Genomic DNA, 54688 nt, shown 5'->3' with positions numbered 1-54688 from the left:
GACCTCATCTTCATGGATGCTCCTCCACCGGAGGATATTCTGTCCTTTTTGCGGGTACGACACCGCTTTGCCCGGGCGGCCTTGCCGGTGCCTCGGGTGCTGGCCGCCCAAATGGCCTCAGGCTTTGTGCTGCTGGAGGATTTAGGGCACGACGATCTGAAGCGGGTACTGGACGCGGGCTCGAATGTGGATCGGTGGATGCAGCAGGCAATGACCTTGGTCCTCAACCTGCAGCAAGCCGGGCAGCGGCAGGCGGCGTTGCCCCCTTTGCCATTTTTCTCACCGACCCGTCTGCGGGATGAGCTGATCCTGTTTACGGACTGGTATCTGGGCAGACATCTTGGCTTGGTTCTGAGCCCACAGCAGAGCGTTGCTCTGCAAACCTTTTTTGCCGTATTGCTGAACAATGCCGCAGCGCAGCCGCAGGTCTGGGTCCACCGGGATTTTCATGCGCGTAACCTCATTGTTCGGCGGGACACGGGTTTGTTGGCGATGATTGATTTTCAGGACGCCGTGCTCGGACCATGGACCTATGACCTGGCTTCTCTGCTGTGGGATCGCTACTGGGATTGGGGACGGGCACAACGGGATGCCTGGGCACTGGATTTTTTGGCGGCGCATCAGCGTGGTGTCGCCCTGTCGCCACCGACGGATTTTCTGCGCCGTGTCGGGCGCATGGGGTTACAGCGTAACCTGAAGATTCTCGGTATTTTTTGTCGCCTGGCTTACCGCGACGGGAAATCGGGTTATCTCGATTTTCTACCCCGGTTCTGGACTTATGTCGTAGATGCCCTGGATGCCGATCCACTGTTGCAGCCTTATCAGGAGCTTTTTGCCCTATGGCAACCGCCGTTACCCGGGCGATGATCCTGGCTGCGGGGCGGGGCGAGCGACTCCGACCGCTTACCGATCATGTCCCGAAGCCCCTATTGGAGGTTGCTGGAAAATCCCTTATCGCGCGCCACCTGGAGTCGCTGGCTGCGGCGGGTATTCGTGATGTGGTTATCAATATCGGGCATCTGGGTGACGCGATCATGCGGGCCCTGGGTCCGGATTGGCAGGGGCTACGCATCCATTACAGTGACGAGCGTGCAGGTCGTCTGGAGACGGGTGGCGCTCTTGTTCGCGCCCTGCCCTTATTGGGGAACAGTCCTTTTTTGCTGGTGAATGGTGATATTTGCACGGACTTTCCCTGGGCGCAGATCTGTCAGCCTTCCCCGGCGCGTGCGCATCTGGTGCTGGTGCCCAACCCGATGCAGCACCCGCAGGGAGATTTTGCCCTGTCTGCCGGCATGGTGGCGTTGGCGGGCGAAGAACGTCATACTTACGCAGGCATCGCGCGTCTTGATCCGGAGTTGTTTCGGGACTTTCCTGAGCAGTCGGCTCCTCTGGCTCCCTGGTTGCGGCAATGGATTGCGGCGGGTCTGGTGGAGGGCAATTTGTACCAAGGAAAGTGGATAGATGTAGGCACGCCAGAGCGGTTGTCGGCGGCCCGGCGTGATTGTGCGGCGACTTCTCATGGACTTTAACCCGGCAGCAGTGCATGCGGCAGTGGGTCTGGATGCCGACTTGCGCGACCGCTGGCGCCGAGAGTGGGGTCTGCTTATGGACCTGGCGGTCTGGGGGGATTTGCGCAGCGGTCAGATCGGTTTGGCAGGCAAGCTGCGGAAACGGGCGCTCGAATTCGGGGAGCGCCTGCGCTCCTATGGGAGTGACCGAAGCTGGATTCCACACCCTCGGGAACAAATCAAGAATGCCCTGAGTACCAGTCTGCAGACGCGTGAGTCTCTGGAAAAACTCAGTGAAATTGCAGAGCAGTTTAACGATGGGGCAGATCTTGCCGCCTTCCGAACTGTGTGGCGGGCCATAAGTGCTGCGTTAATGGCCGACATTGTGACCCGTGAAGGGCTGCTTGTGCAGTTGCTGAACCAGCAGTATCAGGAAGAAGTGTGATCCAACCCTATTCAGGTTAACCAGCACATTTATGAAGATTGTTTACGCTTTGGTTATTATTGGTGCGCTTGCGCTCTTTGCCTTGCTCTTATGGTGGGCACGCGGGCAGGTGGGCGATGCCGCAGCCCCCCATGACAGTGTGGGCTGGTACGCCCGGCATCCTGATGCGCTGGCTGCCGAAAACCTGAAATGCTGGAAATTGCTGCAGAACGCTTCATTTGCGGACGTGGATAAGGTTATGCTTGCGCACCCCCACTGCCGTGCGGTTTATGAAGCCATCCAGAGACAGGATCCCGCCCATGCGAATTGACGGCTGCCGATGACTACCTCGACTGTAACGCCAGAAAGTCTGCTGGCTACCGGCCGGGATGTGTTGCGCCTGGAGGCGGCGGCGGTGGCGGCGCTGGAAGCGCGTCTCGACGCGGACTTTGTGGGAGCTTGCGAGCTCCTGCTGAGTTGCCGCGGCCGTATTGTCGTCACTGGCATGGGTAAGTCCGGGATTATCGCCAAAAAAATCGCAGCGACTCTGGCCAGCACGGGCAGCCCTGCTCTTTTCCTGCACCCCGCCGAAGGCAGCCACGGTGACCTGGGTATGCTTACCCGCCAGGATTGCCTGCTTGCTCTTTCCAACTCCGGGGAGACCGCCGAACTTCTGGCCATCTTGCCCGTGGTCAAACGCCTGGCAGTGCCTTTGATCGCCATGACCGGCAACCCGCAGTCCACCCTGGCGCACAGCGCTGCTGTGCATCTCAACTGCGCTGTGGCACGGGAAGCCTGCCCCCTCAACCTGGCGCCCACGGCATCGACGACAGCAGCCCTGGCCATGGGAGACGCCCTGGCTATGGCGCTTTTGCAGGCGCGCGGTTTTTCGGCAGATGATTTTGCCCTGTCCCATCCGGGCGGCAGCCTCGGCAAACGCCTGCTGCTGCGGGTGCAGGATGTGATGCACCGGGGCACCAGCCTGCCTAAGGTGCGAGCGGATACGCCATTATGCGAAGCGGTATTGGAAATCAGCAGCAAGGGGTTGGGAATGACGGCGGTGGTGGATGCGGAAGATCGGGTACTGGGAATTTTTACCGATGGTGATTTGCGCCGTGCCTTCGCGCGGCGCCAGGATATCTGGGAACAGCCCATGGCTGAACTGGCTCATGCCAAACCGGCCACCATTATCGCTGAGGCCCTTGCTGCTGAAGCCCTTGCGCTGATGGAAAATAATCGCATCGGTGCGCTTCTGGTTACCGATGGTGAGGCGCGGCTGGTTGGCGCGTTGAATATGCATGATTTGCTGCGCGCAGGCATCGTATGAATGAATTGATATCGCCCGACGCGGATTTGATGAAGCGTGCCGCCCAGATTCGCCTGTTGATCCTGGACGTGGACGGCGTATTGACCGATGGCCGCTTGTTTTTTGACGATGACGGCAGGGAGAGTAAAGCCTTTCACGTGCGTGATGGTTACGGTATCAAGCTTGTGCAGGAACGGGGTATAGAGGTTGCCGTTATTACCGCGCGCTATTCCCCGGCGGTTGCCCATCGTGCTCATGACCTGGGCATCAAGCGGATTTTTCAGGGCTGCTCGGACAAGAATCTAGCCTACACGGAACTCAAAATCGCCCTTGGCCTGGATGACGCGGTGGTGGCTTATATGGGAGATGACCTTCTTGATCTGCCCATTCTTACCCGCGTTGGTCTGGCCACGGCCCCGGCTGATGCCCACCCGGAGGTCGGTTGTCGAGTGCACTGGCGGAGCGCGCAGCAGGGTGGCTATGGTGCGGTACGGGAGCTCTGCGAGTTGATTCTGCGAGCGCAGGGGCATTGGTCAGCAGTCATTGCCAGAGCTGCCGGAGTCCTGCCTTGATCATCAAACAATCCGAAATCAGGTTATGCCGCGAAAACTGATGCCGCGTTTCCGCGCCCCCGGCCTGGGTCTGTCCCTGCTCCTGCTGCTGCTTGCGGCACTCGTGTGGTGGTCGTGGCCACGGCATCCATTGTCTTTGCCGTACATCGACTGGCATGGTCAAATCCACAAGGGAGATCAGGCGGCCGAAGACGTGGTCATGCGTCAGTATACGGCGACCGGTAAACTGGATTTGCTGGCTACTGCCCGGACGGCTTATCACGAACCGCGTCTCGATCGGACCATGCTCAGTCAAGTCGCCGTCGAGCGTTTCAAGCCGGGACAGCAACTCCATCTGCGTGCTAATCAGGGCGTGGTAGAGCGTCATGGCCATCGGATTATCTTGTCAGGCAATGTTATCGGTACCTTGCAACCGAATACCCGCGTACTTACCACAGAGGTGCACTATGATCCGCAAACCGGCATTATTACGTCTCCAGAACCGGTACGGCTGGAGCGAGGGCAAGACTGGATGACCGGGGTAGGTCTCTGGGCCTCGGTAAAAACCCAAGAGATAAATGTTTTGCATGATGTGCGTGGCATGTATGTTCCTTAAGCGATTTTCTTTCCGGCGATTCTGGCCCTTTTTGCTCGTTGCGGTATCTATCACCGCCCTGGCGGCCCCGGTTGCGGAGCAGGGGCTGGCCAAGGGCCCCATTCAAATCAGCGCGGATACCCTGTACGGCAAGAATAAACCGCAGCAACAGGCCGTTTATACCGGGAACGTGGTCATGATTCAGGGTGATGTGGTTATCCATGCCGACAAGCTCACTATCGACGCGGTCGGCGGCAAGGTGCGGCAGGCCACGGCGGTGGGGAGCCCGGTTACCATCACCATGTCCAGCGCGCAGCGCCACGGGTATGGCGACACCCTGGTCTATAAACCGGCCAGCGGCGAAATTGTGCTCATTGGTAATGCCCATCTCTGGCAGGGAAAGAATGAGATCAATGGTCAGCAGGTCACCTATTTCCTGCGTAACCAGCAAACGGCTGTCACCGGAAATCCCGGTCAACGGGTGCGGTCGGTCTTCTATCCCGCCGCAGCGGGCCGCTCCACGAGCGGTGGGAAGCCATGAGCGAACTGTTGCAGGCGCAATCCCTTTTCAAGTCATATCGGCGGCGAGCCGTGGTGCGTGATGTTTCGGTGCAGGTGGCGGCCGGTGAGGTGGTGGGATTGCTCGGTCCTAACGGGGCGGGGAAAACCACCACCTTTTACATGATGGTCGGATTGGTGCGCCCTGAGCAGGGTCATATTTTTTTGCAGCAGCGGGACATCACTGCACTGCCCATGCATGAGCGGGCCCGCATGGGGCTGGGCTACCTCCCCCAGGAGCCTTCGGTTTTTCGCCAGATGAGTGCCGCCGACAATGTCCTTGCCGTGCTGGAAACCCTGCCGTTGAGTAAGATGGAGCGGCAGGAGCGCTTGGAGCAACTGCTGAGTGAATTGCACCTTCATCAATTGCGTGACACCAAAGGACATAGCCTTTCGGGTGGCGAACGGCGGCGGGTGGAAATTGCGCGGGCGCTGGCCATGAGTCCGCGTTTTATTTTGCTGGATGAACCCTTCGCCGGTATTGATCCTATTTCTGTTCTCGAAATCCAACGGCTTATCCAGGATTTGCGGGAGCGCGGCATCGGGATTCTGATTACCGACCATAACGTGCGCGAGACCTTAGGCATTTGCGAACGCGCCTATATACTGCATGATGGCAAAGTGCTGACAGCGGGTAGTCCGCAGGAAATCGTGGATGACCCTATGGTACGGCAGGTTTACCTGGGGGATCAGTTTCAAATCTGATTTTTGGAAATTATGAAACAAGGTTTAGAACTCAAGCTCGGCCAACATCTGGCCATGACCCCGCAGTTGCAACAGGCGATCCGCCTGCTGCAACTGTCTACGGTTGATCTGCAGCAGGAAGTCCAAAACATGCTGGAGAGCAACCCGCTGCTTGATGAGGATGCTGGGGATGAAGAAGGTGGCAGCGGGCCGCTCCCGGAGACGGTTGAGATATCTTCCGAAGACCGGCAGCTGGATCTGACCACGGAGGATACGCTGCCGGATGAATTGCCTTTAGACAGCCAGTGGGACGACGTTTTCGACATGGGAACATCAGGTTCTGGCGGTGGTTCTGACGAAGATATGCCGGATTTTGAATCGCGCAGCAGTCACAGTCAGAGTTTGCAGGATTATCTCCGCTGGCAGGCTGATATGACGCACTTCAGTGCCGACGAGCGCAATATGGCGGAGTTGATCATCGACGCGATTGATGAGCGCGGTTATCTGGCGGAAAGCCTGGAAGATCTCGCTGTCAATATGAATGTGGAGGACGATGCACTGTTGGCGGTATTGCTGCGCGTGCAGGACTTCGACCCGCCGGGCGTGGGAGCCCGTGATCTCAGTGAGTGCCTCCTGCTGCAACTGAAGCAGATGGTCGGGGAGGATGCGTCTATATTGTTGGCGCAACGCATTGTGAAGGATCACTTGCAGGCCCTCGGGCGCCACGATTATCCACGTTTGTGTGCCGCGTTGGGGGTGGATGAGGAGACGTTGCGTGGGGCGATGGCGCTGATTTCCACACTGAATCCTAAACCGGGTGAAGAGGTGGGTGTTGAGAGTACCGAGTACGTCATCCCCGATGTGATCGTGCGCTGGGTGGGCAAGCGTCTGCGCGTCGATCTGAATCCCGAGGCGATGCCTAAATTACGTATCAATGGTCGTTATGCGGGCATGACGGGTGGGAAAGATGCGGCGCATAAATACATTCAGGATCAGCTCAACGAGGCGCGCTGGTTCATCAAAAGCCTGCAAAGCCGCCAGGAAACCATATTGAAAGTGGCGCGGGCTATCGTCGAAAGGCAGAAGGACTTTTTTACCAATGGGCCGGAATCCATGCGGCCCATGGTCCTGCGGCATATTGCCGAGACAGTGGAAATGCACGAATCGACGGTATCGCGGGTCACCAATCAGAAATATATGATTACACCCCGTGGTCTTTATGAGTTTAAATACTTTTTCTCCAGTCATGTGAGTACCGACAGTGGCGGTTCCGCGTCGGCCACCGCCATTCGGGCGTTACTGATCAAGATGACGCAGGCCGAAAGCGCACGGCATCCGCTGAGTGATGCGGAAATCGCCAAGGTGCTGGCCGATCAGGGTATTCAGATTGCGCGGAGGACTGTGGCCAAGTACCGCGAGGCGGCTAATATTCCTACCGCGAGCCAGCGTCGGCGTTTGTGAGGGTGATATCGCCGCCAGGGTTTTTTGCCGACGCCGTTGGCGCTACACTGAAAGGGGACCCCGTAGCGGGGCAGGATTCAAAACGGTCACCTCACTTGGTAGGAGAGCGCCATGCAAATTACCATTACCGGGCAACATCTGGATTTGACGGATGCCATTAAAAACTATGTCGACGGAAAGATTGGACGCCTCGATCGGTACTTCGACCACGTTATTAATGCTCAGGTGGTGCTGAAGCACCTTCCCCACGAAAAGCTGAGTAACGTTGCAGATATTACTGTCAATGTCCCTGGGCACGTCTTTTATGCCGAGGTGCATGATGCCGATATGTACGCAGCTGTAGACCTGGTGGCCGACAAACTGGAGGCGCAGGTGCACAGTTACAAGGAAAAACTGCAGGATCGTCGTAATGACCACCCCGCTGGTTTGGCGGCCATTGTGGATGTCGACTGAATAACCATGGTAACTCTGCCTCTTTCCCCGGCCAATATTCGTATAAATCCGCCTGTGGCTGATGCTGATGATGTGCTGCGGACCTTGGCGGAAATCCTGGCAGGATCTACGGGCTTGTCTGCCAAGGGGATTGCTGTTGCCTTGCAACAGCGCGAAATGCAAGGATCTACGGGCATCGGACATGGGGTGGCGTTGCCCCATGCCCGGGTGGAGGGTGTGAATCAGATAGCCATTGCCGCATTGCGCACCGCGCAGGGTATTCCATTTGCGGCGCCGGACGGGCTGGATGTATCCATCTTTCTGGCGGTAGTGGTGCCTAAAGCGGCCGCGACCGCGCATCTGGAGACGCTCTCCGCATTGGCCGCGAAACTCGCCGTGGACGAAGTGCGCGAGGCCTTGATGAAAACTCCTGATCCCCAGGAGTTTTTTCGTTTGTTGGCGGGGCCGACGTAAGTTGTACCACAAAGCAGGCTGGGTACAGCCGTGAGTGTCGGGCAAGGCGGAGTTATGGAACGACAAATTAGCCTGCGTCGACTCTGGGCGGAGCTGCACAGCGAATTGCGCTGGCAATGTCTGCATCAACCTGGAGAAGACCATTACCTCCGCGGTGATCCTTGGGCGGAGGATGATGTGGGTGGGGCGGCACTGGTCGGATTTTTTAATTTTATCCGGCCGCATGTGGTACAGATTGCCGGGACTTGTGAGCTCGCTTACCTGGGTGCCCATCCAGAGGCGATGGAACAGTTTTTGCCCCATAAGCTGCGTCTGCTCGTTATTTGTGAAGATCAGGCACTGGATGATCACCTCTATGAAGCGTTGAAAGCTAGGCAGATTGCCGTGATGACGACGCCGATTGGCGCGCAGGTGGTTCTGGCGCGGATGCAGCGCCACCTGGACCAGGAGCTGGCGCCCCGCCAGCAGGTGCATGGTGTACTGGTCGATGTGCTCGGGGTGGGATTGCTTTTGCAGGGCGAGGTAGGGATTGGCAAGAGCGAGTTGGCCTTGGAACTGGTCAGTCGTGGTCATCGACTGGTGGCTGACGATAGCGTGCTCTGTATCCGTGAAGCCCCGAATATCCTGACGGGGCATTGTCCGGCCCCGCTGCGTAATTTTCTGGAAGTGCGGGGTCTGGGGATTGTTAATATCCGGGAGTTCTTCGGCGCCGCTGCCATTGTACATTCCAAACGTATCCGACTGGTCGTCGAAATCCAGGATATGCGCGATATGGAAATCGCGGATATCGATCGTTTACAGGGCAAGGTGGATCATCTGGACATTCTCGGAATCTCATTGCCCCGGTTGTGCTTGCCCGCGTCTGCGGCGCGCAACTTGGCGGTACTGGTCGAGGCGGCGGCACGCAGTCAGTATGTAAAGGAGTCCGGTGGCGATATGCTCGCGGATTTTGAGGCGCAGGTACGGTTGAGTGTCGGGGAAGAATGATGGCGGAGCAGGACTTTATTATCGTCAGTGGTCTATCCGGCTCAGGAAAATCTACGGTCCTGCAGGCCCTGGAAGACCAGGGTTATTACTGCGTCGATAACCTGCCTGCCACCTTGTTGGTGGAGTTCGGGGCGCAGTTGGCGCGGCGGGATGCCGGCTTCATGCTCGCCGCCGTGAGTATCGACGTGCGCAACCGCGAGTTTCTCGCCGCTCTGCCACAGGCGCTGACCGATTTGCGCGAGCGTTACTCTTTGCGTCCGCGCATCCTTTTTCTGGAAGCGGATGAGGGTACCTTGCTGCGTCGTTTCAGCGAAACTCGCCGCCGTCATCCCCTCACCGATGATCTCGCAGAAGCATTGGGCGAGCCGCTGCTCACGGTGTTGCGGCGTGAACGCGAGATGGTCCAACCGCTTGCCGATGTGGCTGACAAGCGCCTCGACACTTCGCAAATCAATACTCACCAGTTGCGTCTACGGGTGCAGGCATGGAGTCTGGCGTCGCATCATTACAGTGGCCTGGTCTTGCTGTTGCAGTCTTTTGCTTTTAAAAAAGGACTCCCTTTGGACTCCGACTTCGTTTTTGATCTGCGTGCCCTGCCCAATCCCCATTATCATCCCGAACTCCGGGCCCTGACGGGTCGTGACATACCGGTGCGCGATTTCCTGGAGAAGGCCCCAGAGGTGGTCCGCGCCTTCCATTCTTTGCGCAGTTTCCTGCAGGCATGGCTGGCGCCTTTTGCACAAGAGCATCGTAACTATGTGACGGTTTCTCTGGGCTGTACCGGCGGGCAACATCGCAGCGTATATATGGTGGAGGCATTGGCGCAAATACTTGCCGGAGAAGGGCAGCGGATTCTGATCCAGCATCGGGAGCTGGGCATTACCGAGACGCTGCGATGATTACCATCGTGCTCCTGACACACGCGGGACTGGGTGAGGCCTTCGCGGCAGCACTCCAGCATATTTTCGGGACCATGCCGCCGGCGCTGGAGATTCTGGAAATCCTGCCTGATCAACCGCCCGAGGAGGGGCGGCGGCGTTTGTGGGGTTTGTTAGAGAAAATAAATGATGGTGATGCTATGTTGATTCTGAATGATCTCTACGGCGCCACCCCCGCCAATCTCATTCCGGCCACTCTTCCGGAAGGTCGTGTAGCGGCGGTGAGTGGTCTTAATCTGGCGATGCTCCTGCGTGCCTTATCGCGGCGCAGTGACGGTCTGGCGGCGGCGCGCCAAGGTGCTCTGGAAGGCGGCGTCCAGGGGGTCGCCGATATTCTCGAACAGCGCCCGCACGCTGTCCTGCTGAGGATGCCTGAGTGACTTTTGGTCATGAGAAAGGAGGCAAGTGGCGGTGACCCTGCGCGTAGATTATCCCATTATCAATCAGCTCGGCTTGCATGCGCGGCCTTCGGCTAAATTTGTCAGCCTTTCGGTGCGCTATCCCTGTACGGTCTGGTTGGTGCGTAACGGTCAGCGGGTCAATGGTAAGAGCATCATGGGGCTAATGACCCTCGCTGCGGCGCAGGGGACCGTTCTGACCCTGGAAACGGATGGTGAAGAGGAGCAGGCTTGTGCCGATGCCTTGCTCGCCCTCGCGGCGGATCGTTTTGGTGAAGAATCATGAGCTTTGAACTGGCGGGGATTGGCGCCTCTGGTGGCATCGCCATCGGTACGGCGTTGGTACTGGAGTCGACCACTCTCGATATCCCAGAACATATACTGTTGCCTGAAAATGTAGAACCGGAAGTGTTGCGCCTGCGTGCAGCCTTGAGCAGCGCCCGGGATGAGTTGTTCTCGGTGCGCGACGCAATCCCGAGTGATGCCCCGCAAGATACCCGTCTTTTTATTGATGCGCACTTGTTGATGCTCGATGATCCGGCGCTGCGCGAGCGGCCCCTGCGGTCTATTCGTGATGAACATCGCAATGCCGCCTGGGCTATTCATTTGGAGCGGGAGCGGCTGCTGGAGATTTTTGACCGCATGGAAGACGCGTATTTGCGCGCCAAGCGGGAAGATATTATTCAGGTGATAGACCGGGTTTTGCGTCACCTGATTGGTGTAAAGACCCCTGTCCTGCAGAGCGCCGAGGGTCAGATCATCATCGCCGAGGACCTGACGCCAGCCGATACGGTGTTGATGAAAAAAGACAAGGTGCTCGCCTGGGTAACTGACTTTGGTGCCGCGAACTCCCACTCCGCTATTCTTGCCAGAAGTCTTGGTCTGCCTGCCGTGGTGGGCACGCACTCGGCGACGCGCCTGCTGCGCAGCGGCGATGTGGTGATTGTCGATGGGGATCAGGGAATTCTGCTGGTTGCGCCGGATGCCCTGATATTGCAGCAATATAGGGCTTTGCAGGAGCAGCGGCAGAGGCGTAGGCGACTTCTGGAAGAGCAGCGTGACCTGCCCGCGATAACCGCAGACGGGGTGCTTATTCATCTGCGCGCCAATATTGAATTGCCAGACGATACCGATATGGTGCGGCGCATGAACGCGGATGGGGTGGGCCTTTATCGTAGTGAGTTTCTCTTCATGAATCGTCCGGACATCCCGGATGAGGAAGAGCAGTTCCACGCGTTTGCCCGAGTGGTCGAGCAAATGGATGGCGCACCGGTGACGATCCGCTCTCTCGACATCGGCGCCGACAAAGGCCTGCACGACGACGATGCCGGGCTCCATGCGGCGCTTAATCCGGCCCTTGGCTTGCGTGGGCTGCGTCTTTGTCTGCGGCGTCCGGAGTGGTTCCGGCCACATCTGCGCGCCATTCTTCGGGCCTCGGCACTGGGGCCGGTACGACTGATGCTACCCATGCTCAGCAGTATGGGGCAATTGTTGCAAACCCGGGCGCTGGTCAGCGAGTTGCAGGCAGAATTGCGCGCCGAAGGGCATAACTGTGACCCGGATATGCCTCTGGGAATTATGGTGGAAGTGCCTGCCGTGGCGATGGCCGCACATTACTTTGCCGGGCAGGCCGATTTTTTCTCCATCGGCACTAACGATCTGATTCAGTACGCACTGGCGGTGGATCGCGGTGATGATGACGTCAATGATCTTTTTGATCCCTTGCATGCCGGAGTATTGGCGATGATCCAACACACCATCGCCGCCGGCCGTGCACGGGACATTCCCGTGGCCATGTGCGGCGAGATGGCCGCGAATCCGGCCTTCACGGCCTTGCTGCTGGGATTGGGGTTGCGTGAATTCAGTATGTATTCCGGTGCCATTCCCGAGGTCAAGGAAGCGATCCGACAGACCACCATCGTGGATGCCGAGGCGTTGGCTGCGCGCGCGCTTTCCGGCGAAATGCCGGTGTTGCCGGGGGGTGGGCATAGCTAGGCTGATTCTGCGCAGGATCACGACGTCTGTTATTGTCGTGTTGATCTTTGTCGTTTTGGGTGCCGTGCTGTTCTGGTTCGGAGGTGGTCCCCGCTACGTTGTAGAGGGGATTTTTGCTGCCCGCTTGCAGCAACCGGTGCATCTCGCCGCCGCCCCGGAATGGCGTTGGGGAAAACAGCAACTACGGATCACGTTGGTGGGTCTGCGCGTCGGTTCGGCGGCCCATCCGCAGTTCAGCGCAAGTCGGCTCATGGTGGCGCTAGGCTGGCGCTCCCTCCTGCACGGCCAGATGCAGCCCCGGCAAATTGTGCTGGATGCACCCGTGCTTAACGGGCCATGGAAAGGCGGTGCTAGCGTCGGCGGAGCTGTTCTTTCCCTGCCGGTCAAGATGATCGTTCGCGATGGTACGTTACGCTGGCCGAATGTGGTGGGGCATGCCTTGTCCCTGACGGCGGTGAATGGGCAGGTGTTGGCGACGGGGCCCAGCCGGTTGGTGGGTGACTGGCACTGGCGGGGGAAAGTCGGGCGCTGGCATTTTGCAGCCGAGATGGCGCCGGCGGTGGTCGCGCGGAATATTTCTTTGCAAGTAGGTACGGCCATTGATCCGACGCTCCTGCAGGTGGCTATTCCAACACTCCAAAGCACAGTAAAGGACATGGTCGTGCCGACGCTGCGCATCCGGTGGCAAGCGCGCGGGAACGGTCAGGCACATTTGCGCCTGCAGGCGTTACGTCTGAACATGGCGCAAAGCCAGCTTGCAGTGCAGGACGGCGCGCTGATCGTGGGGGATGAATTGGCACTCCAGGTCCGAGCAGTGGACCTTAACTGGAAGGTGTTGCGGGGTCACTTGGCCTATCAGGTTGCCATTCGGCGTTTGCCCCAGCTGGCCACCCGCTGGGGGCTGCCCTTGCCGAAGTTGACCGACCCTAATGCTTTGCAACGATTGACGTCGACGGGTACAGTCCAGTTGGACAATCCCCATTTTCAGTGGATCGTCACCCAGGGCGAGTTGGATCACAGTGCCTGGATGGGCAAAATATCGGGGACCTGGAGACCGCTGGCTATTGATGTCAATCTGAGCGTGGCGCGGCTCAATCTCGGGCGATATCTGCCGGCTCCCCAAGCGGGCAATGCGGCGCGGCTTCCCGCCCTGCCGCAGCAGTGGCCAGTCACTGGTGAAATCCACGTCGCCAAGCTCCTTTGGGGCAAAATGCGTGCCCGCGATCTGATTATTCGCAGCACAAGTTCCAAAGCGCAGCCATGATCCCCATCGCGGAAGCCCTGCTGGATTGGTACGCCTGCCATGGGCGTCACGACCTGCCGTGGCGCCAGAGCCGCGATCCCTATCATCTCTGGCTTGCAGAAATCATGTTGCAGCAAACGCAGGTGGAGAGCGCCAGACCCTATTACGCCCGCTTTTTGCAGGCTTTGCCGAGCTGGCAGGCATTGGCGGCGGCACCCCAAGATCAAGTGCTCGCCCTGTGGAGCGGGCTCGGTTATTACGCTCGTGCCCGCAACGCCCAGCGCGCGGCGCAGGAGGTGGTTACACGCTTCGGTGGTCACTTTCCCAACACCCTCGAAGCTGCCGTTACTCTGCCGGGGGTGGGCCGCAGTACGGCGGCGGCGGTGCTCGCCAGTGCTTTCGGACACAGGCAGGCCATCCTCGATGCCAATGCCCGGCGCGTGCTCATCCGTAGCCATGCCATAGATGCTGATCCGAAGGCCGCTGCGACGCAGCAGTGGCTCTGGACACTGGCCAGCGCCCTTACTCCTGAGGATGCCCATGGTTACAATCAGGCCATTCAGGACCTCGGTGCCATGGTCTGCACCCCACGCCAGCCGCGCTGCGTGGCCTGTCCCTTAGTCGATCGTTGTCTGGCCCATGCCCAGGGACGCAGTCATGCCCTGCCGGCGATCGTTAACAAGGCCCCAAAACCGCAGCGCTGTGCCTTTTTTCTCCTGGTCGTGGATACGGAAGGGCAGATATTGCTGGAAAAGCGGCCGGATTCCGGTATCTGGGGGGGGCTCTGGTGTTTGCCTCAGGCGGCACCCGATGGCGGTGCATTCCCCATTCTTTGTAGTGGTGCCCTGCATCCGTTGGAAGACACCCCTGCCGTGCGGCAATCGTTGCAAGCGGCCTGGTCGCGTCGGCTGGGGTTGAATCTCCAACTGAGGGCATTAGCGGAAGAACAGCAACATGTTTTTACCCACTTTCAGTTGCGCTTTCGCTGTGTCCATGCGCGCGTTTGGGGCAGCGCTGTTGCGGATTCAGCCGCCACCCTGCGTTGGTATCGCCCCGCAGACGCCCTGACACAAGGATTGCCCACGCCCATTCGTCGGATTTTACGGGAGAGGAGCGGGGGTTGCTAACCCCCGTTTTGGGTTATCTGTGCCGCCCACTTAAGCGGCCATGCCCTGTGGCTTATTCCTGGGCGGCGAGTTCAGGTAATATAGAGCCACACAGAGTATTACCCATCCCAGAATCATCGAGGAGCTTCCGTTATGTCACGAATGGTACAGTGCGTAAAACTCGGCCATGAGGCCGAAGGTCTTGATCGTCCGCCTTATCCTGGCGCCCTTGGCGCGCGAATTTATCAAGAGGTCTCTAAGGAAGCCTGGCAGGGCTGGCTCAAACACCAGACCATGCTCATCAACGAGTATCGTCTTTCTCCCATTGATCCCAAATCGCGGACATTCCTGGAAAAACAGATGGAAGCCTATTTCTTTGGCGATGGTGCCCAGGCACCTGAAGGCTACGTACCGCCTGCGCCCTAAACCCCTTATCCTTATATGGATGCTACATAACAGCTATTAAAAGCATGGCTACGCCGTCGAAAAACAGCCCTGCCGAACGCGAAAATTGGAACCGCGTTGCGGTTGCACTTGGCGCGATAGCTCTTGCACTTTCCAGCTCACGAACCTACGCTGAGACTCCCTTTCTGCGTCGGAGCCTGCCGGTCTATGGCATTACGCCCGAGTTCCATTTCCAAGCTGGCTGTCATTGGCTTTGGCCTGGTCATTGTGCCATTGGTGCTGGTCATTGTCAGTGTGACCATTTCTATTGCCCATTTTGCCGAGCAGGGGCAGGTGAGTATTCTGCGCGCGGTGGCTATGAGCGATGCTGCCAACCGGATGAATAACGCGGTGCGCTCCATGGAGCGCTACGGGCTGCAATATACGGTGTTACAGGATCAGGCTTTACTGGTGCTCTATGATCAGAGTTTTACGGAGTACAAGAAATCCAGTGCCCGATTTGCTGCCGCCGGGCCGTCTCCCGTTGATCGACGACGTCTTCAACGCTTGGCCGATCATCTGGCCCATGCTCGCCAAATGCTGCCGCTGGTGTCGTTAGGGGGAAATCGCAGTGCACTGGAGAGCGACTTCAGCCGTGCCAGTGCTGAGGCGCAACACCTGCAAAGCGACGTCAATGAAGGCATCAGCACCGAGGTGGCCAAGTTGGGCACGCGGGCACTGGCGATCAAGCGTCTGACCATTGTAGAAGTGCTGCTGGTGTTGCCACTCTCCATTGCCTTTGCGATCCTGTTTATCGTGCTGATCACCCGCCCAATCCGGCGTCTTGACCAGGCGGTTTCCGGTCTCGGTGATGGTGATCTGGAAACGCCCATCGCCGTGCAGGGGCCGCGAGACATCGCCAGTCTGGGCGATCGTCTGGAGTGGTTGCGTAATCGACTCAATGCATTGGAGGCGGCGAAATTACATTTCCTGCGGCAGCTTTCCCATGAGTTGAAGACGCCGCTGACGGCCATCCGTGAGGGCGCAGAGCTGCTCCAGGAGGACCTGGGCCATGAACTGGGTGCCGACGAGCAGCAGGAGATTGTGCATATTGTTCGCGACAACAGCCTGCGTCTGCAGCGACTGATTGAGGATCTCCTGCGTTTCAGCCTGGCCGAGGGACCGGTGGGCGCGGGTATGGTGCAGGATATCTCCCTGACAGCGGTGGTGGAAGACCTGCTGTTGAGTTATAAGCCCAGTCTGCGCAGCAAATCGCTGCATCTGGTCACGGAGTTGGCCGACGTGCGGGTGCGTGGTCATGAAGACCGTCTGCGGACTATTTGCGATAATTTGTTGTCAAATGGCGTGAAGTTCTCGCCGCAAAACGCTACCATACGGATATATTTGCAGGTACAGGACGGCCAGGCGGTCCTTGATGTTCAGGATGAGGGGCCGGGTGTGGCGCCCGCAGAGCGTGAAAAGATTTTCGATATTCTCTACCGGGGCGAGGCCTCGGATGCCGGGAAGGTCGAGGGCAGCGGGTTGGGACTGGCCATCGCCAGGGAATATGTACTGAGTTATGGGGGAAGTCTTGAATTGCTGGACAAAGAAACGCCAGGGGCGTGCTTCCGGTTGCGCCTACCGCTCATCGATCATATCGCTTCCCACGGTGCTTATCGTGCTGACCTTGGCGGGTTGCGCAGCCACACCGTTGATATCATCCCCCCCCAACACAGTGATCCTCAAGCCAGGTGAACAGGTGATAAAGACCAGCGCCCTGGCGGCCTTGCAAGCCCAGATTGCGGCACTGGAAAAAGCTACTCCAGTGACTGCGAGTACGGCGAGTTGTGTTTCTGAAAAAGCGGAAGCCGCCAGCTTGAGTAAGCAACTTGCCGATGCCCGGGCCGGTGATCCCGGCTACCAAAAACTGGAGGCGCGGGCGAATGATTTGCAAAACCGGCTTGCCGAGTCCCGACAGCGCGAGATGGTTTTGCGTAAAAAACTTGATGAACTGGTACAAATCGAAAAAAACGCGCGCTTGCCTCAGGGGCACTAAACCGAATGGAAAAAGGCAGAATTTTACTGGTGGATGATGACGCTGATCTCTTGCGTTTGTTGTCTTTGCGTATGAAAACGGCCGGCTATGCCGTCAGTACCGCCGCCAGTGGCAACGAGGCGCTCTCGGTGCTGGCGATGGAGCATCCGTCTTTGGTCATCACTGATCTCAAGATGGACGAGATGGACGGGATGGCGCTGCTCGACGCTATCCGCCGTGACTATCCGACTTTGCCCGTCATCATCCTCACTGCCCATGGTTCCATCCCTGATGCTTTGCTGGCGGCAGATCAGGGCGTCTTTGCCTTCCTCACCAAACCCTTTGACGGCAAGGATCTGATGGCGCAGGTCGAACGCGCCTTCAGCCTGACCGCGGCGGTTCCACCCTCTTCGGATAAGAAGGGCAGGGATTCCAGTTGGGACCGTATCCTGACCCGCAGTCCAAAAATGCAGACGGTGCTGGATCAGGCGCGTCTGGTGGCGGCGTCTGATGCCAGTGTTTTTGTGCATGGTGCCAGCGGTACGGGTAAAGAATTGCTGGCGCAGGCCATTCATCAGGCCAGTCCGCGCCGCAATCAGGCCTTTATCGCACTCAACTGTGCCGCCTTTCCCGAGCAACTCCTGGAGTCAGAACTCTTCGGGCATAAAAAGGGCGCCTTTACCGGCGCGGCCAATAATCATCAGGGGTTGTTTCAGGCAGCGGATGGCGGCACCCTCTTTCTCGATGAAATCGGCGACATGCCCCTCTCCCTGCAGGTCAAACTGTTGCGGGCCTTGCAGGAACGGGTGATCCGCCCCGTCGGCGCCACCGAGAGCATTGCCGTGGATGTGCGGATCATCTCTGCGAGTCACCGGGATCTGGAGCAGGAAATGGCTGCCCGGCGATTCCGGGATGATCTCTATTATCGCCTTTGTGTGGTAACTCTGGATTTGCCTGCCCTGGCCGAGCGCCCCGAGGATATCCCGCTGCTGGCCGAGTTTTTTTTACGCGATACGGCGGCCAAAAACCGCAAGGATGTCCGTGGTATCGCGCCGGAGGCCATGGAACTGCTGGTGGGAGCGCCTTGGCCGGGTAACGTCCGACAACTGGCCAACGTCATTGAGCAGGCGGTGGTGCTGTCTACCACTCCGCGAATCGGTGCGCCCCTCATCCGCCACGCTCTGCGCGACAGGGAGGGTGAAGTCATGCCCCTGGCCGATGCCAAGGGCCGCTTCGAAATGCATTATCTGATCCAGATTATGCGCATGACCCGGGGCAACGTGAGTCAGGCTGCACAATTGGCGCAGCGCAACCGGACGGAGTTTTATCGCCTGCTGCGTCGTTACCACCTGGATCCCGCCGCCTTCAAAGAAACGGGCAGCGAAGAAGACGAAGCGGAGATATAGGGGATCGCCCTGAAGAATCGGCGATTCACTCTGAGCCATGATCAATGGGTTGCTGGACGGACAATCCAGGTTTAGCAGCAACCATCAGGAAAATTACTGGTGCGGGGAATGGTCGGAGCTATTGGAGGTTTCCCATGAAGATAGAATCCATCACCCTGGTGCGGCATGGCATGACGGCATGGTCGGATAGCGGCAAACATACCTCGGTGACCGATGTGGCATTGACGGCGGAGGGTCGGGTAGACGCGCAAGCGCTCTGGGGATCCTTTGTGGAGCAGGGACATTTTGATGGCGTTTACTCCAGCCCCATGCTGCGGGCGCAGCACACAGCCATTCTCGCGGGATTTGCCGATCCTGAACTACACCAGGGACTTTGTGAATGGCGCTATGGCCGCTATGAGGGCATGACGACAGCCGAAATTCGCCGAGAAAATCCGCAATGGAGTGTTTTCCGTTGCGGTGGACCGGGTGGTGAAAGTCCGGAAGCCGTCAGCGCCCGTTGCGACGGGCTGCTTGAGGAATGGGATGAGAAGGGCCACCGTCATGTACTGTGCTTTGCCCATGGCCACATTCTGCGGGCGCTGGCCGCCCGTTGGCTGGGGCTGGAGTTGCGTTTTGGTGAGCATCTGCATCTGGACCCGGGCAGCATTTCGTGCCTGGGTTGGGAGCATGAAGTCCCCGCCCTGCATCTGTGGAATTATTGTCCGCAACGCCCGGTCATCGGACCGCGCGCTGCGGGCGGATTCTAAATACCTGTCCGGAGATGATCGCTCAAGGCAGCAGAAAGGCCGGCGCGACCTGCGCCGCCTGTTGCATCCCGGCGTGATAATAATGCGTGCCCGAAAAAGCATGGGCATCGTCAGCGCGAAACGCATCCATAGCCAGACCCTTGCGTCCCAGTGTCCCGCTCCACCAGCCGGAGGGATAGCAGAACTGCGGAAAGTACACGCTGTTCACCGCGTCAAAGCCCGCTTCCGTCATGCGTTGCTGGCACTGACGGATCAGGTTGGCATGTAACAAGGGAGATTCAGACTGGGCCACCAGCACGCCCTGATCGGCCAGCGCATGGTGGCAAGCCGCGTAAAAGTCCGTGGCGAAAAGCCCCGCCGCCGGTCCGACCGGGTCGGTGGAGTCGACGATGATCACATCATAGCGTCCCGCCTCCGCCTCTTTGACCCAGGCGATGCCATCGGTAAAGTGAAAATGGGCGCGGGGGTCATTATTTTTCTCACAGAGTTTCGGGAAGAAACGCTCGGCGACGCGAGTGACCCGCTCATCCAGCTCAACCTGCGTGGCTTCTTCTACTTCCCGGTGGCGCAGCACCTCGCGCAGGGTGCCGCAGTCACCACCGCCGATGATCAGTACCCGTTTGGGCATCGGGTGGGTGAAGAGGGCTGGATGGCTCATCATTTCGTGATAGAGAAAGTTGTCGCGGTCGGTGACCATCACCAATCCGTCCAGCGTCATGAGGGTGCCGAACTGCTCGGTTTCGAAGATCTCAATGACCTGATAAGGACTCTGCTCGCGATGCAGCACTTCGCGGATTTTCAGGCTCAATGCTGCGCCGTGCTCTTCATAGCGCTCGGTGTACCACAGTTCTGTGCTCATAACCGCCTCTCTCGACGCTGGGGATGGTGGGGTGCTCGCGGGGGATTTTGCGGAAGAAACGCGCAAAAGAAAAGGGCGGACCGGTTACCCAGGTCCGCCTGTTACCGCTGTGAGTCATTTCAAGCGCAGAGAACCGGCTTGACGCGCAACTCATGGGCAGGAACGCCCATCATATCCACTTGCCCGCGCTTCATCTCCATGGTGGAGACCTGCTCGGCGCCAAAGGCTTCCTTGAGATAATTCAAGGCATCCTCGGGCTGGATGATATCGCCGCAGGTGAAAATATCCACCGCTGCGTAGCCATATTCCGGCCAGGTGTGAATGGCCAGATGCGACTCGGCGACGATGACGGCGCCGCTCACCCCATAGGGCGAGAAGTGGTGAAAAGTTTGCGTCACGATGGTGCAATTGGCACGCCGGGCGGCCTCGAGCATGGCATCTGTAACATAATCAACATCAGACAAGGTACTGCCGTCACAGTGGTAAAAATCTGCGACGATTTGATGTCCCAATGAGCGCATAGGTGCCCCCCTTACCAAAGTTAATAAACGGTTAAGAAGTAGCTCCCGTGCACCCCCAGACAGTACTTGGTTTTATGCCCTACCTTGCTGGAACGATGCTTTGCTCCAAATCTCTTAAGGACTGACCCCCTTAGTAACTGCTTTCGGTGCCGTGGAAACAGACGACGAACTATACACTTATGCGCTGAGGATGCAAGGGTTTTTAGCGGGTGGCGAGGGGTGATTTGCATCCCTTCTGCGCGGCGTTCTAGCCCCATGCTGACCGTTCGGTTTATACTGTGCGCCATGATCGCAAAAGCAGAGAGCGCCCATGGCCGCTGAGGCCCTTGTCGAACTGGAAAACGTGCACTTTTCCCGGGGACCGCATCCGGTCTTGGCGGGGGTGGATATGCGTATTCCCCAAGGGGCCATCGTCTCCCTCATGGGAGCGAGCGGTGGCGGCAAGACGACCGTGCTGAATCTGATGGCCGGTACCCTGGCGCCACAATCCGGGCGCATTCGGGTGGCAGGGCAGGATCTGCAAGCGCTGGATTTTGAGGAGCTATACCGGTTGCGCCGCCGCATGGGCATGCTTTTTCAGCACAGCGCCCTGTTTACCGATTTTAGCGCCTTTGAGAATGTCGCTTTTCCTCTGCGCCGCCATTTCCGGCTGAACGAGGGTATCTTGCGTAAACTGGTGTTGATGAAGCTGGAGGCGGTGGGATTGCGGGGCGCGGCTGGATTGATGCCCGCCGAGCTCTCCGGCGGCATGGCTCGGCGGGTGGCGTTGGCCCGTGCGGTGGTGATGGATCCGATGCTGATTTTTTACGATGAGCCCTTCACCGGCTTGGACCCCATCAGTGTGGGAATTATCGCGACTCTGATCCGTCGCCTCAATGATGCCCTGGGCGCGACCAGTATTCTCGTCAGCCACGATGTGCAGGAGACTTTTTCTATCGCGGATTATGGTTATATCCTCGCGGGCGGCAAAATCATTGCGGAAGGTTCACCGGAAGTCTTGCGGGCCAGTGATTCAGAACTGGCCAGGCAGTTTCTCGGTGGGCAGCCGGATGGGCCGGTGCCCTTTCATTATCCGGCGAGAGATAACTACGCTACCGCTTTGATGCGTTCGGCGGCTGCGGGTGAGGTGATTTAGAGCATGGCCTTTCTGGATTTCGTGCCGAATCTGGGGCGACAGGTATTGCTGACGATCCCCAACTTGGGGGCCGCGGCGCGTTTTCTGCTGCGGAGTTTGGTGGCGGTGATCAACCGCCATTTCAGCATTCAACAACTGCTCAAGCAGGTGTATGGCTTTGGGGTGCGGTCGCTGCTCCTGATGATGGTCGCCGCTTTCTTCACGGGTATGGTGTTGGGTTTTCAGGGGTATTACGCGCTGGTGCGCTTTGGCGCCACTTCGGCACTGGGCACCCTGGTCGCCCTGTCGCTCCTGCGCGAGCTGGGGCCGGTGTTGACGGCGCTGCTCTTCGCCGGGCGGGCGGGGTCGGCGCTGACCGCCGAAATCAGCTCCATGAAGGCGACGGAGCAGCTAAACGCCATGGAAATGATGGCGGTCAACCCATTTGCCTGGGTCGTGGCGCCCCGCCTCTGGGCGGGGATTATCGTCGTGCCTATACTCTGCGCTATTTTTGATCTGGTCGGCATCTTGGGTGGATACCTCATTTCGGTGCCGGTGCTGGGCGTGGATGGTGGCACTTTCTGGGCGCAGATGCAGTCTAATGTCACGTTTTCCGGTGATATCCTGACTGGTCTGTTCAAAGCTCTTTGCTTTGGGCTGGTGGTGACCTGGATCGCTGCCTGGCAAGGTTACGCGGCACAGCCGACAGCGGAAGGCGTGGGTAACGCCACGACGCGCAGCGTGGTGACGGCATCGCTGGCGGTGCTGGGTCTCGATTTCATTCTCACGGCTTTCTTGTTCACCTAAGGGGTAGACGGCGCATGGAAAAACGAGCGATAGACTGGTGGGTGGGCATCTTTGTGCTCCTCGGCATCGCTGCTTTGGTGGTGCTGGCACTGCGCGTAGGGAACCTCTCCGGCTTCGCCTACAACGACGGTTACGTACTGCATGCGAATTTCACCAATGTGGGCAGCCTCAAGGTGCGCAGCCCGGTCAGACTGGGTGGGGTCACGATCGGTGAGGTGACCCACATCGGTATGGACCCCAAGACCTTCATGGCGAAGGTGACCATGCGTATCGAACCGAAGGTGAAATTGCCGACGGATACGGGTGCGTCCATTTACACCGAGGGGTTGCTGGGCGAGCAGTATGTGGCCGTTCAGCCGGGTGGAATGCCGCAGGAGCTGAAGCCGGGCAGTACCATTACCATGACGCAAAGCGCGGTCAATATTGATCAGCTAATCGGCCAGATGGTCTTTGATAAGGCCTCGGGTAGCAAATAGGGAGGATTCGGTATGCGTCAAATTTCTTTGATTTCTATGGCATTTTTTTTACTGGCCTGGACGCTGCCTGCTGCGGCAGAAGACACGCAGGGGGCGGTAGCGGTGGTTCAGCAGCTTACCAATAGTGTACTCAAGGTGCTGCGCTCCAATGACGGCAAGCCGATCACGCCAGCCGTGAAGAAAGAGGTGGCGGATATCGTCTTGCCGCACATGGATTTCACCACCATGTCGCAATACGTGATGGCGCGGTACTGGCGGCAGATGGATCCGGCCCAGCAGCAGGAATTTGTGGTGCTGTTCAAGGATCTGCTGGTGCGTACCTACAGTAATTCACTCAATCATTACCACGGGCAGACGGTAAAAATCACTGGCAGCCAGCAGATCTCCCAGAATCCGCCAGTGGCACAAGTGAACATGGTTATTCGTCAGAACGGTAGTGGTCCAGATGTTCCGGTGATTTATGCCCTGCTCTACATCAACAACTCCTGGCGGATTTACAACACCTATATTGACGGGGTCAGCATGGTGCTGAATTACCGGCAGAGCTTTGGCCAGATCGTCGCGAGCCGTGGAATCCCCGCTCTGCTCCAGGATATGAAGGCCAAGGATGGCATGGGCAAGACACCAGGCAAAACGGCGGCGGCCGCTTGAGCGCAGTGGCCTCCTGGGAGCGACGGATGATTGACGGTGCTCCTTGGCTGTTTCTGCAAGGGGACTGGCGGGTGGCACCACTGGATAAGGTACTGCGATCCTTTGCATGGGTGAAAGACGGACAGGGCTGCACAGAAATTTCCGTCGTGGAGCTAGAGGCTGCGGACAGCGCGACGCTTGCCGTGTTGATGGAGTGGGTACAGCAGGCCAGGCAGCGTGGAACCGCGCTACGCATTCATGGGGCGTCTTCCAAGCTGCAAGAACTGGCGAGTTTGTATCGTCTGCAGGATATTTTGCCGCTGTGCCATGACTGATCCCCTGGCTATTCACATCGCCGGGTTGCGCAAAGCCTATGGCAGCGGCCATTTGGCCTTGGCTGGCGTAGATCTGGATGTGCACGCCGGAGAGTTTTTTGGTCTGCTGGGCCCCAATGGTGCGGGGAAATCTTCGCTGATCAACATCCTGGCCGGGACTGTGCGCCGTTCGAGCGGGGTGGCAGAAATCTTCGGCTTTGATGTGGAGCGGGATTTTCGCCGGAGCCGTCAGTTGCTGGGGGTCGTGCCCCAGGAGTTGGCCTATGACCCCTTTTTTACCGTGCGCGAATTTCTGCGCATGCAATCCGGCTATTTTGGTTTGCGTCACAATGATGACTGGCTGGATGAGTTGATGGCGGAACTGGATCTGACGGACAAGGCCAACGCCAATTTGCGCGCTTTGTCCGGTGGCATGAAGCGGCGGGTGCTTATCGCCCAGGCTTTGGTGCACAGGCCCCCGGTGGTGGTGCTGGATGAGCCGACTGCCGGGGTTGATGTGGAACTGCGTCAGGGGCTCTGGCGTTTTATGCGACGGTATAATGAAGAGGGCCATACGGTCATTCTCACCACCCATTATCTGGAAGAGGCCGAGGAACTCTGCCAGCGGATCGCCATTCTCCAGCAGGGACGAATGGTTGCCTTGGACAGCAAGGATGCATTGCTGCGTACCTCCAGTTGGCGGGTGCTCACGGTGACCTTCGACCGCGATCCGGGCACGCTCCCTCCTGAATTGGCGGAGTTGCTGACCGGTGCCGCAGAAAATACCCGGGTACTCAGGATTGATGCCCGGAGAAGCCCGTTGGGGGGCGTCCTGGCACAATTGCAAAAATTGCCCGCCCAGATCCTGGATTTGCGCCTTCAGGAGCCACGTCTGGAAGATGCCTTCACGGATATCCTCGGACAAGGGCGCTAATTTTGGTGGACCATTTGCGTCTGGATCTTTTCCTCAAGATGTCACGCCTGATCAAGCGCCGCAGTCTGGCCAAAGAAATCTGTGATGGCGGATGTGTGCAGATCAACGGTCGGCTGGCTAAGGCGGGGGCGATGGTGCAGGTGGGTGATGTGCTCACTATCGATATTCGGGAGCGCCTGATGCGGGTACGGGTCTTGCGTATTCCGCAGCGGGTTGAAGGACCGGAAGGGGTAGTGGAAGTGCTGCTCGAGGAGGTTGGGGAATGATCGCAGAGCCACGTTTGTTGCTGACGGTGGGAGAACCCGCAGGCATCGGCCCGGATATTTGCCTGCAATTGGCCAGCCACGCCCTGCCCTCCGGGATCCTGCTCATTGGCGACCTGCACTGTCTGCGCAGCCGCGCCCTGACTCTGGGTTTATCGCTGCGACTGGAATCCTGGCAGGAGGGCAATCCCTGGCCAGCGCCGGGAAGCGGTGTGTTGCATGTGCTGGACGTGCCCCTGGCTCAGCCTTGTCGCCCCGGCCATCTGGATGTGGCTAATGCACCGGCGGTATTGGCTACCTTGGATAAAGCGATGCACCTGTTACGGGCAGGCGCTGCGGATGCGCTGGTAACGGCCCCGGTGCACAAGGGCATCATCAACGACGCGGGGATTCCCTTTACCGGGCATACAGAATATCTCGCGGAAACCTGTGGCAGTCCGGAGGTGGTCATGCTGCTGGCTGGTCGCGGCCTGCGGGTGGCGCTGGCGACGACTCATCTGCCTTTAGCCCAAGTGGCGGCAGCCATTACCCCGGAAGGGTTGGAGGGTACGTTGCGCATCCTGCACCGGGCCATGCGTGAAGACTTCGCCCTTTCGGCACCCCGTATTCTGGTCGCTGGTCTGAATCCCCATGCCGGGGAGGGCGGGCACTTGGGGCATGAGGAACAGGATATCATCGCGCCAGTGATAGCAGCATTGCAGGGAGAGGGGCTGCGGGTCAGCGGCCCGTGGCCGGCCGACACCCTGTTTACCCCGCGCCTGCTGGAAGATGCCGATGCGGTGCTGGCGATGTATCACGACCAGGGGCTGCCGGTGCTGAAGTACCATGCCTTTGGTGAGGCGGTAAATATTACCTTGGGTTTGCCTATGGTGCGCACCAGTGTGGACCACGGCACGGCGCTGGATGTGGCGGGCACGGGCCGGGCAGAAGGAGGCAGTTTGCTGCGGGCGCTGGATGTCGCTGCGGAAATCGTCCGCAACCGGCGCCTCGCGGGCCGTTGATGCCTGCCGCAGGCCGGTCTGCATACTCAAAAAATGCGGTTGCGTCCCTCTGGCACCTGGGCGACCAGGAACTCCATCTGATCGGCGAGAATGCGCCGATTACTGAGCAGCAGATACTCGGCCCAGGTCGGGGTGAAGGGCACCGCGAGCAGCGGCATGTGCGCCTCGTCGGGGGTGCGATTGTCCTTGCGACTGTTGCAACTGCGGCAGGCGGTCACCACGTTGGTCCAGATATCCTTGCCCTTGCGCGAGATGGGAATGATATGGTCACGGGTGAGTTCGCGGAGGGGAAAGTGTTTGCCACAGTACATGCAGAGATGACGGTCGCGATGAAACAAGGTCTGGTTGGACAGTGCCGGAGGGCGAATGCTGCCCTGATGACGGCCACGGACGGCGATGACCGGATGAATGTCGAGTTGCGAGAGAATGCCACTGCGGCGGCAGATGCCGCCGTGAGCGGTAAAGAAAGGATTCCCCAGTGTCCAAGCAACATTACCTCGGACATAATGGGCCGCGGCTTCTTCCCAGGTTTCCCAGGCCATGGGACGACCACCGACGTCAAGGCGCAGCACGAGGTGCATAGACTTTCCGTTTCGCATCGCCTGCTAGAGGCGTCGACCAAATATAGCATGAAGATGTGCTAATGTTGCAAGAGGGGCGCCTGCCGCGTGCAAAAAAGCGTTTCGGACAGAATTTTCTGGTTCAGCCGCAGATCATTGCGCGTATTGTGGCGGCTATTCGCCCCGTGCCCGGCGATCAATTGGTGGAGATCGGTCCGGGGCCGGGGGCGCTGACCAAGGCTTTGCTTCGCCTTTTGCCGCAGTTGACGGTGGTAGAACTGGATCGGGATATGATTGCCGGTTTGCACGCGCTGGCGTCGCCGGAGCAGCTACAGGTCATAGAGGCGGATGCGCTGGAGGTCGACTTCCCGGCACTGGCCGGTGCCGGGAATATCCTGCGGGTGGTGGGTAACTTGCCTTACAATGTAGCGACGCCGCTGATTTTTCATATACTGGAGCAGGTGGAACAGGTGCGGGATATGCACTTCATGCTGCAAAAAGAGGTGGTGGACCGTATGGTGGCGGTGCCAGGAACCAAAGCTTACGGACGGCTTTCGGTGATGGTACAGGCGCACTGCGCGGTGGAATCCCTGTTCACGGTGGCTCCTGGCAATTTCTTTCCGGTGCCCAAAGTGGATTCGGCCTTCATGCGCCTGGTACCCCATCGTCCAGGGTTGCTACCACGCCATTTGCAGGTGCCTTTTGCGCGGATTGTGGCCACCAGCTTTGCCCAGCGCCGCAAGACACTCGCCAATAATCTGCGCGGCATTTTGAGCGCGGACGACTTGCGGGGTTTGCAGATTGATCCCGGTTGCCGCGCCGAGACGCTGGATCAGGCCGCCTTTTTCCGCCTCGCCGAGGCCATTGCTGAACAGGGAAAGTGATCATGAATCATTTGGAAGTTGCCGAGAAACTGTTTGCCGAACTGGAATGGGAAGCGAAAACACTGCCCGATTATCCGGTCCTCACTTGCGCGTTGCAGGTGCCTAATGGCGTTCTGGACATTTTTTGCCATGTGCATGGCGAACGGGAGCGTATCCTGTTTTACCTGCGTCCCCAGAATCTGGAGATAACGATGGGAAAACGCCTGGCGGTGGCGGAGTTTCTGACCCGTGCCAACTATGGGCTGGCTCTGGGTAACTTTGAGCTCGATATGGAGGATGGAGAAATCAACTTCAAGACGATTCTCCAGGCGCCTGCCACCGTGTTGAGCACTGCCCTGTTGCGTCCTTATCTGCTGGTTGGCGTGGAGACCATCAACCACTACCTGCCAGGGCTGGACCGGGTGCTGAGTGGCCAGGAAACCCCGGCTGCCGCGATCAAGGCGTTGGAGATTGTGACAGCGGTGCATTGACCCCGGAGCCGATGATTCCGCTGCCCAGCAGCAGCGGAGTGATGCCCATGCCGCGGATTTTTGCAAGGGTGGGCTGGGCCGCTGCCAGAGAATCGAAGGTGTTGGTGCGGAGCCGGTAGAGGGTGTTGTTATCGCCCGCTTCCACCTTTTCCATCTGGGTGCTGACCCCCAGCAGGGCGAGACGATCGCGCAGGACGGCGGCGGCGGCGCGATTGGTGAAGGCGCCGACCTGAATGGTCACCGGCTGGTGGACGGCGCTGGTGCTGCTGGTCGCCGCACTGGGGATACCGGGACCGTTCCCGAGGATGTCGGCAGGAATATCCACATGCATGGCGGGCAATATCTGATAAAAATTGAAATCGACGCCGCTGCGGGTGGCGGCTGTGGAGGCCGCAGCGGCGCTGCTGGAGGTGACGACGGCGAGTGGGTCGCGCACCGCCGGAGTTTGTATAGTCGCCAGGGCAGCCGATGTGGACGCTGCCGGGCTAACAGGCTGATGCTGAGCGATTGCCGGCGCGCCATTGCTGAAGGCCGCCGCCGCCGGTAGTCTTGTCCCGCTATTGATTAAACCGAGCTTTCCGGTGGTGATGTGGATTTGTGCTATCCACCACCAGACCCCCGCACTGAGCATGATTACCAGAAGAAGCAGCAACACCCAAGGCCAGTTCAGTGCCGGAGGGGGGGGCGTTCGCTCGGTGTCATCTTCCAGCGCAACCGTCCGCCGTGGTGGGATGGGCGGGCGTGGCTCTGGCGCTCGCGGGCGGCTGGTTTGATTTTTGTAATCGCGCATAATCCTTTACATCTGCTCCGGTGCGCTGACGCCGAGCAGTCGTAATCCGTTGGCAATAGTCTGCGCGACGGTCAGACAGAGCGTCAGGCGGGCGTGGCGCAGCGGCGTTTCCTCCACCAGAATTCTGGTGGAATTGTAGTAGGTGTGGAAGGCCGCGGCCAACTCCCTGAGATAGAAGGCAATCTGATGTGGTTCGCGATCACGGGCCGCCGTGGCCACTACTTCCGGGAAGCGCCAGAGGGTGTCGGCAAGTGCGATTTCGCGGGGCTCCTGGAGGATTTCCAGGTCGACGCCGTCTGCTACAGGCAGGCTGAGGCTCTTTTCTACGGCTTGCCGCAGCAGAGAATACACCCGTGCGTGGGCATACTGGATATAAAATACCGGGTTTTCTTCGGAGTGCTTTTTGGCCAGTTCCAGATCAAAGTCCAGATGCTGGTCGGCGCGGCGCAGCACATAAAAGAAACGCGCGGCATCATTGCCTACTTCCTCGCGCAGTTCGCGCAGGGTGACAAACTCGCCGGCACGGGTAGACATGGAGACTTTTTCCGTACCGCGATAGAGGATGGCGAACTGGACGAGGACGACTTCCAGGCGTTCGTCTTCCAGACCGAGGGCGCGCAGGGCGGCCTTGACTCTGGGCACATAGCCGTGATGGTCCGCACCCCACATGTCGATGACGTGGGTGAAGCCGCGGGCAAATTTTTCAGCATGATAGGCCACATCGGAGGCAAAGTAGGTGTAGGCGCCATTGTCGCGACGCAAAACCCGGTCCTTGTCGTCATCAAAGGCAGTGGCGCGGAACCAGAGGGCGCCCTCCTGAGGGTAACAATGTCCAGCTTTTTCGAGGGCGACGACGGCGGCATCTACCGCACCCGTATCCATCAGACTGCGCTCGGAATACCAGCGCTCGTAATGCACACCGAAACCCTCCAGATCGTCGCGGATGTCGGCGAGAATCTCGTCCAGCCCGACGCTGTGCAGAGTGCGATAGTCGGCACCGAGGGACTGCTTCAGGTGGGCGATGAGGGCGTCGATGGCGATATCACCGTCGCTCATCTCGGGCAGGTTCGGCAATCCGCCCGCCGCGTGCTGTAAGCGGTCGCCGACCTGCTCCCGGAGATGCGCCGCTATTTCGCCCACATAGTCGCCGCGATAACCGTTCTCAGGGAAGGGCCAGGGCAGCGCCCCGGCGGCTTCGAGATAGCGCAGGTAGACGCTGGCCGCGAGAATATCCATTTGCCGCCCGGCGTCGTTGACATAGTATTCACAAAAGATGTCGAAGCCGTTAAAGCGGAGGATATTGGCGAGGCTGGCGCCATAGGCGGCGCCGCGCCCGTGCCCGACGTGCAGGGGGCCGGTGGGGTTGGCGGAGACGAACTCCAGTTGCAGGCGCTGGCCGACGCCATTTCGGTTGGCGCCGAAGCGCTCTTTTTCGGTACGTACCCGGTGGATGACGGCGTGAAAGGCGGCGGGCCGCAAAAAGAAATTGATGAAGCCGGGGCCGGCAATCTCGGTGCGGGCAATCCATTCCGAGGCAGGCAGGGCCGCGACGATATCGTTGGCGATGTCGCGGGGCTTGCGTCCGACCGCTTTGGCGAGGAGCAGGGCGACGTTGCTGGCGAGATGGCCGTGTTCCACCTGTTTGGGGCGATCCAGCTCCAGGGTGGCGGGAATCCCTGGAATGCTGCCCTGGGCGTGGAGTTGTTGAAGCGCCCCTTGCAGGGCCTGGCTGACAAATGCTTTCACAGGGCTACCTTATGCACGAAATTTTTGCTTTAGTGTAACGCAAGCCAGCGCTTTACGGCAGGGGTTGTTGTATCTTGGATACTGTACTGGAGCCGAGGATCGATGGGGATGCGCATAATGCATAATTATCTGGGAGGTTTCTGGCATTGGTTTACCGCCCCGTGGACGCTGCCCGGGGGGATGATTGTCGAGCCCATCGGTATGGTTGAGTTTCTGATTATCCTGGTTTTTTTATGGTGGGGGGCGGCCTGGGTGCGGCGGCTCACGCGCCGGGTACTGAGCCGGCAACTGGATCATGCCACGGCTTACGCCATCTCGCGGCTTACCTACTACATGGTTATTGCTCTGGGCATTTTCATTGCCCTGCAGACGGTTGGTGTCAATCTCAGCAGTCTGGCTCTCTTGGGCGGTGTGGTGGGTGTCGGCCTGGGTTTCGGGTTGCAGAATATTTTCAGCAATTTTGCGTCCGGACTCATTTTGCTCTTTGAACGCAGTATCAAGGTAGGCGACTACATCCAGATCAAAGAAAACGGCCTGCATGGCGAGGTCAAAAAGCTGGGCGTGCGCTACACCCAGATCGTGACCAACGACCATGTGGATATCCTGGTACCCAACTCCCAGTTTGTGAATGGCGAGGTGATCAACTGGAGTCTGGATGACCCGATTATGCGGATTCATATCCCGTTTCGCGTGCCCTACGGTACCGATCGGGAACGATTGCGGAATCTGGTCATAGAAACCGCCCTCTCCTTGCCCCTGACGGCAAGGGATGAACGTTATCTGCCGACCTTGTGGTTGAACGCGTTCGGAGATGCGGGTTATGACTGCGAAATGATCGTCTGGGTGGAACGGGCGGGGTTGATACGTCCCGGCGGAACCCGCGCCAAATATAATTGGGCACTGGCGGATGCCCTGGAGCAGGCGGGCATCGAAATACCACGCCCGCGTCAGGAGGTGGTGGTGACACCTTCCCTGGCGGCGGCACTGGCCACTACGGTGGAAAACTCGTCCTCTTCCTCCTCCACATAATTGCGCGGACCATCGGCGTTGCGCAGGGCGCTGGGCGGGATGATAAAGACGTAGGCGGTAATGGCCGCTATCAGGCAGATCCACATCGACAGACGCAGCAGGTTGTCGATGCTCAGGGTGCCCGCCTGCACTTCGATCAGGGTGTGCAGGTGTTGGGCCGAGAGTGTCGTTTCCGGATCGAAACGGCTGATCTGCTTGCGCAGATGGTCGCCGGCAAGGGCGCTGTAGCGGGCCCAGTAGACGCTCAGCAGGCTCACCCCGATGTTGGCGCTGAAGACGCGAATGAAGTTGCTGGTGGTGGCCGCTGAGGGAATTTCCGTAGCGCTGAGGCCGGAGAGGATAACCATGGTTAGCGGCACGAAGAGCATACCGACGCCCATGCCGATGAACAGCATCGGCCAAAACAGATCGCTCAGACTGCTGATGGGACTGAGGTAGGCGCTGCCGTAGGCGAAGGCAAAAATGGCAAAGCAGAGGGTCGTCAGCCGACGCAGTCCCAGTAGCCCGCGCAGGCGGTCCATCTGGGTCGACAAGGGAATAGCGCCAAGACCAATGGGAATGAGTACCGCGCTCCCCCAGAAGCCGTTGAAGCCGAGGGTTTCCTCCGCCCAGAGGGGTAGCATGGCGGCCCAGCCCATGAACATGGCCCAGCCCAGGCAGAGCAGCAGCAGCCCCAGCCAGTAATTGCGCCGGTGCAAAAAGTGCAGTTGGAGCAGGGGATGGCGAGTCTCGTTTTCGCGCCAGGCAAAAAGCAACAGGAAGACGACGGCGAACAGGGTCATTTTCAGAATGAAGGTAGAATGCCACCAGCCGTACTGCTCGCCCTGATCCAGCACCACCTGCATGCTCATCAGACCGCCGTAGAGCAGGCCGAAGCCCCAACCGTCGAAAGGCGGCGTCAGGGGATCACCGTGATCTTTGGGAATGCCCGCGCTGCCCAGAAAAAGGGCGACGCCCCAGATCGGCAGGGAGAGCAGAAAAATGCTGCGATAGCCGAGTTCCGTCGCTAGCAGGCCGCCAATGGCTGGCCCGAAGAAAAAGGGTACCAGCATGGCGTTACTCCAGAAGATGGTTACGGGGCCGTGAAATCGGCCGGGGCTGTGGCGTAAGAACAGACTCTGGCTGAGGGGGACGAGAAGCCCCGCCGCTATACCTTGTAGAGCGCGGGACAGCAGCATAATCCAGAGATTATCGGTCGCCACACTGATGACGGTGCCCACCATAGCCACGGTGACCGCCATCTGAAAGACGCGGCGCATCCCAAAGCGGGCTGTCGTCCAGGGCATCAGGGTAATCCCTAGTGACCAGTGAACAATAAAGTAGGTCAGGGTCCAGAGGGCATGATCGCTGCTGGTGGAGAGGCCGCCCGCGATGTAGGGGAAAATACCCTGCACCGAGGCGCCGTCGAAGGAGCCCATACCGAGGGCGAGACCTCCTCCCGCAAAGAGGGGCCAGGTTTTAGAAAGGGACTGTGCTGTTTCCACCAGGTGGGATCCTTGGACGTTGGCCCGGTTTAATGTTAACGCTGATATCCAGTCGCGGGCGATGCTTGCTTTTCTGGAGCGGGTTGCCACGACGGCATAACTTTGATGCGGCGCTGCCTTAGAAGCCGCCGTCGGCCGTTGCCATCATTAGGAATGCACCGGAGCCGCCCGCCGGATGCTCCAGCCAGATCAGGGGCAGATCGGGACGACGGCGGATGAGGGCCGCTTCGGCATCGCCGGTTTCCACCACCAGGACGCCGCCCGTCTGCAGGTGCTGTGGCGCCTGCTCCAGCAGAGGGAGCAGGCAATCCAGGCCATCGTCGCCGGCGGCCAAGGCGAGACGAGGCTCGTGCCGGTATTCGGGGGGCAACTCCGCCATGGCCGCCGCGTCCACATAGGGCGGATTGCTGAGGATCAGGTCGTAGCGCTGTCCATCCAATGCGGCGAAGAGGTCGGACTGATGCAGATGTACGCGGTCCTCCAAGCCATAACGCCGCACATTTGCGCGGGCTACGGCGAGGGCCTCGGCGGAAATGTCCACCGCATCCACTTCGGTGTCCGGAAAGCGCAGAGCCAGGATGATGGCCATACAGCCGGAACCTGTGCCGATCTCCAAAATGCGCTGTACCTGCGACGCCTCTACCCAGGGCGCGAAGCTCTCTTCAATAAAGGGCTCCAGCAGACTGCGCGGGATGAGGACACGCTCATCGACGCTAAAACGCAGTCCGGCAAACCAGGCTTCACCGGTGATGTAGGCGGTGGGGCGACGGAGAATCTCCCGCTGATAGAAGTAGTTGAGTATTGTGCTTTTCTCACCATCCAGCAGGCGGGCCGCGCCGAGTTCTGCAAGGTCTTCCGGTTCCAGATGCAGCGCCCACGCGATCAGGGTGTCGGCTTCGGCGCGAGGTTGCTGTTGGCCCTGGCTGAAGTCGAGCCCGGCAGCGGCAAAACGGCTGGCTCCCCAACGCCGGTAATCGGTTACCGTATGCAGGGCAGTGATAGCGAGGGCAGCATATTGTTCGAGGTTCATTCAGCCTAACTCCAGCCAGACCGGGCAATGATCGGAGCCGGTCACATCGGTGGCAATCCCCGCTCCGCGCAGGCGCGGCAGCAGACTTTCATGTATCCAAAAATAATCAAGGCGCCAACCGATATTGCGGACGCGGGCGTTGGTGCGCTGGCTCCACCAGGAATACGTTATGCTGTCCGGGTGTAGGTGACGGAAGCTATCCACCCAGCCGGCCGCTACCCACTGGTCCAGGCAAGCCCGTTCTTCGGGGAGAAAACCGGATATTTTCGCATTCTCTTTAGGGCGCGCGAGGTCGATGGCCTGATGGGCGGTATTAACGTCGCCACAAAATACCACAGCCCGACCGGTGGCGACCCGGGCGTTGATCAACTCCAGAAAGGCAGCGTAGAAATCCAGTTTGAAGGCGAGGCGTTCGGTATCCTTCTTACCGTTGGGGAAGTAGACGTTATACAGGTCGAAATCACCGCAGTCGGTGATAAGCACGCGACCTTCCCGGTCGAAGCGCGGGATGCCCAGGCCCGTTGCTACCGGTCGGCAAGGCGCTTTGCTGAAGGTGGTAACGCCGCTGTAACCGGGGCGATCGGCAACCACCCAGCGGCTATCGTAGCCCTCCAGTGCGGTTTCTGCCACTGGAAGACGATCCGGATCGGCCTTGCTTTCCTGTATGCAGAGCACATCCGGTTGCGTCGCCGCGACCCAGTGGCCTAAGCCTTTGCGACAGGCGGCGCGCCAGCCGTTCACGTTCCAGCTATAAAGGCGCATAATCACGACTTCTCAACGCATTACCCGCACGGCCAAAAAATCCCCTTCGGTCAGTACCCGTTCCAGAATGGCGCGCCCGGTATCACCAGCGGTGCCCGCCGTAGCGAGCAGGGCAAGCCCTTCCCGCGCCGCTGTTGGGCTGATAACGCCATAGCGCAGGGCTAGTTGATAGAGCACGGCAACACTGATTTCCTGACCTGGCTGCTTGACCAGTTCCCCTTGAAACTGCGCGAGCGGCCCGCCGTAGAGGAGCAGTTTGCGCACGTGGTCGATATTGGACAGTGTCGAGGCACTCATGAAGTATTCCTTCGTTAAAACATGCGGTTACGGACCAAACGGTGGCGTTTGGTAGGTGGTAACTAAGCCTTGTCCGGACCCGGCCAGCCCTGGCAACGCAGGGACCACAGCCCGCCACTTTGTGCCTCGGTGAGCAGTGGACCTAGTTCTGTCAGGGCGGCGCTAAGCGCCTCGCGCAGGCCCCAGGGCGCATTCACCACGATCAGCCCGCTGCCAAAAAGCTGTTCCCGGCCTTCCTCCGGCATCTGCAACAGTTCGCAGGTAAAAGCGGGCAGGTGCTTACGCAAAGTCTGCCACAATCTGGTGATCGTACCGCGGATTTTTACCGGGTACCAGACGAGATACACCCCTTGCGGCCAGCGCCGATAGGCGCGGATCAGGGTGTCCGCGAGGCGCTCCCATTCATCTCTGCGCTCAAAGGGCGGGTCGATCAGGACCAGACCACGTTTTTCAGGCGGGGGGATCAGGCCGAAGAGGGCGCGATAACCATCTTCGCTGAGGATGCTGGTATGCGCCCGTTGGCCCATCGCCTTGCGCAGGCGCGTCGCCACCTCGGGCTGCTGTTCGCAGAGCACCATCCGGTCGCCAGGCCGGAGGAGGGTGGCGGCAAGGGCGGGTGAGCCGGGGTAGCGGCGTAACATGCCGTCACCGTTCTCATTGCTGATGATTTTCAGCCATGCACCCGCGTGTGGCAGGCTGCGCCGGTCTGCCCACAGGCGCGAAACACCGTGCAAGTGTTCTCCTTGCGCGCCTAAGATATATTGCCCCGCTCCTGCGTGAGTGTCGATGTAAGCGAGTGGCGTGTCCTTACGGATCAGGGCTTGCAAAGTGAGGCTCAGGGCCAGATGCTTGACGCAGTCGGCGGCATTGCCGGCGTGATGATGGTGGTCGTAATTCATGGCTTGTTTATCTTTCTGGGGTTGGCTTGGGGCGATGCTTTCGTCATGATAACAGATAGCCGTCCAGACTCAGTAGAAAAGGAGAGATGAAAATGCGACTTTATGCTACGCGGACCAGCCCCTATGCTCGGAAAGTGCGTATCGCGCTGCTGGAAAAAAACATCTCCTGTGTTTTGGAGTGGGTGGATCTCCGCGCCGCCGACCATGGCGCACTGGAGCACAATCCCCTGGGTAAGATCCCCGTGCTGGTGCGTGATGACGGCCAGGCCGTATATGACTCAGCAGTGATTATTCAATATCTGGAAATTTTGCGCCCCGAACCAGCCATCATCCCGCACGATCCGGAAGCCCGTATTGCGACATTGCGAATTGAAGCGCTGGCCAGCGGCATTATGGATAGTACGGTTGCCTGGGTGTTGGAGCAACGCCACAGTAACGATTGTCAGGATCTCGATATGTTGCAGCGTGTCCGTGGCAAGGTCCTTGCTGCATTGGCGATGCTGCAGGAGGAGACGTGCGGGTGGAAAGATGTGGGAGCAGCGCCAGTGTTAAATCTGGCGCAGATTGCGACCATCGCCGCGGTCGGTTATGTTGATCTGCGCGCGCCGGATTTCTTGTTGCAATTCCCGGAATTGACGACCTGGATGCACGCCCTGCGTCAACGTCCCAGCATCAGCGCCACTCTGCCCCAGTAACTTTCGTGAAAGTTGCCACCTGGAACGTCAACTCCCTGAAGGTGCGTCTCCCGCAAGTGCTGGAATGGCTGGGCAGCGAGCAGCCCGATGTCCTTTGTCTGCAGGAGACCAAGCTGGTCGATGCGTGTTTCCCGGCGACCGAACTGGCGGACGCCGGTTATCTGTCGCTCTATCACGGTCAGCCGACTTATAACGGTGTTGCCATCCTGAGCCGGGCGACACCTGAGGACGCCCGTTGTGACTGGCCAGATGGGGGTGACGGGCAGGCACGACTGTGCGCCGCCAGCTTTGGTGACTTACGCGTCATCAATGTTTATGTGCCCAACGGCCAGTCCTTAGACAGCGACAAGTATCCCTACAAATTACAATGGTTGGAGCGTCTGCGCGCGCTGCTTGCCGAGGAGTTGCAGCGTTGGCCGCAATTGCTGCTGGTGGGGGATTTCAATGTTGCTCCGGACGCCCGTGATGTTTGCGACGCTGCGGTCTGGGGGGATGGCATACTTTGCTCACCTCCCGAACGGGCGGCGCTGGGTGCGCTGTTGGACCTTGGGCTGCACGACAGTTACCGCAGCCTATACCCGGACGCGCAGGAGTGGAGCTGGTGGGATTACCGCGCGGCAGCGTTCCGGCGCAATCAGGGGCTGCGCATCGACCTGATCCTGGCCTCGAGTCCGCTCCTTGCGCGCACTCGGAATGTCGTCATCGACCGCGCCGCGCGGGCGGCAGAGCGTCCGTCAGATCACGCGCCCGTCTGCATCACGCTGGAGAACGAAACATGATTGGTATTCTGGTCGTCAATCTGGGCACCCCTGACGCGCCTACCGCTCCGGCGGTGCGCCGCTATCTGCGCGAATTTCTCAGTGATGCCCGAGTAGTGGAACTTCCGCGGATACTCTGGTGGCCCATTCTGAATGGGCCCGTTCTGCTGTTTCGTCCCGCTCGCTCGGCGCGCAATTATGCCAGTATCTGGCTTCCCGATGGATCACCCCTGATGGTCTATAGCCAGCGCCAGTGTGATGCGTTGCAGGCCCACTGGGATCAACAGTGTCCCGGCCAGGTTCGGGTGGAGTTGGCTATGCGCTACGGTAGGCCGTCGATTGCGCAAGGCTTGGCGGTGCTGCGTGATGCCGGATGCCGCAAGCTTTTTGTGGTGCCGCTTTATCCCCAATATGCGGCAGCTACCACCGCCTCCATTTTTGATGCCGTGGGCAAAGAATTACGACAATGGCGGGAGATTCCGGAAATTCGCATGATTCGGGACTGGTATGAACACCCTGCCTATATTCACGCCCTGGCGGACAGTATCCGTGCCTGGTGGCGTGAGCACGGACAGGCGGAGCGATTGCTGATTTCCTTTCATGGCTTGCCGGAAAGCGCTGTTGCCAAGGGCGATCCCTACCGCAGCCAATGCGAGAAGACCACCGCATTGCTGGTAAAGGAACTCGCTTTGTCCGATGACCAATGGATACAAACTTTCCAAAGTCGCTTCGGCGCCGCCAAATGGCTGCAGCCCTATACGGATAAAACACTCGTCGAGTTGGCGCATTCCGGAGTATCCCGCATTGATATCGTCTGCCCCGGTTTTAGTACGGACTGCGTGGAAACGCTGCAGGAAATCGCCTTGGAAGGCAAAGAAACCTTCCTCCAGGCGGGTGGCCAGGAACTACGCTATATTCCTGCGCTCAACGACAACCCCCTCTGGGTGACGGCGTTCAGTCAGATTCTTGAACCCCATTGGCGTCATTGGGATGGCCGGGAAATTTTGCCGTTTCCGCGCAGTCAGGCTAAAATTGGTTAGAAACTACCATAGCAGTATCTTTTCAGGCCCTTAACCCATAGGACTCGCGCCATGATGATCAGCAAAGACAAAGTCGTCACTATCGACTATTCCCTGACCGATGAAGAGGGGGAACTGATTGATAGCTCCGTGGGTGAAGAGCCCCTCGTCTATCTCCATGGCCACCACGGCATCATCCCCGGCCTGGAGCAGGCTCTGGCGGGGCGTCGTGTCGGCGATAAGCTAGAGGTCTCCATCCCTCCCGAAGAAGGCTATGGCGATTGGGACGAAGATCTGGTGGAAGTGGTGGGTGTTGAGGATTTTGACGATCCGGAAGAGCTGGAGATCGGCACCCAGTTTGAGACCATGACTGAAGACGGCACACGCCTTGCCACGGTAATCGATATCGAAGGTAACGAAATTACCGTCGATCTCAATCACCCGCTGGCTGGGATGACTCTGAACTTCGATGTGACGGTGCTGGAAGTGCGGGATGCCACCACCGAAGAGCTGGCCCATGGTCATGTGCATGGGCACGGAGCACATGACGGAGACCACTGATGCGTTGATGCTGTACCGGTTGACGCGCTTGTTGGCTAGGTAGGTCGACTTGCGTGGTCTGGGTCTGATGTCTGGGACCAGCGCCGACGGCGTAGATGCCGCGGTGCTGGATTTTGACGTCGCGGGTTGTGCGGGTTACCAGGGTGTCTTTGGGTGCGCCTTTGATCCGGCGTTGCGCGCGGAGGTGCTGGCTGCCAATGGGCCACTGAGCGTTGAGGCGATGGCGCGGCTTGACCGGCGTCTGGGTGCCTGTTACGCCCAATTGGCGAGCGCTGCCATTGCCCATCTCGGCCCGGTAGACTTTATCGCCTTGCACGGGCAAACCATCCGTCATCAACCGCATGTGACGCCCGGCTTTACGCTGCAAATTGGTGCGGCGGCGGATATCGCCGTGGCCACTGGTCTGACCGTGGTCCACGACTTCCGGCGTGCCGATGTGGCGGCCGGGGGAGAAGGGGCGCCGCTGGTACCGCCTTTCCATCAATTCTGCTTTCAGGGAAAACAACCCCGTCTGGTGCTCAATCTCGGTGGTATGGCCAACGTGACCTGGTTGCCGGGCATGGACGATCCCCGTCCATTACTGGCTTTCGACTGCGGGCCAGGCAATGTGCTGATGGATGCCGCCGTGTATTTGTGCAGCGGTGGGCGATCGACCTGTGATGTGGATGGGCAAATGGCCGCCGACGGACTTTGCGATGCTGTATGGTTAGCGGACCGGCTAACCCACAGGTTTTTCCGGCAACCACCTCCCAAAAGCACCGGGCGGGAAGTTTTCGGATTGCCCATGGTGACGCAATGGTGGTCATCCTGGCGGGGCACTGCGGCGGATTTTCTGGCCACACTGACGGCGTTGACCGCGGTTTCTGTGGCACAGGCGATAAGGACCTGGACTCCGGGTGCTGCGGAAATGCTGGTGTTCGGTGGGGGTGCCGAAAACCCGACTCTGATGCGCGTCCTGCAGGGGACACTGGCAGAGACCCGAATTTTGCACGGTGGGCAGTACAGCGGCATTCCCAGTCAGGCGTTGGAGGCGTTGGCCTTTGCCTGGCTGGGCGGTCAGTGTTTGCTGGGGCAACACCTGCCCTGGGCGCACGTTACCGGGGCGCAGCGTCCCATGACTCTGGGTAATATTTTGCCCGGAGATAACTGGCCAGATCTGCTTGTCCATCTCTCGAAAAGGATGGAAATCACCGCAAAGGAAAGATCGTATGGTGCTCTTCCCACAGCCTGACACCAGCAATTGTTGGCATCCCGGTGGCGGAACGGCCGTTTATGGCATTCTCGGTCATCCGGTCACTCATAGCCTCTCGCCATGGATGCATCGCCTCTTTGCCGCGCAGCAGGATCGGGACCTGGTTTATGTGCCTTTCCCGGTGCATGAAGCGGCGATCGCCGCGGCGTTGGCCGGACTGCCGGCGCTTGGCGTGCGTGGCGTGAATGTTACAGTCCCCCATAAAGAGGCCGTCTTGCCGCGGATGCAGCAACTGAGCGCCGAGGCGCGTGCCATCGGTGCGGTGAACACCGTGTGTTTTACGCCCTCGGGTATGGAGGGACACAATACGGATGCACTCGGTTTTCAGCGGGCGCTGGAGCGTGCCGCGGGGATTGGCTGGCGACGATGTCCGGCGACCGTGATTGGCGCCGGAGGGGCGGCCCGGGCCATTGTCTACGCCCTCGGTCATGCCGGATGTCCGGCTATTTATTTGGCGAATCGCCACCTGCCGCGTGCCGAATCTCTGGCTGCACAGTTTTCCGATCTCCCGGTGCACCCCATTCCGTTGGATTCGGCGGCATTGTCTGCGGTATTGCCCCACAGTGCGTTACTGGTCAATACCAGCGCGCGCGGGCTGCACGGAGAGGGGCATCCGGAGTTGGATCTGGCGCGCATGCCCAGAAACGGCAGTGTATACGATATCGTCTATAACCCATTGGAAACGCCCTTACTACGCGCCGCCCGGCAGGCCGGGCTGGGCGCGATGGATGGGCTGGGCATGTTGATAGAACAAGGCGCGGAGAGCTTTCGAATATGGACGGGAACTTTGCCGCAGACCGCCGCCGTGGAGGAGACCTTACGCCGATGGCTACAAATCCAGCACACATCACGTTGACGCCCGTATTGCGGGCGTTGGTCAGCAACGGGTTAAGCGATGAGGCGCAGTTGCAAAGCCTTGCCGCCGATCCGGCGCGTGGCAAGATGCCGCTGCTGTTTTATGCGGTTGAGAGGGGTGCCGTTCCTGCCTCGGTGCTTATGGCCCACCTTTCCGCGCGCTATAACATGCCCATGCTTGATCTGGATGCGGTCATGATTAACGAGTTGCTTATTCGGAAGCTCGACAAGGGACTGATGACCCGCTATCTGGTGCTGCCCTTGTCGAAGCATGGGGACACCCTCTACCTCGCCATGGCGGACCCTACGGATTTTAAGGCGGTGGAGGATGTGAAGTTCAACACGGGTCTGCAGGTGTTGCCAATACTGGTCGAGGCCAATAAGCTGGTAAAGGCGGTGAATGCCGCAGCCAACAGTATGCAAGGCGGGATTGACGATGTTTTCATGGATAAACCGCGCGGCGAAGAAGAGCAGGAAGAATTCGATCTTGCCCAGGAGAGTGATGGCAGTGTCGAGGATGCACCCGTGGTGCGTTTTGCCCGGCAATTGCTCTTGGATGCCATTCAACGCGGGGTTTCCGACATTCATCTAGAACCGTACGAAAAGGACTTTCGGGTGCGTTACCGACTCGATGGCGTATTGCAGGATGTGTTGCATCCGCCGGTGGCGTTGCGTGACGGTGTCACTTCGCGCCTGAAGATTCTCTGTCGTCTGGATATTTCTGAGCGGCGTTTACCTCAGGATGGCCGTTTGCGGGTCAGGGTGCCGCCGGCGCGGGTTATTGATTTCCGGGTTTCTTTTTTGCCCACCAGTTTTGGCGAAACCATTGTGCTGCGCTTGCTGGATCCGGCCAGTTCCAAGGTGCCCATAGAACAACTGGGCTTTTTGCCGGACCAGCGCAAAGCTTTTGAAGAGGCCATCCACCGGCCCTACGGTATGATCCTGGTCACCGGCCCCACGGGTTCGGGTAAAACGACGACTCTTTACACCGCGCTGAATATTCTCAATACCGGCGACTGCAACATCAGTACCGCAGAGGATCCTGTGGAAATCCCGGTGTACGGGATTAATCAGGTGAATATCAACGAGCGTATCGGTCTCAACTTTGCCACCGCCTTGCGTTCCTTTCTGCGTCAGGACCCTGACATCATTATGGTCGGTGAGGTGCGTGATCTGGAAACCGCGGAAACGGCCATCAAAGCCGCCCAGACGGGTCATCTGGTGTTGGCCACCCTGCATACCAATGATGCGCCACAGAGCCTCACCCGTCTGGAAAATATGGGCATCCCTACCTATAACATAGCGGGCGGTGTGCACTTGGTGATGGCGCAGCGACTCGCACGCAAACTCTGTCCGCATTGTAAAAAGCCGCTGCGCATTCCCGAACAGGCCCTGATTGAGGCGGGATTTACGCACGAGGATCTGCAGGGTTGGCGTCCCCTGGGCGCGGTGGGCTGTGATCAGTGCAATAACACCGGATATAAAGGCCGGATGGGACTTTATCAGGTGATGCCGGTGAGCGATGCTATGCGTGAAATCATTATGCGCGGTGGTACCTCCATCGATCTGGCGCGGCAGGCGACACAAGAGGGAGTGCTGACCATGCGGCAAAACGGATTGAGGCGGGTCAGGGAGGGTGTCACCAGTCTTGAAGAGGTCCTGCGGGTGACCAATCTTTGATTTTGTCTCCCCGTATATACGCAGATATTTTGTGCAGAGCGTCGCTGATATGGTCGTGGGCGGTAGTGGTGCGATGAATTATGGTGTCGTAACGTTCAGCAGAACTCAGTGGCGGGGCGCATAATATGCCGGAGATGGTGGGTGACTGGCGGCGCCTTTGGGGGATTTCCGCCTACCGGCTGCTCATCGCAGCGGTTATTGCCGTTCTGTTACACTTGCCAGCCAGCGAGACCATTATCGATCTGGGAGGACACGCAAGACTGTTGCGTGTCCTCGCTCTGGTGGCCGCCACGGTCAGTCTCGGTTATCTGCTGGCACTGTTGTTACGGCGACCGGTGCAACCGCGTCGCCACGCCTGGATTCAGGTATCGACGGATACCTTGCTGGTGCTGCTGTTATTGCATTTCGGGGGGGGGGTCAGTGGTCCCTTCAGTATCCTTCCCTTCCTGCTGCTGGTGTCCACGGCGAGCCTTTTGCGCGGCAAAAGCGCTTTTGTTTTTGTGTGGATATTACTTGCACTGCTGGTTGGTGAGCCGCTCCTGGGTGGGATGGCTACGGTGCACCCGCCGCTTGGTCAGCTTTTTATATATGTACTGGCGCTGGTGGCCGTGGCGGTGCTGGCCGACAGCCTGGTCATCAGCCTGGAACGCGGCAATCGTCTGGCACTGCAAAGGGATGCAGAGGTCGTCAATCTCAACGCCTTGAACCGGGAAATTGTACAGCATATGGATGTGGGTGTTTTCGTGCTGGATCGGCAAAACCGCGTTATTCTCAGCAATCCCATTGCGCGGACGCTTTCGGGATACCGGCTATGGACTTCCGCACCTGTCGACCTCGATCTGGTGCAGCCGCGGCTGGCCACCGCGTTGCAACAACCGGCACAGGGTGACAGCGAGATGATGATCACCTTGGGCGGACGTGATCCAACCCTGCAGGATAGTGCACAGACCCTGCTGGTACGTAACATCGCTCTGCCCCGGAGTCCCTATCGTCTATTGCTGTTCCGTGACGCCTCAGCCTTGCGTGCTCGCGAACGGGAGGCCCAACTGGCGGCGCTGGGTCGTCTGGCGGCTAATATTGCCCATGAAATTCGTAACCCGCTCAGCGTGATTCGCCACGCCGGTAACTTGCTTGGTGAGCGCGTGGAAACCCCCGGTTCGCGGCATCTTTTTGAGATACTGGAACGAGAGACGGTGCGCATCAATGCCATCGTCGAATCGGTACTGGAGATGGCCCGCCCCAGCCCGGCGCATTCCGAGCCCATCCCGTTGGCAAATTGGTTGCCGGTGCTCATCGCCGAGTTGCAGGCCGATCCGCTACTTGCATCTATGACGATCGTTATCTGGGAAATTTCCGCGCAGCTCCGGGTTTATGCCGATCCTGCGCAGCTCCGCCAGGTATTCTGGAATCTGCTGCATAACAGCGCGCAGTATGGGGTGGCAGAAGATGCGACGGTGCGGGTGGAAATCGAGACGGTGCGTGCGGACAAGGAAACTGTCATGGTGACATTGCGGGATTTTGGATCGGGCTTACAGCCGGAGGTGATGGAGCGCATTTTTGAACCGTTTTTTACGACCAATTCACAGGGCACTGGGCTGGGCTTGTCTATGGTACGCGAACTATTGCGCATCAATGGCGGTCACATTGATTGTGAAAATCATCCACAGGGAGGTGTGCTATTCCGGATTTTTCTCCCCTGCTGGTGTCTGGAGGGGGAGGAATGATGGCCGATTTTTCCGTATTGCCACCTGCCCTGATCGTGGATGATGAGCCGAATATCGTTGAATTGCTGGGCATTACGTTGCAAGGTATGGGAATCGCTGTCACCGGTGCCTATTCCCTCGCAGAGGCCTTCGCCCGCCTCGCCGAAGGTGCCCCCTCTTTATGCTTGAGCGATCTGCGTTTACCGGATGGTTCGGGTATTGATCTGGTACGTCGTCTACACGCGTTGCATCCGCGAGTGCCGGTCGCCGTGATTACGGCCTACTCCTCCGCCGATGGCGCCGTCGAGGCGATGCAGGCAGGGGCCTTTGATTACATGGCTAAGCCCATCGAACTTACGCGTCTGCGGCGACTGATATCGCAAGCCGTTGATCTCGCTCGCCTGTCACCGATGGGTCCGGACGGTACGCAAAGGTTGGTGGGTGATTCTCTGGTCATGCGGCGCTTGCGCGACGATATCCGCCGTGTCGCGCGAAGTAACGCGCCGGTACATATTACCGGTGAGTCTGGTACGGGTAAGGAGTTGGCAGCGCGTGCGATACACGCCTCAGGGGTCCGTCACGACAAGCCTTTCGTGGCCGTCAACTGCGGCGCCATTCCCGAGGGACTGGTAGAAAGCGAGCTCTTTGGTGCCGAAAAGGGGGCTTACTCCGGTGCTGTACAGCGCCGCGAGGGGCTCTTTGTGGCGGCCAATGGCGGTACCATTTTCCTGGATGAGGTCGGTGAGCTACCGATGATGGTGCAGGTTAAGCTCCTGCGCGCCATTCAGGAGCGCAGCATTCGTCCATTGGGTGCATCGCGGGAAATTCCCCTGGATCTGCGTTTCATTTCCGCAACCCACCGTGATTTGCAAGAGATGGTTGTTGCCGGTAGCTTTCGTCGGGATCTCCTGTATCGATTGGATGTCGTGCGACTCCATATGCCTCCCTTGCGTGAGCATCCGGAGGACATTCCTCAGTTGGCAGAGGTGATTCTGCAGCGTATCGGGGACGCGCAGCCTGGTGTGCCGACGCGGCTGTCTGCGGGGACTCTTGCGCGACTGGGTGGTTACGCCTTCCCCGGCAATGTCCGCGAACTGGAAAATTTGCTGGAGCGTCGTATCGCGTTACAGCGGGACGATATTCTACCTGAAGAAGAACTTACGTCCTCTGACCGCGTGGCGCCAGAAAACAGCATGCTTGCCGCTGTATCGGCAAGCGCTGCCGCGGCTGGTTTAGACACGGCCGAGGCAGCATTACTGCGCCAGATGCTGGGGCAGGCCGGGGGAGACCGGCATCATGCCGCAGATCTGCTGGGTGTCAGTGTGCAATCTCTGGAACTGAGACTCAGCAGATTGTCTCTGGAAGAAATCGCATGACACGGGGTGCAATGAGTGTGGCTTATCTCTCAATCGCTCTGCTCGGTCTGCTCATCGGCAGTTTCCTGAATGTGGTGGTACATCGGGTGCCTCGCCACGAATCCATCATTCATCCCGCGTCGCACTGCCCGCACTGCGGCCATCTGCTGCGGCCCTGGGAAAATATCCCGGTCCTGAGCTGGATGTTGTTGCGTGGCCGTTGCCATGCTTGTGGCCGCTCCGTTGCCTGGCGGTATCCGGCGCTGGAACTCCTGACCGGCCTGCTCAGTCTGGTGGTCGCCGGGCAACTGGGCCTCACCTGGCAGCTGATCCCGGCCTTGGTGTTCACCTGGATACTGCTGGCGCTGGCCATGATTGATCTGGAGACGCAGCTGTTGCCTGATCGCATTACCAAGCCGGGATTGCTGATTGGGTTACTGCTGAATGGATCGGCACTTTTATGGCCGGGGATAGGGCTGGTAACGCCCCTGGATGCGTTGCTCGGTGTATTTATTGGCTATGGCAGCCTGTGGCTGCTGGCCACGATATATTATCGGGCGACCGGGCGGCACGGAATGGGCGGCGGCGACCTGAAATTGCTCGGTATGATCGGTGCTTGGCTGGGCTGGCAGGCGGTCTTTTTGACCTTGTTTATTGCGGCGCTGAGTGGTGGGTTGGTCGCTCTGGGCTTTCTGCTGCGCGGCAAGGGCCGGGACTATGCCATGCCCTTTGGTCCTTATCTGGCACTGGGGGGCTGGCTCTTGCTGTTGTGGCCACAAGCCATCCTCTCCGGCTATCTACACTTGCTGGGTTCCTGAATGGCACTGCGGATTGGCCTGACAGGAGGGGTGGCATGCGGTAAAAGTACGGTCGCCGAGATGTTCAAGGCGGCGGGCGCCCAGGTGCTGGATGCTGATGCCATCGCCCGCGAGCTGGTGGTACCGGGCAGTCCGGCCCTGCAAGCCATTATCGCCCATTTTGGCCCGACTTTTCTAGACGAGGATGGTGGCCTCGATCGCGCCGCATTGCGTGCACGGATTTTTAGTGATCCGGCGGCGAAAGTTTGGCTGGAAGCCCTTCTCCATCCACTTATCCGTGCATCCTTTATAGCTGCCAGCGATGCACTGAGTCGACGACATCCGCAAGCTCTGCTGGTTTGGGTAGTGCCGTTGCTGGTCGAAAATGGCTATCGCCCATTGCTGGATCAAATCCTGGTCGTCGATTGTCCACGATCCCAGCAAATGAGACGCCTGCGTGCTCGTCCCGGCTGGACAGAGGACCAAATTTCTGCGGTTTTGGCGGCGCAGTGTGATCGTGCTACGCGTAATGCCGCCGCCGACTGGATTATTTCCAATGAAGGGTCGCTGGCTGAGTTGCAAACTCAGGTTGCCCTCTATCTTCGTCATTTGCGGGGAACCTAACGATTTGCTTAAGGAAAGCACCTGTGGCAACCTGTGGGGCACTGCCCGGAAGTGGGGCGCTGTTTCGTGGCACCGTGGTTTCGTGCAGCGGCGTTGACTCTTGAATGAGGTATGGCATGGCCGTTTATGAACACCCACTCCATGAACGCGCACGCCTTTTGTTGCGTTTGGAGAGCGTCTTTGCGCAGGTGCGGCAGGAAGTGGCGGACACAAGCGGCCTGCGCGATGCCCTGCGTCCTTTCAATGAGCTGCTTGATTTTTGCAGCCGCCCGGAGTTGCGCCTTGATGTCATTCTGGAACTGGAGCGGCTTGGGCAGAGCCTCGCTGTCTGGGCGCACAGCCCTGAGATCGACGAGGCCCCTTTGCGCGCCTGGCAATTTCGCATAGATCAACAGCTCAAGGTGCTGCGCGAGCACCGTGAACCTTTCGGCCAATTGTTGCGCTATCAGGAAATCATCCAACTCGCGCGCGGCCGATTGGGTGTGGCCGGGGGCCTTGCGGATTGTGATCTGCCCATCCTGGCATTCTGGAACCAGCAAGCCCCCGCGCGTATTCACGGTTTGCTGAATAGCTGGCAGAACAGTTTGGAAATTTTACAGAATAGCACTGATCTGATCCTCGCCTTATTGCGTGACTCCTGCACATGGTTGACTGTGGAAGCCCCGGAGGGGCGTTATGGCGCCCCTTTGGATGCTCGCCGTCCGCCTTCTTTGATTCGCCTGGAGTTGACCGATCAGGTCGATTATTATCCGAAAATCAGTGGGGGTATTCATCGCTTTCATATTCAATTACTGCAATGGTTGGACCAGGGAACGGCGCGCGCGGTAGAATCCACGGTAAAATTCAAACTGGGCCTCAGCGCTCTCTAGACGATCAATCATCTTCCAGTAAAGGACCGTACCATGCATATCGGCACCACCCTCAGTCAATTCATTATTGAAGAAACGCGCCTCTATCCCGGCGCCTCTGGCGACTTCGCCGGCCTGCTCAACGATCTCACCATTTCCTGCAAATTTATTGGCGCGCAGGTGTATCGTGGTGCTTTGGTGGGAGCGTTGGGTAGTGCGGGGACGGATAACGTGCAGGGTGAAGTCCAGAAAAAGCTGGATATCATCTCCAACGAAGCCATCCTCAAGTCCATGGACTGGACTGGCCATCTCGCCGGCATGGCCTCTGAGGAGATGGATGACCCTTACGCCATCCCCCAAAATGTGCCACGCGGAAAGTATCTATTACTTTTTGATCCCTTGGATGGTTCCAGCAATACCGACGTCGGTATCAGCGTCGGGACCATTTTCAGCATTCTGAAGGCACCAGTGGCCGGGCGTGACGCGGAACTCGCCGATTTCCTCCAGCCCGGTGTGGAGCAGGTCTGTGCGGGCTACGCCCTTTATGGCTCCAGCAATATGCTGGTGTACAGCACCGGCTACGGGGTCAATGGCTTTACCCTCGATCCATCCATCGGCGAGTATATATTGACCCACAGCCAGATGCGCATTCCCGAGGACACCAGCGAATATGCGATCAATATGAGCAACCGCCGTCATTGGCAGAAACCGGTGCAACGTTATATCGACGAACTCAATCAGGGTGCGGATGGGCCCCGTCAGCGCAATTTCAATATGCGCTGGGTTGGCTCCATGGTTGCGGACGTGCATCGCATTCTGTGTCGTGGCGGCATTTTCCTGTATCCCTTTGATCAGCGTGATCCGAAAAAGCCCGGCAAGCTGCGCCTGCTCTACGAGGCCAATCCCATGTCCTATCTGGTAGAACAGGCGGGCGGCGCGGCCAGTACCGGTACGACGCGGATCCTGGACATCGCCCCCCAAGGCTTGCACGCGCGTGTCCCCGTTATCCTGGGTGCCAAGAATGAAGTGGAGCGAGTGGTCGCATATCATCGTGACTCATTTTGAAGACCACGAGGTCGACGCAATTTGGTTAGAGCAACTCCAGTTGTCCATAGGTTCAAGCACGGTGACGTTGAGAAAATGCCCGGGGGCTCTATGAGAAAATTTCATCAGTTCAAAAACGCCACTAAAACGAACAAGGCGTTCATAGCGTTATTAACGATTGTGATCAGCCTCGCGTTTCCGGTAGCGGTGTACGCCGATGGCGTGCCTTTGAAACGCGAAGCCCAACATGTCGGGCGCGCGGTTGGTTCCACTGCACATCGAATCGGTCAGGTCGGGAAAGAGATTGGAGTTGGGATTGCGAAAAGTGCAGTCGACGTTGGGCATGCGGCAAAGGCCGGAGCGATCGAATTTTGGAGCGCCCTGCGGGGGCGCGATACGGCGAATAATCGTTCGTTGCCCCCTCCCCAGTGATAAAGAACCAGGCTTGATCATTGTCGCTTTCTGAAATAACGGCATTTTAACGTGTCAAGATGGTACGCCTCCCCCATTTTTTGGGCGATTTCTTAAGGAGAAAAAGTGTGGGAGTTCTTCTTGATAAAGGCGCGGCATTGACGGCGACGGAGTATTATAACTCCAGTATCTTGCGTGCTATTTGGAAAGGCGTACTTTTTCTGTCCGCCTTGATCGGCTATCAACTGCTCACCTATGTGGATATTTTTGCAAGAAATCCGAATGCCTTAGTAGTACTTTCGGCATTCCTACCCATTATGATTGCCTTGTTTCTGGCATCTCAGTGTGCGCGCTCAAAGGCGTTATGGATTATTCTGACCGTTATTTCTGGCGTAATAATATGGCGTAATAGCGCGACTATTGCGCACTATATTGGCTGGATATGTATGGTGCAGCGAAGTGCTCTGTTTATGCTGTTGGCATTTGTTTTTGGGCTCACCTTGCGCTCCGGCCGCCTACCGCTCGTCTCGCGGATTGCAGAGATGGTGCATGGTCCACTGAATGCACGACTGGCGCGCTATACGCGCCAGGTGACGGTGGCATGGACGCTATTCTTTGCGGCGCTGGCAATTTTATTGTTTCTGATATTTTTTATCCTTGGTCAGCATGTATGGGTATTGATTTCCGGCGCGGCTAGCACTGCATTGATTGCATTAATGTTTGTCATTGAGTACGCTGTTCGCTGCCGTAAAATCCCCATCAGCGAGCGGAGCAGTATGGGGGCCGGCATCCGGGCTTACTTTGCCGACAGAAAATCTGTTGCCATTATAAAATCGAATTCATAGTTCTGAATTTATGATATTTATTTTTTGAACAGGGGGTTTTTCTAGGTATGAATTATCTCCCGATGATGACGCATCAATCACTGGATGATGTCGTGGCCATTCGACAAGGCCGAGGCGTCACCCTGCGCCAATTCCTGGCTGACGTGAACCATATCCGACAGCTACTCCGACCCGGGCAGCATTTGCTGAACACCTGTCAGGATCGTTACCATTTCATGGTTGGCCTCGCGGCGGCCATGGTTGCCGGGAAAACCAGCTTGCTGCCTTCCACGTACACCACCGAAAGCGTTAAAAAAATAGTCGATTTCGCGCCAGACCTGTTTTGCATTGGCGATGATGGGAATGATATGGGCTTCCCATACCTGGCGTTTCCGATTGTTCTGCCAGATGCGCCCGTCGATAGCTCACCCACCATTCCGCGTCTGGATGAATCGCTCCCGGTGGCTTACGTGTTTACATCGGGGTCGACCGGAATACCCGTCCCTCACCTTAAAACATGGGGAGATCTTGTGCACTCGGTGCGGGCGGAGGCTCAGCGTCTGGGGTTGCTCGATGGTCGCACCTACACGGTGGTAGGTACCGTTCCACCACAGCATATGTATGGCTTCGAATCTACCATTCTTATGGTGTGGCAATGTGCTGGTATAATTGCCACCGAGCGCTATTTCTACCCAGCGGATATCTATGCAGGGATTTCCTCGGTAGCGCGTCCACGCGTTTTGATCAGTACTCCTGTGCACCTTCGTTCCATGCTCGCTACCGATATGCCATTGCCAAGTGTGGATTTGTTGCTTTCTGCTACGGCACCACTAACTCGGGATCTCGCGGCAAACGCAGAAGCCCGCTTTTGCAGCGATCTGCTCGAAATTTATGGCTCTACGGAAACCGGCGTAGTGGCAACGAGGCGCACTAGCCAAACGAAGGAATGGCATTTACTCCCGGAATTGTCGTGGATGACGAAGGGTGATCGGATTAGGATACAGGGTGGGCATTTGCAGCAGGCGATGGCGGTTGGCGACGCCATAGAAATAGTGGATGAGCAACATTTTCTGTTATATGGCCGTACGGAAGATCTCGTAAACATAGCAGGAAAACGTAGTTCTATTGCACATTTGAATCATCAGCTCACATCTGTCTCTGGAGTTTTGGATGGGGTATTTTTTATGCCCGATGACAGTGGTGATGGGCGAGTAACACGTTTGGTGGCATTTGCCGTGGCTCCGGACTTGGATGTGGAAATAATAATTGAGCGTCTCAAGCAGTGTGTGGATCCCGCGTTTATTCCTCGCCCGCTAAAGATCGTAGATAGCCTGCCTAGGAACACTACCGGCAAGATCTCACGAGAAGCCTTAAAAGCAATGGCCGAGGCTTTGATTGGTAACGAGGAGCGTTCGTCTGAAATATTATGACCATAGCTTTATAATTCCGGTTGGGCACCCGGTATTCGCTGGCCACTTTCCGGGAAATCCGGTTGTGCCCGCCGCCTTGCTTCTGGACGAGACCATTTGTGCTATAGCCGCAGCGGGAGATTTGCCGATAAATGATTGCAGTATTAGCTCGGCGAAATTCTACAGCCCGGTGGCACCTGGTGAATTGTTGAATCTTCGCGTGGTCGTGGCGGATGCTATGCCCATGACCTTTGAAGTCCATGCGGGCGCCCGTCTGATCGCATCCGGTGACTTCTCTGGGCATGTTTGGGAGCGACTCTGATAATGGTTCACCGGTTCAGCACTGTTCGACAATCGCCTGATAGCGAGTGGTTTAGGAGTCCCGAGCGGGGCAGCCGATTTATGCTGCATCTGATGATCTGGATTTCAAAAAAGTTGGGAAGGACGGCTGGTCGTGTGGTCTTATACTTGATTGCGGGCTATTTTTTGCTTTTTGCGCCCTCTGCGCGGGTTGCTTCCCGGGCCTACCTTACCCGCGTTCTCGGGCACCGCGCCGATGCCAGAGATATCTATCGTCATTTCCTGACATTTGCGACGACGATTCACGATAGAGTGTATCTGCTCAGTAACGATGATTCACCGTTTACTATTCAGTTGCATTTGTCCAAAGACGTGGAGCGGGCGATTGCCGGCATGCCTGGAGCCCTATTGGTGGGTGCGCACCTGGGCAGTTTTGAGGTATTGCGGTCTGTCGGACTGAAGTATCCTGGGGTGCCGGTGGTGATGGTTATGTATGAGGATAATGCAAAAAAGCTCAATACCACGCTGGCGAGTATGAAAATCGGAGAACGGCCTAATATTATCCCGCTAGGCCGCTGGGACACGGTGCTGCGTGTTCAGGAGCAATTGGAAAGGGGTGCGTTGGTCGGTTTCCTCGGTGACCGGTCTGTAGGGACAGAGAAAAAACGGATCATCCCTTTCCTCGGAGAGCCCGCCGCATGGCCGATCGGCATTTTTCGTATTGCGGCGCTGCTCAATCGGCCTTTGTATTTCATGGCCGGTCTTTATACGGATCCAGGGCGCTATGAAATTTTCATAACGCAGATTGCCGATTTCTCTTCTGTAGAGAAAGCGGATCAGGATAAGGCTATTCAGGATGCGATGTTGAAATATGTCAATGAGGTTGAAAAACATTGCCATACGGCTCCTTATAATTGGTTTAACTTTTATGATTTTTGGGAAGAAAATAATAATATTAAAATGAAAAAGGATTATGTGAAATGAATGCCAGGCGCAGTCAACTGGAGTCCCATGCCGCGGTCACCGCGCCCGCTATTCACCGGTTATTTATCAGATTTATGGTGCTTCGGCGGATATTCCATCTGTCCAGAAAATATGTCATTGGTACCGTGCTCGCGTTTTTCCTCGGGGGTTCCGTGATAACACAAACGGCCTGCGCGACAGACTGGAACATAACAGAATTAATGCATGCGTTGGCGCAAGTGAAGTCTAGCCATGCCTCTTTTGTAGAGACAAAATATATTGGCTTTCTGGATAAGCCAATACAATCATCTGGCAATATGCGCTTTGTGGCACCGGATACTCTGGAGATGCATACTGTCAAACCCAGCGATCAGATGATGCTGGTGCAAGGCAATATTCTCACTATGGGTAAATATATTATTCAATTGGACGATCACCCAGAATTGCTCGCCTTTGTCGACAGCATTCGCGGGGTGTTGACCGGAAATATGGGGTTATTAGAGACGCATTTTATGCTTTCGCTTAAAGGCAACAGAAATAGCTGGACGTTAATTCTGATACCGAAGCAAAATGAGTTTGCAAAACAGATTAAGCATGTCACCATTAGTGGTATCGGGCACATGGTACGCAGTATTGAGATTGTAAAGAAAAATCACGATTGGTCGCTTATTAGTATAAGAGACTCGTCTACTCCATGAGAAAATTCCGATGGTTGGTTCTGGGTGTGTGGCTGGCGATACTAATCGGCGCCATTGGCGTAATCATCAATACAAAATTTGAGTCTACGCTATCCGAATTTTTGCCAAAATCACCTAGTGCACAGCAGGAGCTGTTGAACGAACAGTTGCGCAATGGTGTGCTCTCACGCAAGATTTTAGTGGAAATAAACGGCGGCGATGCTGCTACAAGGGCGCGTATTTCCGCGCAAATGGTTCTCGATCTCCGTAAGTACAAGCAATTTGAACTTGTGAGTAACGGGAATGCGGGCGTAAATTCCCAAATATATAGTTATTTGTTCATGCACCGCTATGTGTTGAGCGCAGCTACCAAGCCAGAGCTATTTTCGGTAAAAGGTCTGCACGATGCGATAGAAAAGACGCTCAATAACCTGGCTGGCCCCGGCGGGGAGGCAATGGCAGCGCTTTTCCCGAGTGACCCTACTGGAGCCATGATTGGCATGGCCAAGGGGATAGGTGGGATGTCGAAACCACGAGTCCTGGATGGTGTGTGGGCATCGTCGACCGGAGATAGCGCATTGCTTTTGTTGCAGACGCGATTCCCGGGATCGGATAGCGACGCACAACAACAGGCGATAGCTACCATAAAAAAGATATTCAAATTGGCGCAAAGGGATATGGGGAGTTCTGGCCAAGGTACCAGATTACAGTTGACTGGTGTGGGTGTGATTTCTGTGGCGGCACGCAATACGATCGTCCATGCCGCAGAGTCGATGTCGCTGATAAGCGGCACATTAATTATTATGCTG

Annotated in this window: 65 protein-coding genes (2 of these 65 running past the window's edge); 55 read left to right on the top strand and 10 right to left on the bottom strand. The window is 58.0% G+C overall.

All coding sequences use genetic code 11. The features are described 5' to 3' along the window. The 24 genes from PJU76_RS12155 to PJU76_RS12040 all read left to right on the top strand — a co-directional run. Positions 1–867 carry the 3' portion of an aminoglycoside phosphotransferase family protein gene (locus PJU76_RS12155; RefSeq protein ID WP_271779729.1) on the top strand. 162 nt of this gene lie to the left of the window's left edge, so the window shows 867 of its 1029 coding nt (coding positions 163–1029); its start codon lies off the left edge, out of view; its stop codon occupies positions 865–867. Further along, a complete protein-coding gene (gene murU, locus PJU76_RS12150) occupies positions 840–1529 on the top strand; it encodes an N-acetylmuramate alpha-1-phosphate uridylyltransferase MurU (protein ID WP_064220100.1) in 690 nt (229 codons plus the stop codon). Before PJU76_RS12155 ends, murU begins: the two co-directional genes overlap by 28 nt. After that, the gene (locus PJU76_RS12145; protein WP_064220101.1) at positions 1519–1953 is read left to right on the top strand and encodes a hypothetical protein; all 435 of its coding nucleotides are present in this window, start codon (positions 1519–1521) and stop codon (positions 1951–1953) included. The genes murU and PJU76_RS12145 overlap by 11 nt, the downstream gene beginning before the upstream one ends. 31 nt (positions 1954–1984) lie before the next feature. Beyond that, the gene (locus PJU76_RS12140; RefSeq protein ID WP_064220102.1) at positions 1985–2263 is read left to right on the top strand and encodes a hypothetical protein; all 279 of its coding nucleotides are present in this window, start codon (positions 1985–1987) and stop codon (positions 2261–2263) included. A 9-nt stretch (positions 2264–2272) separates the two neighbouring features. Then, positions 2273–3259: a KpsF/GutQ family sugar-phosphate isomerase gene (locus tag PJU76_RS12135; protein ID WP_271779728.1), complete on the top strand. Its 987-nt coding sequence runs from the start codon at positions 2273–2275 to the stop codon at positions 3257–3259. Next, positions 3256–3810, top strand: coding sequence for a KdsC family phosphatase (locus PJU76_RS12130; RefSeq protein ID WP_271779727.1), 555 nt, complete (start codon positions 3256–3258; stop codon positions 3808–3810). Before PJU76_RS12135 ends, PJU76_RS12130 begins: the two co-directional genes overlap by 4 nt. A gap of 25 nt (positions 3811–3835) precedes the next feature. Next, positions 3836–4405, top strand: a complete 570-nt coding sequence (gene lptC, locus PJU76_RS12125) for an LPS export ABC transporter periplasmic protein LptC (protein ID WP_271779726.1) — start codon at positions 3836–3838, stop codon at positions 4403–4405. Next, the gene (gene lptA / locus PJU76_RS12120) at positions 4395–4925 is read left to right on the top strand and encodes a lipopolysaccharide transport periplasmic protein LptA (RefSeq protein ID WP_219616678.1); all 531 of its coding nucleotides are present in this window, start codon (positions 4395–4397) and stop codon (positions 4923–4925) included. The genes lptC and lptA overlap by 11 nt, the downstream gene beginning before the upstream one ends. Then, complete coding sequence (lptB, locus tag PJU76_RS12115) at positions 4922–5647, top strand: LPS export ABC transporter ATP-binding protein (RefSeq protein WP_219616677.1); 726 nt, start codon at positions 4922–4924, stop codon at positions 5645–5647. The genes lptA and lptB overlap by 4 nt, the downstream gene beginning before the upstream one ends. Before the next feature lie 12 nt (positions 5648–5659). Next, a complete protein-coding gene (locus tag PJU76_RS12110) occupies positions 5660–7087 on the top strand; it encodes an RNA polymerase factor sigma-54 (protein ID WP_215893650.1) in 1428 nt (475 codons plus the stop codon). Between the two features lie 111 nt (positions 7088–7198). After that, on the top strand, positions 7199–7540 hold the full coding sequence (gene hpf / locus PJU76_RS12105) for a ribosome hibernation-promoting factor, HPF/YfiA family (protein WP_215860654.1): 342 nt from the start codon (positions 7199–7201) through the stop codon (positions 7538–7540). A gap of 6 nt (positions 7541–7546) precedes the next feature. Further along, positions 7547–7993 carry a PTS sugar transporter subunit IIA gene (locus tag PJU76_RS12100; protein ID WP_271779725.1) on the top strand — a complete coding sequence of 149 codons (447 nt, stop codon included), beginning with the start codon at positions 7547–7549 and terminating at the stop codon, positions 7991–7993. A gap of 54 nt (positions 7994–8047) precedes the next feature. After that, on the top strand, positions 8048–8980 hold the full coding sequence (gene hprK, locus PJU76_RS12095; RefSeq protein WP_064220111.1) for an HPr(Ser) kinase/phosphatase: 933 nt from the start codon (positions 8048–8050) through the stop codon (positions 8978–8980). Next, positions 8980–9879 (top strand): RNase adapter RapZ, encoded by a 900-nt coding sequence (rapZ, locus tag PJU76_RS12090; protein WP_215849343.1) that lies wholly within the window; start codon positions 8980–8982, stop codon positions 9877–9879. Before hprK ends, rapZ begins: the two co-directional genes overlap by 1 nt. After that, the gene (locus PJU76_RS12085) at positions 9876–10298 is read left to right on the top strand and encodes a PTS sugar transporter subunit IIA (RefSeq protein ID WP_215849344.1); all 423 of its coding nucleotides are present in this window, start codon (positions 9876–9878) and stop codon (positions 10296–10298) included. The genes rapZ and PJU76_RS12085 overlap by 4 nt, the downstream gene beginning before the upstream one ends. 25 nt (positions 10299–10323) lie before the next feature. Further along, complete coding sequence (locus tag PJU76_RS12080) at positions 10324–10602, top strand: HPr family phosphocarrier protein (RefSeq protein WP_229065883.1); 279 nt, start codon at positions 10324–10326, stop codon at positions 10600–10602. After that, positions 10599–12311, top strand: coding sequence for a phosphoenolpyruvate--protein phosphotransferase (gene ptsP / locus PJU76_RS12075; RefSeq protein ID WP_271779724.1), 1713 nt, complete (start codon positions 10599–10601; stop codon positions 12309–12311). Before PJU76_RS12080 ends, ptsP begins: the two co-directional genes overlap by 4 nt. Next, the gene (locus tag PJU76_RS12070) at positions 12298–13575 is read left to right on the top strand and encodes an AsmA family protein (RefSeq protein ID WP_271779723.1); all 1278 of its coding nucleotides are present in this window, start codon (positions 12298–12300) and stop codon (positions 13573–13575) included. Before ptsP ends, PJU76_RS12070 begins: the two co-directional genes overlap by 14 nt. Next, on the top strand, positions 13572–14681 hold the full coding sequence (gene mutY, locus PJU76_RS12065; RefSeq protein WP_271779722.1) for an A/G-specific adenine glycosylase: 1110 nt from the start codon (positions 13572–13574) through the stop codon (positions 14679–14681). The genes PJU76_RS12070 and mutY overlap by 4 nt, the downstream gene beginning before the upstream one ends. A gap of 132 nt (positions 14682–14813) precedes the next feature. After that, positions 14814–15086, top strand: coding sequence for an oxidative damage protection protein (locus PJU76_RS12060; RefSeq protein WP_064220116.1), 273 nt, complete (start codon positions 14814–14816; stop codon positions 15084–15086). 186 nt (positions 15087–15272) lie between these two features. Further along, on the top strand, positions 15273–16799 hold the full coding sequence (locus PJU76_RS12055; RefSeq protein ID WP_215892446.1) for a HAMP domain-containing sensor histidine kinase: 1527 nt from the start codon (positions 15273–15275) through the stop codon (positions 16797–16799). Positions 16800–16803: 4 nt separating this feature from the next. Further along, positions 16804–17100: a hypothetical protein gene (locus PJU76_RS12050; protein WP_271779721.1), complete on the top strand. Its 297-nt coding sequence runs from the start codon at positions 16804–16806 to the stop codon at positions 17098–17100. A 5-nt stretch (positions 17101–17105) separates the two neighbouring features. Further along, on the top strand, positions 17106–18485 hold the full coding sequence (locus tag PJU76_RS12045) for a sigma 54-interacting transcriptional regulator (RefSeq protein WP_271779720.1): 1380 nt from the start codon (positions 17106–17108) through the stop codon (positions 18483–18485). Positions 18486–18619: 134 nt separating this feature from the next. Continuing rightward, the gene (locus tag PJU76_RS12040; protein ID WP_271779719.1) at positions 18620–19234 is read left to right on the top strand and encodes a histidine phosphatase family protein; all 615 of its coding nucleotides are present in this window, start codon (positions 18620–18622) and stop codon (positions 19232–19234) included. Between the two features lie 22 nt (positions 19235–19256). Here the strand turns inward: PJU76_RS12040 and speE are convergent, their stop codons facing one another. Together speE and speD are read right to left on the bottom strand one after the other, a co-directional pair. Continuing rightward, positions 19257–20093 (bottom strand): polyamine aminopropyltransferase, encoded by an 837-nt coding sequence (speE, locus tag PJU76_RS12035; RefSeq protein ID WP_271779718.1) that lies wholly within the window; start codon positions 20091–20093, stop codon positions 19257–19259. 119 nt (positions 20094–20212) lie between these two features. Continuing rightward, positions 20213–20614 carry an adenosylmethionine decarboxylase gene (gene speD / locus PJU76_RS12030; protein WP_271779717.1) on the bottom strand — a complete coding sequence of 134 codons (402 nt, stop codon included), beginning with the start codon at positions 20612–20614 and terminating at the stop codon, positions 20213–20215. Between the two features lie 310 nt (positions 20615–20924). On the opposite strand from speD, the gene PJU76_RS12025 reads away from it, so the two are divergent. From PJU76_RS12025 to pdxA, 8 genes are read left to right on the top strand one after another with little or no spacing between them, the layout of a single operon-like run. After that, positions 20925–21749 carry an ABC transporter ATP-binding protein gene (locus PJU76_RS12025; protein WP_271779716.1) on the top strand — a complete coding sequence of 275 codons (825 nt, stop codon included), beginning with the start codon at positions 20925–20927 and terminating at the stop codon, positions 21747–21749. A 3-nt stretch (positions 21750–21752) separates the two neighbouring features. Further along, on the top strand, positions 21753–22535 hold the full coding sequence (gene mlaE, locus PJU76_RS12020) for a lipid asymmetry maintenance ABC transporter permease subunit MlaE (protein ID WP_271779715.1): 783 nt from the start codon (positions 21753–21755) through the stop codon (positions 22533–22535). A 14-nt stretch (positions 22536–22549) separates the two neighbouring features. Further along, complete coding sequence (gene mlaD / locus PJU76_RS12015) at positions 22550–23011, top strand: outer membrane lipid asymmetry maintenance protein MlaD (RefSeq protein WP_271779714.1); 462 nt, start codon at positions 22550–22552, stop codon at positions 23009–23011. 12 nt (positions 23012–23023) lie between these two features. After that, the gene (locus PJU76_RS12010; RefSeq protein ID WP_271779713.1) at positions 23024–23662 is read left to right on the top strand and encodes an MlaC/ttg2D family ABC transporter substrate-binding protein; all 639 of its coding nucleotides are present in this window, start codon (positions 23024–23026) and stop codon (positions 23660–23662) included. Between the two features lie 26 nt (positions 23663–23688). After that, positions 23689–23976: an STAS domain-containing protein gene (locus PJU76_RS12005; protein ID WP_271779712.1), complete on the top strand. Its 288-nt coding sequence runs from the start codon at positions 23689–23691 to the stop codon at positions 23974–23976. Next, entirely contained in the window at positions 23969–24889 is a 921-nt protein-coding gene (locus PJU76_RS12000; RefSeq protein ID WP_271779711.1) for an ABC transporter ATP-binding protein, read from the top strand. The genes PJU76_RS12005 and PJU76_RS12000 overlap by 8 nt, the downstream gene beginning before the upstream one ends. A gap of 5 nt (positions 24890–24894) precedes the next feature. After that, on the top strand, positions 24895–25155 hold the full coding sequence (locus tag PJU76_RS11995) for an RNA-binding S4 domain-containing protein (RefSeq protein WP_271779710.1): 261 nt from the start codon (positions 24895–24897) through the stop codon (positions 25153–25155). Beyond that, complete coding sequence (gene pdxA, locus PJU76_RS11990) at positions 25152–26153, top strand: 4-hydroxythreonine-4-phosphate dehydrogenase PdxA (protein ID WP_271779709.1); 1002 nt, start codon at positions 25152–25154, stop codon at positions 26151–26153. The genes PJU76_RS11995 and pdxA overlap by 4 nt, the downstream gene beginning before the upstream one ends. A gap of 26 nt (positions 26154–26179) precedes the next feature. Here pdxA and PJU76_RS11985 read toward each other — a convergent pair whose 3' ends face one another. Next, positions 26180–26734 carry an HNH endonuclease gene (locus tag PJU76_RS11985; RefSeq protein ID WP_271779708.1) on the bottom strand — a complete coding sequence of 185 codons (555 nt, stop codon included), beginning with the start codon at positions 26732–26734 and terminating at the stop codon, positions 26180–26182. A gap of 62 nt (positions 26735–26796) precedes the next feature. Between PJU76_RS11985 and rsmA the strand changes: the two genes are divergently transcribed. Then, a complete protein-coding gene (rsmA, locus tag PJU76_RS11980) occupies positions 26797–27597 on the top strand; it encodes a 16S rRNA (adenine(1518)-N(6)/adenine(1519)-N(6))-dimethyltransferase RsmA (RefSeq protein WP_271779707.1) in 801 nt (266 codons plus the stop codon). 2 nt (positions 27598–27599) lie between these two features. Next, the gene (locus tag PJU76_RS11975) at positions 27600–28067 is read left to right on the top strand and encodes a YbjN domain-containing protein (protein ID WP_271779706.1); all 468 of its coding nucleotides are present in this window, start codon (positions 27600–27602) and stop codon (positions 28065–28067) included. Here PJU76_RS11975 and PJU76_RS11970 read toward each other — a convergent pair. Continuing rightward, entirely contained in the window at positions 28033–28857 is an 825-nt protein-coding gene (locus PJU76_RS11970; RefSeq protein ID WP_271779705.1) for an SPOR domain-containing protein, read from the bottom strand. The genes PJU76_RS11975 and PJU76_RS11970 overlap by 35 nt on opposite strands. Positions 28858–28863: 6 nt before the next feature. Beyond that, positions 28864–30603 (bottom strand): arginine--tRNA ligase, encoded by a 1740-nt coding sequence (gene argS, locus PJU76_RS11965; protein WP_271779704.1) that lies wholly within the window; start codon positions 30601–30603, stop codon positions 28864–28866. 102 nt (positions 30604–30705) lie between these two features. Between argS and PJU76_RS11960 the strand changes: the two genes are divergently transcribed. Next, positions 30706–31632: a mechanosensitive ion channel family protein gene (locus PJU76_RS11960; protein WP_271779703.1), complete on the top strand. Its 927-nt coding sequence runs from the start codon at positions 30706–30708 to the stop codon at positions 31630–31632. Here PJU76_RS11960 and PJU76_RS11955 read toward each other — a convergent pair. From PJU76_RS11955 to PJU76_RS11935, 5 genes are all read right to left on the bottom strand, one after another. Continuing rightward, positions 31551–33116, bottom strand: a complete 1566-nt coding sequence (locus PJU76_RS11955) for an MFS transporter (RefSeq protein ID WP_271779702.1) — start codon at positions 33114–33116, stop codon at positions 31551–31553. The genes PJU76_RS11960 and PJU76_RS11955 overlap by 82 nt on opposite strands. A gap of 118 nt (positions 33117–33234) precedes the next feature. Next, a complete protein-coding gene (gene prmB / locus PJU76_RS11950) occupies positions 33235–34146 on the bottom strand; it encodes a 50S ribosomal protein L3 N(5)-glutamine methyltransferase (protein ID WP_271779701.1) in 912 nt (303 codons plus the stop codon). After that, complete coding sequence (locus tag PJU76_RS11945) at positions 34147–34908, bottom strand: exodeoxyribonuclease III (protein WP_271779700.1); 762 nt, start codon at positions 34906–34908, stop codon at positions 34147–34149. It abuts the gene before it with no gap. A gap of 12 nt (positions 34909–34920) precedes the next feature. After that, positions 34921–35205, bottom strand: a complete 285-nt coding sequence (locus tag PJU76_RS11940) for a DUF2322 family protein (protein WP_064218855.1) — start codon at positions 35203–35205, stop codon at positions 34921–34923. Positions 35206–35267: 62 nt separating this feature from the next. Further along, complete coding sequence (locus PJU76_RS11935; RefSeq protein ID WP_271779699.1) at positions 35268–36104, bottom strand: 23S rRNA (adenine(2030)-N(6))-methyltransferase RlmJ; 837 nt, start codon at positions 36102–36104, stop codon at positions 35268–35270. Positions 36105–36196: 92 nt separating this feature from the next. Here PJU76_RS11935 and PJU76_RS11930 point away from each other — a divergent pair, with 92 nt between their 5' ends. The 20 genes from PJU76_RS11930 to PJU76_RS11835 form a co-directional block, all read left to right on the top strand. Continuing rightward, a complete protein-coding gene (locus PJU76_RS11930) occupies positions 36197–36799 on the top strand; it encodes a glutathione S-transferase N-terminal domain-containing protein (RefSeq protein ID WP_271779698.1) in 603 nt (200 codons plus the stop codon). A 5-nt stretch (positions 36800–36804) separates the two neighbouring features. Then, the gene (gene xth / locus PJU76_RS11925) at positions 36805–37578 is read left to right on the top strand and encodes an exodeoxyribonuclease III (RefSeq protein WP_215850000.1); all 774 of its coding nucleotides are present in this window, start codon (positions 36805–36807) and stop codon (positions 37576–37578) included. Then, positions 37575–38597, top strand: coding sequence for a ferrochelatase (hemH, locus tag PJU76_RS11920; protein ID WP_271779697.1), 1023 nt, complete (start codon positions 37575–37577; stop codon positions 38595–38597). Before xth ends, hemH begins: the two co-directional genes overlap by 4 nt. A 51-nt stretch (positions 38598–38648) precedes the next feature. Next, entirely contained in the window at positions 38649–39137 is a 489-nt protein-coding gene (locus PJU76_RS11915) for an FKBP-type peptidyl-prolyl cis-trans isomerase (RefSeq protein ID WP_064218850.1), read from the top strand. Between the two features lie 67 nt (positions 39138–39204). Next, the gene (locus PJU76_RS11910) at positions 39205–40368 is read left to right on the top strand and encodes an anhydro-N-acetylmuramic acid kinase (RefSeq protein ID WP_271779696.1); all 1164 of its coding nucleotides are present in this window, start codon (positions 39205–39207) and stop codon (positions 40366–40368) included. After that, on the top strand, positions 40346–41245 hold the full coding sequence (aroE, locus tag PJU76_RS11905) for a shikimate dehydrogenase (RefSeq protein ID WP_271779695.1): 900 nt from the start codon (positions 40346–40348) through the stop codon (positions 41243–41245). The genes PJU76_RS11910 and aroE overlap by 23 nt, the downstream gene beginning before the upstream one ends. After that, positions 41215–42924 carry a type IV-A pilus assembly ATPase PilB gene (pilB, locus tag PJU76_RS11900; RefSeq protein ID WP_215849997.1) on the top strand — a complete coding sequence of 570 codons (1710 nt, stop codon included), beginning with the start codon at positions 41215–41217 and terminating at the stop codon, positions 42922–42924. Before aroE ends, pilB begins: the two co-directional genes overlap by 31 nt. A gap of 125 nt (positions 42925–43049) precedes the next feature. Continuing rightward, positions 43050–44648, top strand: a complete 1599-nt coding sequence (locus tag PJU76_RS11895; protein ID WP_271779694.1) for a two-component system sensor histidine kinase NtrB — start codon at positions 43050–43052, stop codon at positions 44646–44648. Further along, the gene (locus PJU76_RS11890) at positions 44645–46003 is read left to right on the top strand and encodes a sigma-54-dependent transcriptional regulator (protein WP_271779693.1); all 1359 of its coding nucleotides are present in this window, start codon (positions 44645–44647) and stop codon (positions 46001–46003) included. The genes PJU76_RS11895 and PJU76_RS11890 overlap by 4 nt, the downstream gene beginning before the upstream one ends. Beyond that, positions 46000–46800 (top strand): prepilin peptidase, encoded by an 801-nt coding sequence (locus tag PJU76_RS11885; RefSeq protein ID WP_271779692.1) that lies wholly within the window; start codon positions 46000–46002, stop codon positions 46798–46800. Before PJU76_RS11890 ends, PJU76_RS11885 begins: the two co-directional genes overlap by 4 nt. Then, positions 46801–47403: a dephospho-CoA kinase gene (coaE, locus tag PJU76_RS11880; RefSeq protein ID WP_215861727.1), complete on the top strand. Its 603-nt coding sequence runs from the start codon at positions 46801–46803 to the stop codon at positions 47401–47403. A gap of 116 nt (positions 47404–47519) precedes the next feature. Then, positions 47520–48272 carry a cell division protein ZapD gene (locus PJU76_RS11875; RefSeq protein ID WP_271779691.1) on the top strand — a complete coding sequence of 251 codons (753 nt, stop codon included), beginning with the start codon at positions 47520–47522 and terminating at the stop codon, positions 48270–48272. Between the two features lie 33 nt (positions 48273–48305). Next, positions 48306–49316: a class 1 fructose-bisphosphatase gene (locus PJU76_RS11870; RefSeq protein ID WP_271779690.1), complete on the top strand. Its 1011-nt coding sequence runs from the start codon at positions 48306–48308 to the stop codon at positions 49314–49316. A gap of 90 nt (positions 49317–49406) precedes the next feature. Further along, positions 49407–49727, top strand: a complete 321-nt coding sequence (locus PJU76_RS11865; protein ID WP_271779689.1) for a hypothetical protein — start codon at positions 49407–49409, stop codon at positions 49725–49727. Between the two features lie 59 nt (positions 49728–49786). Beyond that, positions 49787–50551: a COG4648 family protein gene (locus PJU76_RS11860; RefSeq protein WP_271779688.1), complete on the top strand. Its 765-nt coding sequence runs from the start codon at positions 49787–49789 to the stop codon at positions 50549–50551. A gap of 47 nt (positions 50552–50598) precedes the next feature. Continuing rightward, the gene (locus PJU76_RS11855) at positions 50599–51960 is read left to right on the top strand and encodes an AMP-binding protein (protein ID WP_271779687.1); all 1362 of its coding nucleotides are present in this window, start codon (positions 50599–50601) and stop codon (positions 51958–51960) included. Beyond that, a complete protein-coding gene (locus PJU76_RS11850) occupies positions 51926–52261 on the top strand; it encodes a hypothetical protein (protein ID WP_155735401.1) in 336 nt (111 codons plus the stop codon). The genes PJU76_RS11855 and PJU76_RS11850 overlap by 35 nt, the downstream gene beginning before the upstream one ends. A 2-nt stretch (positions 52262–52263) precedes the next feature. After that, positions 52264–53223 carry an LpxL/LpxP family acyltransferase gene (locus PJU76_RS11845; RefSeq protein ID WP_271779686.1) on the top strand — a complete coding sequence of 320 codons (960 nt, stop codon included), beginning with the start codon at positions 52264–52266 and terminating at the stop codon, positions 53221–53223. Then, a complete protein-coding gene (locus PJU76_RS11840) occupies positions 53220–53900 on the top strand; it encodes a LolA family protein (RefSeq protein ID WP_271779685.1) in 681 nt (226 codons plus the stop codon). Before PJU76_RS11845 ends, PJU76_RS11840 begins: the two co-directional genes overlap by 4 nt. After that, positions 53897–54688, top strand: the 5' portion of a protein-coding gene (locus tag PJU76_RS11835) for an MMPL family transporter (protein ID WP_271779684.1). The gene runs 1560 nt beyond the window's last position; the window shows 792 of its 2352 coding nt (coding positions 1–792); it begins with the start codon at positions 53897–53899; its stop codon lies off the right edge, out of view. The genes PJU76_RS11840 and PJU76_RS11835 overlap by 4 nt, the downstream gene beginning before the upstream one ends.

This window comes from Acidithiobacillus ferriphilus (assembly GCF_028215975.1).
Taxonomy (GTDB): domain Bacteria; phylum Pseudomonadota; class Gammaproteobacteria; order Acidithiobacillales; family Acidithiobacillaceae; genus Acidithiobacillus; species Acidithiobacillus ferriphilus.
Note: the sequence above shows the minus strand (reverse complement) of the source record. Positions and strands in the feature narration are given on the sequence as shown.

What these genes read in the sequence shown, in the direction of transcription:
- hemH (WP_271779697.1), top strand. Translation starts at nt 37,575, where the DNA reads ATGATTGGTATTCTGGTCGTCAATCTGGGCACCCCTGACGCGCCTACC.
- PJU76_RS12100 (WP_271779725.1), top strand. Translation starts at nt 7,547, where the DNA reads ATGGTAACTCTGCCTCTTTCCCCGGCCAATATTCGTATAAATCCGCCT.
- PJU76_RS12005 (WP_271779712.1), top strand. Translation starts at nt 23,689, where the DNA reads ATGATTGACGGTGCTCCTTGGCTGTTTCTGCAAGGGGACTGGCGGGTG.
- rapZ (WP_215849343.1), top strand. Translation starts at nt 8,980, where the DNA reads ATGGCGGAGCAGGACTTTATTATCGTCAGTGGTCTATCCGGCTCAGGA.
- PJU76_RS11855 (WP_271779687.1), top strand. Translation starts at nt 50,599, where the DNA reads ATGAATTATCTCCCGATGATGACGCATCAATCACTGGATGATGTCGTG.
- PJU76_RS12040 (WP_271779719.1), top strand. Translation starts at nt 18,620, where the DNA reads ATGAAGATAGAATCCATCACCCTGGTGCGGCATGGCATGACGGCATGG.
- murU (WP_064220100.1), top strand. Translation starts at nt 840, where the DNA reads ATGGCAACCGCCGTTACCCGGGCGATGATCCTGGCTGCGGGGCGGGGC.
- PJU76_RS12010 (WP_271779713.1), top strand. Translation starts at nt 23,024, where the DNA reads ATGCGTCAAATTTCTTTGATTTCTATGGCATTTTTTTTACTGGCCTGG.
- PJU76_RS11930 (WP_271779698.1), top strand. Translation starts at nt 36,197, where the DNA reads ATGCGACTTTATGCTACGCGGACCAGCCCCTATGCTCGGAAAGTGCGT.
- PJU76_RS12135 (WP_271779728.1), top strand. Translation starts at nt 2,273, where the DNA reads ATGACTACCTCGACTGTAACGCCAGAAAGTCTGCTGGCTACCGGCCGG.
- PJU76_RS11915 (WP_064218850.1), top strand. Translation starts at nt 38,649, where the DNA reads ATGATGATCAGCAAAGACAAAGTCGTCACTATCGACTATTCCCTGACC.
- coaE (WP_215861727.1), top strand. Translation starts at nt 46,801, where the DNA reads ATGGCACTGCGGATTGGCCTGACAGGAGGGGTGGCATGCGGTAAAAGT.
- PJU76_RS11910 (WP_271779696.1), top strand. Translation starts at nt 39,205, where the DNA reads ATGTCTGGGACCAGCGCCGACGGCGTAGATGCCGCGGTGCTGGATTTT.
- PJU76_RS11890 (WP_271779693.1), top strand. Translation starts at nt 44,645, where the DNA reads ATGATGGCCGATTTTTCCGTATTGCCACCTGCCCTGATCGTGGATGAT.
- PJU76_RS12140 (WP_064220102.1), top strand. Translation starts at nt 1,985, where the DNA reads ATGAAGATTGTTTACGCTTTGGTTATTATTGGTGCGCTTGCGCTCTTT.
- PJU76_RS12000 (WP_271779711.1), top strand. Translation starts at nt 23,969, where the DNA reads ATGACTGATCCCCTGGCTATTCACATCGCCGGGTTGCGCAAAGCCTAT.
- PJU76_RS12045 (WP_271779720.1), top strand. Translation starts at nt 17,106, where the DNA reads ATGGAAAAAGGCAGAATTTTACTGGTGGATGATGACGCTGATCTCTTG.
- mlaD (WP_271779714.1), top strand. Translation starts at nt 22,550, where the DNA reads ATGGAAAAACGAGCGATAGACTGGTGGGTGGGCATCTTTGTGCTCCTC.
- pilB (WP_215849997.1), top strand. Translation starts at nt 41,215, where the DNA reads ATGGCTACAAATCCAGCACACATCACGTTGACGCCCGTATTGCGGGCG.
- PJU76_RS11870 (WP_271779690.1), top strand. Translation starts at nt 48,306, where the DNA reads ATGCATATCGGCACCACCCTCAGTCAATTCATTATTGAAGAAACGCGC.
- aroE (WP_271779695.1), top strand. Translation starts at nt 40,346, where the DNA reads ATGGTGCTCTTCCCACAGCCTGACACCAGCAATTGTTGGCATCCCGGT.
- PJU76_RS11945 (WP_271779700.1), bottom strand. Translation starts at nt 34,908, where the DNA reads ATGCGCCTTTATAGCTGGAACGTGAACGGCTGGCGCGCCGCCTGTCGC.
- PJU76_RS12145 (WP_064220101.1), top strand. Translation starts at nt 1,519, where the DNA reads ATGGACTTTAACCCGGCAGCAGTGCATGCGGCAGTGGGTCTGGATGCC.
- mutY (WP_271779722.1), top strand. Translation starts at nt 13,572, where the DNA reads ATGATCCCCATCGCGGAAGCCCTGCTGGATTGGTACGCCTGCCATGGG.
- PJU76_RS11935 (WP_271779699.1), bottom strand. Translation starts at nt 36,104, where the DNA reads ATGAATTACGACCACCATCATCACGCCGGCAATGCCGCCGACTGCGTC.
- hprK (WP_064220111.1), top strand. Translation starts at nt 8,048, where the DNA reads ATGGAACGACAAATTAGCCTGCGTCGACTCTGGGCGGAGCTGCACAGC.
- PJU76_RS11840 (WP_271779685.1), top strand. Translation starts at nt 53,220, where the DNA reads ATGAATGCCAGGCGCAGTCAACTGGAGTCCCATGCCGCGGTCACCGCG.
- PJU76_RS12085 (WP_215849344.1), top strand. Translation starts at nt 9,876, where the DNA reads ATGATTACCATCGTGCTCCTGACACACGCGGGACTGGGTGAGGCCTTC.
- PJU76_RS11940 (WP_064218855.1), bottom strand. Translation starts at nt 35,205, where the DNA reads ATGAGTGCCTCGACACTGTCCAATATCGACCACGTGCGCAAACTGCTC.
- PJU76_RS11860 (WP_271779688.1), top strand. Translation starts at nt 49,787, where the DNA reads ATGGTACGCCTCCCCCATTTTTTGGGCGATTTCTTAAGGAGAAAAAGT.
- PJU76_RS12060 (WP_064220116.1), top strand. Translation starts at nt 14,814, where the DNA reads ATGTCACGAATGGTACAGTGCGTAAAACTCGGCCATGAGGCCGAAGGT.
- lptA (WP_219616678.1), top strand. Translation starts at nt 4,395, where the DNA reads ATGTTCCTTAAGCGATTTTCTTTCCGGCGATTCTGGCCCTTTTTGCTC.
- speD (WP_271779717.1), bottom strand. Translation starts at nt 20,614, where the DNA reads ATGCGCTCATTGGGACATCAAATCGTCGCAGATTTTTACCACTGTGAC.
- PJU76_RS11975 (WP_271779706.1), top strand. Translation starts at nt 27,600, where the DNA reads ATGAATCATTTGGAAGTTGCCGAGAAACTGTTTGCCGAACTGGAATGG.
- rsmA (WP_271779707.1), top strand. Translation starts at nt 26,797, where the DNA reads ATGTTGCAAGAGGGGCGCCTGCCGCGTGCAAAAAAGCGTTTCGGACAG.
- PJU76_RS11970 (WP_271779705.1), bottom strand. Translation starts at nt 28,857, where the DNA reads ATGCGCGATTACAAAAATCAAACCAGCCGCCCGCGAGCGCCAGAGCCA.
- PJU76_RS11985 (WP_271779708.1), bottom strand. Translation starts at nt 26,734, where the DNA reads ATGCACCTCGTGCTGCGCCTTGACGTCGGTGGTCGTCCCATGGCCTGG.
- speE (WP_271779718.1), bottom strand. Translation starts at nt 20,093, where the DNA reads ATGAGCACAGAACTGTGGTACACCGAGCGCTATGAAGAGCACGGCGCA.
- PJU76_RS11875 (WP_271779691.1), top strand. Translation starts at nt 47,520, where the DNA reads ATGGCCGTTTATGAACACCCACTCCATGAACGCGCACGCCTTTTGTTG.
- mlaE (WP_271779715.1), top strand. Translation starts at nt 21,753, where the DNA reads ATGGCCTTTCTGGATTTCGTGCCGAATCTGGGGCGACAGGTATTGCTG.
- pdxA (WP_271779709.1), top strand. Translation starts at nt 25,152, where the DNA reads ATGATCGCAGAGCCACGTTTGTTGCTGACGGTGGGAGAACCCGCAGGC.
- PJU76_RS12025 (WP_271779716.1), top strand. Translation starts at nt 20,925, where the DNA reads ATGGCCGCTGAGGCCCTTGTCGAACTGGAAAACGTGCACTTTTCCCGG.
- PJU76_RS11960 (WP_271779703.1), top strand. Translation starts at nt 30,706, where the DNA reads ATGGGGATGCGCATAATGCATAATTATCTGGGAGGTTTCTGGCATTGG.
- PJU76_RS11865 (WP_271779689.1), top strand. Translation starts at nt 49,407, where the DNA reads ATGAGAAAATTTCATCAGTTCAAAAACGCCACTAAAACGAACAAGGCG.
- ptsP (WP_271779724.1), top strand. Translation starts at nt 10,599, where the DNA reads ATGAGCTTTGAACTGGCGGGGATTGGCGCCTCTGGTGGCATCGCCATC.
- PJU76_RS11845 (WP_271779686.1), top strand. Translation starts at nt 52,264, where the DNA reads ATGGTTCACCGGTTCAGCACTGTTCGACAATCGCCTGATAGCGAGTGG.
- prmB (WP_271779701.1), bottom strand. Translation starts at nt 34,146, where the DNA reads ATGAACCTCGAACAATATGCTGCCCTCGCTATCACTGCCCTGCATACG.
- PJU76_RS11895 (WP_271779694.1), top strand. Translation starts at nt 43,050, where the DNA reads ATGCCGGAGATGGTGGGTGACTGGCGGCGCCTTTGGGGGATTTCCGCC.
- PJU76_RS11885 (WP_271779692.1), top strand. Translation starts at nt 46,000, where the DNA reads ATGACACGGGGTGCAATGAGTGTGGCTTATCTCTCAATCGCTCTGCTC.
- hpf (WP_215860654.1), top strand. Translation starts at nt 7,199, where the DNA reads ATGCAAATTACCATTACCGGGCAACATCTGGATTTGACGGATGCCATT.
- PJU76_RS12110 (WP_215893650.1), top strand. Translation starts at nt 5,660, where the DNA reads ATGAAACAAGGTTTAGAACTCAAGCTCGGCCAACATCTGGCCATGACC.
- PJU76_RS12055 (WP_215892446.1), top strand. Translation starts at nt 15,273, where the DNA reads ATGGCATTACGCCCGAGTTCCATTTCCAAGCTGGCTGTCATTGGCTTT.
- PJU76_RS12130 (WP_271779727.1), top strand. Translation starts at nt 3,256, where the DNA reads ATGAATGAATTGATATCGCCCGACGCGGATTTGATGAAGCGTGCCGCC.
- lptC (WP_271779726.1), top strand. Translation starts at nt 3,836, where the DNA reads ATGCCGCGAAAACTGATGCCGCGTTTCCGCGCCCCCGGCCTGGGTCTG.
- lptB (WP_219616677.1), top strand. Translation starts at nt 4,922, where the DNA reads ATGAGCGAACTGTTGCAGGCGCAATCCCTTTTCAAGTCATATCGGCGG.